The sequence below is a fragment of the Nocardioides sp. YIM 152588 genome (genome assembly GCF_040191335.1).
Taxonomy (GTDB): Bacteria; Actinomycetota; Actinomycetes; order Propionibacteriales; family Nocardioidaceae; genus Nocardioides.
The window spans coordinates 1-55407 of record NZ_JBEGDJ010000008.1; the positions used below are offsets into that span (position 1 = coordinate 1).

55 protein-coding genes (1 of these 55 only partly in view) are annotated in these 55407 nt (G+C 72.5%); 12 read left to right on the forward strand and 43 right to left on the reverse strand.

Annotated elements, in window-relative coordinates:
* Positions 1–154: 154 nt before the first annotated feature.
* The 8 genes from ABLM29_RS06135 to ABLM29_RS06170 all read right to left on the reverse strand — a co-directional run bounded on the left by ABLM29_RS06135 (position 155) and on the right by ABLM29_RS06170 (position 7858).
* Positions 155–715, reverse strand: coding sequence for a hypothetical protein (locus ABLM29_RS06135; protein WP_349713090.1), 561 nt, complete (start codon positions 713–715; stop codon positions 155–157).
* 203 nt (positions 716–918) lie between these two features.
* Positions 919–1815 (reverse strand): pyridoxal 5'-phosphate synthase lyase subunit PdxS, encoded by an 897-nt coding sequence (gene pdxS, locus ABLM29_RS06140; RefSeq protein WP_349713091.1) that lies wholly within the window; start codon positions 1813–1815, stop codon positions 919–921.
* A 30-nt stretch (positions 1816–1845) separates the two neighbouring features.
* Positions 1846–2511, reverse strand: a complete 666-nt coding sequence (pgsA, locus tag ABLM29_RS06145) for a phosphatidylinositol phosphate synthase (protein WP_349713092.1) — start codon at positions 2509–2511, stop codon at positions 1846–1848.
* 76 nt (positions 2512–2587) lie between these two features.
* Positions 2588–3073: an HIT family protein gene (locus tag ABLM29_RS06150; RefSeq protein WP_349713231.1), complete on the reverse strand. Its 486-nt coding sequence runs from the start codon at positions 3071–3073 to the stop codon at positions 2588–2590.
* A 41-nt stretch (positions 3074–3114) separates the two neighbouring features.
* Entirely contained in the window at positions 3115–3834 is a 720-nt protein-coding gene (locus tag ABLM29_RS06155) for a TetR/AcrR family transcriptional regulator (RefSeq protein WP_349713093.1), read from the reverse strand.
* Positions 3835–3892: 58 nt separating this feature from the next.
* On the reverse strand, positions 3893–4915 hold the full coding sequence (locus ABLM29_RS06160) for a glycoside hydrolase family 25 domain-containing protein (RefSeq protein WP_349713094.1): 1023 nt from the start codon (positions 4913–4915) through the stop codon (positions 3893–3895).
* Positions 4916–4932: 17 nt separating this feature from the next.
* Positions 4933–6915, reverse strand: coding sequence for a threonine--tRNA ligase (gene thrS, locus ABLM29_RS06165; protein ID WP_349713095.1), 1983 nt, complete (start codon positions 6913–6915; stop codon positions 4933–4935).
* 136 nt (positions 6916–7051) lie between these two features.
* A complete protein-coding gene (locus ABLM29_RS06170) occupies positions 7052–7858 on the reverse strand; it encodes a lytic murein transglycosylase (RefSeq protein WP_349713097.1) in 807 nt (268 codons plus the stop codon).
* Positions 7859–7960: 102 nt separating this feature from the next.
* Between ABLM29_RS06170 and ABLM29_RS06175 the strand changes: the two genes are divergently transcribed.
* Together ABLM29_RS06175 and ABLM29_RS06180 are read left to right on the forward strand one after the other, a co-directional pair.
* Positions 7961–8539, forward strand: coding sequence for an ArsR/SmtB family transcription factor (locus tag ABLM29_RS06175; protein WP_349713098.1), 579 nt, complete (start codon positions 7961–7963; stop codon positions 8537–8539).
* The gene (locus ABLM29_RS06180) at positions 8536–9327 is read left to right on the forward strand and encodes an SRPBCC family protein (protein WP_349713099.1); all 792 of its coding nucleotides are present in this window, start codon (positions 8536–8538) and stop codon (positions 9325–9327) included. Before ABLM29_RS06175 ends, ABLM29_RS06180 begins: the two co-directional genes overlap by 4 nt.
* A 230-nt stretch (positions 9328–9557) precedes the next feature.
* Here ABLM29_RS06180 and ABLM29_RS06185 read toward each other — a convergent pair whose 3' ends face one another.
* The 6 genes from ABLM29_RS06185 to ABLM29_RS06210 all read right to left on the reverse strand — a co-directional run bounded on the left by ABLM29_RS06185 (position 9558) and on the right by ABLM29_RS06210 (position 14580).
* Positions 9558–9980 carry an NUDIX hydrolase gene (locus tag ABLM29_RS06185; protein WP_349713101.1) on the reverse strand — a complete coding sequence of 141 codons (423 nt, stop codon included), beginning with the start codon at positions 9978–9980 and terminating at the stop codon, positions 9558–9560.
* Between the two features lie 67 nt (positions 9981–10047).
* A complete protein-coding gene (locus ABLM29_RS06190; protein WP_349713103.1) occupies positions 10048–10722 on the reverse strand; it encodes a DUF429 domain-containing protein in 675 nt (224 codons plus the stop codon).
* A 16-nt stretch (positions 10723–10738) separates the two neighbouring features.
* Positions 10739–11905, reverse strand: coding sequence for an acetyl-CoA C-acetyltransferase (locus ABLM29_RS06195; protein WP_349713105.1), 1167 nt, complete (start codon positions 11903–11905; stop codon positions 10739–10741).
* A 47-nt stretch (positions 11906–11952) separates the two neighbouring features.
* A complete protein-coding gene (locus tag ABLM29_RS06200; RefSeq protein WP_349713107.1) occupies positions 11953–12570 on the reverse strand; it encodes a TetR/AcrR family transcriptional regulator in 618 nt (205 codons plus the stop codon).
* Positions 12563–13366 carry an SDR family oxidoreductase gene (locus ABLM29_RS06205; RefSeq protein ID WP_349713109.1) on the reverse strand — a complete coding sequence of 268 codons (804 nt, stop codon included), beginning with the start codon at positions 13364–13366 and terminating at the stop codon, positions 12563–12565. Before ABLM29_RS06205 ends, ABLM29_RS06200 begins: the two co-directional genes overlap by 8 nt.
* The gene (locus tag ABLM29_RS06210; protein ID WP_349713110.1) at positions 13366–14580 is read right to left on the reverse strand and encodes an acyl-CoA dehydrogenase family protein; all 1215 of its coding nucleotides are present in this window, start codon (positions 14578–14580) and stop codon (positions 13366–13368) included. The genes ABLM29_RS06205 and ABLM29_RS06210 overlap by 1 nt, the downstream gene beginning before the upstream one ends.
* Positions 14581–14632: 52 nt before the next feature.
* On the opposite strand from ABLM29_RS06210, the gene ABLM29_RS06215 reads away from it, so the two are divergent.
* From ABLM29_RS06215 to ABLM29_RS06230, 4 genes are read left to right on the forward strand one after another with little or no spacing between them, the layout of a single operon-like run.
* Complete coding sequence (locus tag ABLM29_RS06215) at positions 14633–16186, forward strand: FadD3 family acyl-CoA ligase (RefSeq protein WP_349713112.1); 1554 nt, start codon at positions 14633–14635, stop codon at positions 16184–16186.
* A gap of 45 nt (positions 16187–16231) precedes the next feature.
* Positions 16232–17392 carry an acyl-CoA dehydrogenase family protein gene (locus tag ABLM29_RS06220; protein ID WP_349713114.1) on the forward strand — a complete coding sequence of 387 codons (1161 nt, stop codon included), beginning with the start codon at positions 16232–16234 and terminating at the stop codon, positions 17390–17392.
* Entirely contained in the window at positions 17389–18360 is a 972-nt protein-coding gene (locus ABLM29_RS06225) for an acyl-CoA dehydrogenase family protein (protein ID WP_349713116.1), read from the forward strand. The genes ABLM29_RS06220 and ABLM29_RS06225 overlap by 4 nt, the downstream gene beginning before the upstream one ends.
* Positions 18360–19355: an acyl-CoA dehydrogenase family protein gene (locus ABLM29_RS06230; RefSeq protein WP_349713117.1), complete on the forward strand. Its 996-nt coding sequence runs from the start codon at positions 18360–18362 to the stop codon at positions 19353–19355. Before ABLM29_RS06225 ends, ABLM29_RS06230 begins: the two co-directional genes overlap by 1 nt.
* Before the next feature lie 103 nt (positions 19356–19458).
* On the opposite strand, the gene ABLM29_RS06235 is transcribed toward ABLM29_RS06230, so the two are convergent.
* From ABLM29_RS06235 to ABLM29_RS06260, 6 genes are all read right to left on the reverse strand, one after another.
* On the reverse strand, positions 19459–20484 hold the full coding sequence (locus ABLM29_RS06235; RefSeq protein WP_349713118.1) for a trypsin-like serine peptidase: 1026 nt from the start codon (positions 20482–20484) through the stop codon (positions 19459–19461).
* A 51-nt stretch (positions 20485–20535) separates the two neighbouring features.
* On the reverse strand, positions 20536–21186 hold the full coding sequence (locus ABLM29_RS06240; protein WP_349713120.1) for a flavin reductase family protein: 651 nt from the start codon (positions 21184–21186) through the stop codon (positions 20536–20538).
* A 32-nt stretch (positions 21187–21218) separates the two neighbouring features.
* Positions 21219–22118: an iron-dependent extradiol dioxygenase HsaC gene (gene hsaC, locus ABLM29_RS06245; RefSeq protein ID WP_349713122.1), complete on the reverse strand. Its 900-nt coding sequence runs from the start codon at positions 22116–22118 to the stop codon at positions 21219–21221.
* A complete protein-coding gene (hsaD, locus tag ABLM29_RS06250) occupies positions 22115–23035 on the reverse strand; it encodes a 4,5:9,10-diseco-3-hydroxy-5,9,17-trioxoandrosta-1(10),2-diene-4-oate hydrolase (protein WP_349713124.1) in 921 nt (306 codons plus the stop codon). The genes hsaC and hsaD overlap by 4 nt, the downstream gene beginning before the upstream one ends.
* Positions 23035–24222 carry a 3-hydroxy-9,10-secoandrosta-1,3,5(10)-triene-9,17-dione monooxygenase oxygenase subunit gene (hsaA, locus tag ABLM29_RS06255; protein WP_349713125.1) on the reverse strand — a complete coding sequence of 396 codons (1188 nt, stop codon included), beginning with the start codon at positions 24220–24222 and terminating at the stop codon, positions 23035–23037. The genes hsaD and hsaA overlap by 1 nt, the downstream gene beginning before the upstream one ends.
* 117 nt (positions 24223–24339) lie before the next feature.
* The gene (locus ABLM29_RS06260; RefSeq protein ID WP_349713126.1) at positions 24340–25137 is read right to left on the reverse strand and encodes a 2-keto-4-pentenoate hydratase; all 798 of its coding nucleotides are present in this window, start codon (positions 25135–25137) and stop codon (positions 24340–24342) included.
* Positions 25138–25171: 34 nt separating this feature from the next.
* Here ABLM29_RS06260 and kstD point away from each other — a divergent pair, with 34 nt between their 5' ends.
* Both kstD and chsH3 read left to right on the forward strand, forming a co-directional pair.
* Positions 25172–26836, forward strand: coding sequence for a 3-oxosteroid 1-dehydrogenase (gene kstD, locus ABLM29_RS06265; RefSeq protein ID WP_349713127.1), 1665 nt, complete (start codon positions 25172–25174; stop codon positions 26834–26836).
* A 122-nt stretch (positions 26837–26958) separates the two neighbouring features.
* On the forward strand, positions 26959–27837 hold the full coding sequence (chsH3, locus tag ABLM29_RS06270; protein ID WP_349713128.1) for an enoyl-CoA hydratase ChsH3: 879 nt from the start codon (positions 26959–26961) through the stop codon (positions 27835–27837).
* Between the two features lie 33 nt (positions 27838–27870).
* Here the strand turns inward: chsH3 and ABLM29_RS06275 are convergent, their stop codons facing one another.
* Both ABLM29_RS06275 and ABLM29_RS06280 read right to left on the reverse strand, forming a co-directional pair.
* On the reverse strand, positions 27871–28428 hold the full coding sequence (locus ABLM29_RS06275; protein ID WP_349713129.1) for a hypothetical protein: 558 nt from the start codon (positions 28426–28428) through the stop codon (positions 27871–27873).
* A gap of 116 nt (positions 28429–28544) precedes the next feature.
* Positions 28545–28991 (reverse strand): MOSC domain-containing protein, encoded by a 447-nt coding sequence (locus ABLM29_RS06280; RefSeq protein WP_349713130.1) that lies wholly within the window; start codon positions 28989–28991, stop codon positions 28545–28547.
* A 116-nt stretch (positions 28992–29107) separates the two neighbouring features.
* Between ABLM29_RS06280 and ABLM29_RS06285 the strand changes: the two genes are divergently transcribed.
* The gene (locus ABLM29_RS06285; RefSeq protein ID WP_349713131.1) at positions 29108–30610 is read left to right on the forward strand and encodes a glycoside hydrolase family 5 protein; all 1503 of its coding nucleotides are present in this window, start codon (positions 29108–29110) and stop codon (positions 30608–30610) included.
* Between the two features lie 81 nt (positions 30611–30691).
* On the opposite strand, the gene ABLM29_RS06290 is transcribed toward ABLM29_RS06285, so the two are convergent.
* The 6 genes from ABLM29_RS06290 to ABLM29_RS06315 form a co-directional block, all read right to left on the reverse strand.
* Entirely contained in the window at positions 30692–31858 is a 1167-nt protein-coding gene (locus ABLM29_RS06290) for a lipid-transfer protein (RefSeq protein ID WP_349713132.1), read from the reverse strand.
* Positions 31855–32244 (reverse strand): MaoC family dehydratase, encoded by a 390-nt coding sequence (locus tag ABLM29_RS06295; protein WP_349713133.1) that lies wholly within the window; start codon positions 32242–32244, stop codon positions 31855–31857. Before ABLM29_RS06295 ends, ABLM29_RS06290 begins: the two co-directional genes overlap by 4 nt.
* On the reverse strand, positions 32241–32711 hold the full coding sequence (locus tag ABLM29_RS06300; RefSeq protein ID WP_349713134.1) for a Zn-ribbon domain-containing OB-fold protein: 471 nt from the start codon (positions 32709–32711) through the stop codon (positions 32241–32243). The genes ABLM29_RS06295 and ABLM29_RS06300 overlap by 4 nt, the downstream gene beginning before the upstream one ends.
* On the reverse strand, positions 32704–33255 hold the full coding sequence (locus tag ABLM29_RS06305) for an FAS1-like dehydratase domain-containing protein (protein ID WP_349713135.1): 552 nt from the start codon (positions 33253–33255) through the stop codon (positions 32704–32706). Before ABLM29_RS06305 ends, ABLM29_RS06300 begins: the two co-directional genes overlap by 8 nt.
* The gene (locus ABLM29_RS06310; RefSeq protein ID WP_349713136.1) at positions 33252–35441 is read right to left on the reverse strand and encodes an acyl-CoA dehydrogenase family protein; all 2190 of its coding nucleotides are present in this window, start codon (positions 35439–35441) and stop codon (positions 33252–33254) included. The genes ABLM29_RS06305 and ABLM29_RS06310 overlap by 4 nt, the downstream gene beginning before the upstream one ends.
* 73 nt (positions 35442–35514) lie before the next feature.
* Complete coding sequence (locus tag ABLM29_RS06315; RefSeq protein ID WP_349713137.1) at positions 35515–36951, reverse strand: WS/DGAT/MGAT family O-acyltransferase; 1437 nt, start codon at positions 36949–36951, stop codon at positions 35515–35517.
* Between the two features lie 80 nt (positions 36952–37031).
* Here ABLM29_RS06315 and ABLM29_RS06320 point away from each other — a divergent pair, with 80 nt between their 5' ends.
* Entirely contained in the window at positions 37032–38327 is a 1296-nt protein-coding gene (locus tag ABLM29_RS06320) for an alpha/beta hydrolase fold domain-containing protein (protein WP_349713138.1), read from the forward strand.
* 206 nt (positions 38328–38533) lie between these two features.
* On the opposite strand, the gene ABLM29_RS06325 is transcribed toward ABLM29_RS06320, so the two are convergent.
* Entirely contained in the window at positions 38534–40678 is a 2145-nt protein-coding gene (locus ABLM29_RS06325) for an acyl-CoA dehydrogenase family protein (RefSeq protein WP_349713139.1), read from the reverse strand.
* Positions 40679–40753: 75 nt separating this feature from the next.
* On the opposite strand from ABLM29_RS06325, the gene ABLM29_RS06330 reads away from it, so the two are divergent.
* On the forward strand, positions 40754–41452 hold the full coding sequence (locus ABLM29_RS06330) for a class I SAM-dependent methyltransferase (protein WP_349713140.1): 699 nt from the start codon (positions 40754–40756) through the stop codon (positions 41450–41452).
* Here ABLM29_RS06330 and ABLM29_RS06335 read toward each other — a convergent pair.
* Genes ABLM29_RS06335 through ABLM29_RS06345 form a run of 3 tightly spaced genes read right to left on the reverse strand, consistent with a single transcriptional unit; the run spans position 41426 to position 44598 of the window.
* The gene (locus tag ABLM29_RS06335) at positions 41426–42559 is read right to left on the reverse strand and encodes a prenyltransferase (RefSeq protein ID WP_349713141.1); all 1134 of its coding nucleotides are present in this window, start codon (positions 42557–42559) and stop codon (positions 41426–41428) included. The genes ABLM29_RS06330 and ABLM29_RS06335 overlap by 27 nt on opposite strands.
* Entirely contained in the window at positions 42549–43328 is a 780-nt protein-coding gene (locus ABLM29_RS06340; protein ID WP_349713142.1) for a class I SAM-dependent methyltransferase, read from the reverse strand. The genes ABLM29_RS06335 and ABLM29_RS06340 overlap by 11 nt, the downstream gene beginning before the upstream one ends.
* Before the next feature lies 1 nt (position 43329).
* Positions 43330–44598, reverse strand: a complete 1269-nt coding sequence (locus ABLM29_RS06345) for a glycosyltransferase family 4 protein (protein ID WP_349713143.1) — start codon at positions 44596–44598, stop codon at positions 43330–43332.
* A gap of 203 nt (positions 44599–44801) precedes the next feature.
* Here ABLM29_RS06345 and ABLM29_RS06350 point away from each other — a divergent pair, with 203 nt between their 5' ends.
* Entirely contained in the window at positions 44802–45431 is a 630-nt protein-coding gene (locus ABLM29_RS06350; RefSeq protein WP_349713145.1) for a TetR family transcriptional regulator, read from the forward strand.
* 31 nt (positions 45432–45462) lie between these two features.
* Here ABLM29_RS06350 and ABLM29_RS06355 read toward each other — a convergent pair whose 3' ends face one another.
* The 11 genes from ABLM29_RS06355 to ABLM29_RS06405 all read right to left on the reverse strand — a co-directional run.
* Positions 45463–46218 carry a glucose 1-dehydrogenase gene (locus tag ABLM29_RS06355; RefSeq protein WP_349713146.1) on the reverse strand — a complete coding sequence of 252 codons (756 nt, stop codon included), beginning with the start codon at positions 46216–46218 and terminating at the stop codon, positions 45463–45465.
* Between the two features lie 50 nt (positions 46219–46268).
* Positions 46269–47192 carry a 3-oxoacyl-ACP reductase gene (locus tag ABLM29_RS06360; protein WP_349713147.1) on the reverse strand — a complete coding sequence of 308 codons (924 nt, stop codon included), beginning with the start codon at positions 47190–47192 and terminating at the stop codon, positions 46269–46271.
* A complete protein-coding gene (locus ABLM29_RS06365; RefSeq protein WP_349713148.1) occupies positions 47189–47386 on the reverse strand; it encodes a ferredoxin in 198 nt (65 codons plus the stop codon). Before ABLM29_RS06365 ends, ABLM29_RS06360 begins: the two co-directional genes overlap by 4 nt.
* Before the next feature lie 45 nt (positions 47387–47431).
* Entirely contained in the window at positions 47432–48442 is a 1011-nt protein-coding gene (locus ABLM29_RS06370) for an NAD(P)/FAD-dependent oxidoreductase (protein WP_349713149.1), read from the reverse strand.
* Between the two features lie 66 nt (positions 48443–48508).
* Positions 48509–49318, reverse strand: a complete 810-nt coding sequence (locus ABLM29_RS06375) for a hypothetical protein (RefSeq protein ID WP_349713150.1) — start codon at positions 49316–49318, stop codon at positions 48509–48511.
* Between the two features lie 12 nt (positions 49319–49330).
* Positions 49331–49972 carry an Rv1363c family protein gene (locus ABLM29_RS06380; RefSeq protein WP_349713152.1) on the reverse strand — a complete coding sequence of 214 codons (642 nt, stop codon included), beginning with the start codon at positions 49970–49972 and terminating at the stop codon, positions 49331–49333.
* Between the two features lie 2 nt (positions 49973–49974).
* Complete coding sequence (locus tag ABLM29_RS06385; RefSeq protein ID WP_349713153.1) at positions 49975–51246, reverse strand: MCE family protein; 1272 nt, start codon at positions 51244–51246, stop codon at positions 49975–49977.
* Positions 51243–52592: an MCE family protein gene (locus ABLM29_RS06390; RefSeq protein ID WP_349713154.1), complete on the reverse strand. Its 1350-nt coding sequence runs from the start codon at positions 52590–52592 to the stop codon at positions 51243–51245. Before ABLM29_RS06390 ends, ABLM29_RS06385 begins: the two co-directional genes overlap by 4 nt.
* Positions 52589–53845 carry an MCE family protein gene (locus ABLM29_RS06395; protein WP_349713155.1) on the reverse strand — a complete coding sequence of 419 codons (1257 nt, stop codon included), beginning with the start codon at positions 53843–53845 and terminating at the stop codon, positions 52589–52591. Before ABLM29_RS06395 ends, ABLM29_RS06390 begins: the two co-directional genes overlap by 4 nt.
* The gene (locus ABLM29_RS06400; protein ID WP_349713156.1) at positions 53845–54828 is read right to left on the reverse strand and encodes an MCE family protein; all 984 of its coding nucleotides are present in this window, start codon (positions 54826–54828) and stop codon (positions 53845–53847) included. Before ABLM29_RS06400 ends, ABLM29_RS06395 begins: the two co-directional genes overlap by 1 nt.
* Positions 54828–55407, reverse strand: the 3' portion of a protein-coding gene (locus ABLM29_RS06405) for an MCE family protein (RefSeq protein WP_349713158.1). 500 nt of this gene lie beyond the right edge of the window; only the last 580 of its 1080 coding nucleotides appear in the window; its start codon lies beyond the right edge, outside the window; its stop codon occupies positions 54828–54830. The genes ABLM29_RS06400 and ABLM29_RS06405 overlap by 1 nt, the downstream gene beginning before the upstream one ends.

Below are 55407 nucleotides of genomic sequence, written 5' to 3' on the forward strand. Positions count from 1 at the left end.
GGTGTAGACCTGCCCGGAGTCGATGTTGGTCACCCGGGTCATCGGCACGAAGATCCGGCGGCGGCCGAACACCTCGGCGACCAGGCCGAGCGGCCCGGCGCCCCTTCGGCGCCGGGCTGCCCGACATGTGCTGCCCCCTGGTCATCGCTCGCCGCTAGGAGAGCGTCCAGACGATCGACTGCGTCCCGGTCTGACCGGCGACGTCCGCGGGCGCGGTCGTCGGCAGCGTCACCACGACGTCGCACGAGACCGTGTCACCGGAGTCGAGGTTCGCGATCGTGACCGGCGAGCCGTCGGTGGCGGTGAAGAACGCACTGAGCGCCCCCGGACCGTAGGCGTTGGCGGACGCGCAGGTGATCTCGACGGTGACGACGTCGCAGATGTCGTTGGTGGCCGTCGGAGCACCGCCGCTGTTGCTGCAGGACTCCGCCTCCAGCGTCAGGTCGCCCGGACCGGTACCCACGTTCTCGAACGTGAGCGTCTCGGAGTTCGAGTTGACGCCGTCGGGGTCGAGCGGGCTTCCCTCCGCCCCGCCATAGGCGTCGATCGCGCAGGTGACGGTGTTGTCGCTACCGCTGACGGTCGTGCAGGTGCCCCCCGGCGCGGTGGCCGAGGTCTCCTGCAGCGCGACCGAGTCGACGGCCTCGACGGTGTTGGTGTTGTTGGTGATGATCGCGGTGCTCCACGCACCGAGCGTCCCGTTGACGCCCAGCACCAGCAGCCCCGCACCGGCGGCACCGGCCAGCCAGAGCCAGCCTCCCCGTCGCCGGTCTTCCTTTCCCTCTGGTCGGGAAACCAAATGCTTCCCGCTGTCCCCAGATCCCATTCTTCCCCCCTCAGGCATGGGTCTTGACAAGGTCCCTTTCGACCGGCGTCACCCGTACTTGAGGGGGGAGAAGGTAAAGAAAGTGAGGCTTGTCACCAACCGCGTTCGGCGAGTCGGTGCGGCTGCGGGATCTCCTCCACGTTGATGCCGACCATCGCCTCGCCCAGTCCGCGGGAGACCTTGGCGACCACGTCGGGGTCGTCGTAGAAGGTCGTCGCCTTCACGATCGCCTCGGCGCGCTGCGCGGGGTTGCCCGACTTGAAGATGCCCGAGCCGACGAAGACACCCTCGGCGCCGAGCTGCATCATCATCGCCGCGTCCGCCGGGGTGGCGATGCCGCCGGCGGTGAAGAGCACGACCGGGAGCTTGCCGGTGCGGGCCACCTCGACCACCAGGTCGTACGGCGCCTGCAGCTCCTTGGCGGCGACGTACAGCTCGTCGGTGGCCAGCGAGCCGAGCCGGCGGATCTCCTTGCGGATGGTCCGCATGTGGGTGACGGCGTTGGACACGTCGCCGGTGCCGGCCTCGCCCTTGGAGCGGATCATCGCTGCTCCCTCGGTGATCCGGCGCAGCGCCTCGCCGAGGTTGGTCGCGCCGCAGACGAACGGCACGGTGAAGCCCCACTTGTCGATGTGGTTCGCGTAGTCGGCCGGGGTCAGCACCTCGGACTCGTCGATGTAGTCGACGCCGAGCGACTGGAGCACCTGCGCCTCGGCGAAGTGGCCGATCCGGGCCTTGGCCATCACGGGGATGGAGACGGCCTCGATGATGCCGTCGATCATGTCGGGGTCGCTCATCCGGGAGACGCCGCCCTGGGCGCGGATGTCGGCCGGGACGCGCTCGAGCGCCATCACGGCGACCGCTCCGGCGTCCTCGGCGATCTTGGCCTGCTCGGGCGTGACCACGTCCATGATCACGCCGCCCTTCAGCATCTCGGCCATGCCGCGCTTGACCCGGGTGGTGCCGGTGAAGTCCTGCTGCTCGCTCATACGAACGAGTCTAGGTCGTTGTGGTGCCGCTCACTCCGAGCGGGGTCCCCCATCGGTGCTGGCCTCGGTCTCGGCGTCGAGCACGACGGCCTGGCGGTAGACCTTCAGCACCCGGAAGCCGACGGTGTAGGTGTTGGCGAACGCCAGCGCCCACAGCGTCACGTAGATCAGGACCGGGGCATCGAAGATGCCGGCCAGGCCGGTCATCACCAGGATCGAGACCAGCCGGTCGGCCCGCTCCGCGATGCCGCCCTTGGCGTCCATGCCGAGCGACTCCGCCCGCGCCCGCGCGTAGGAGGTGACCGAGCCCATCACCAGGCAGTAGAGCGTCAGGCACAGGTAGAGGTAGCTGTCGCCCTGGTCGGCTCCGGTGCCGGCGAAGTAGAGCGCCAGCCCGCCGAAGACCGCGCCGTCGCCGATCCGGTCCAGGGTCGAGTCCCAGAACGCGCCGAACCGCGACTTGCGCCCGAGCTGGCGGGCCATCGCCCCGTCGACCAGGTCGCTGAAGACGAACGCGGTGATGAACAGGACACCCGCCAGCAGCTTCCCCTGGGGGAAGAAGATCAGCGCACCGGCGACCACGCCGAGGGTGCCGACGAGGGTGACCGCGTCCGGGCTGATCCCGAGGCGGATGAACAGGCGGACGAAGGGCATCAGCACGACGCCCTGCCAGAAGTCCTTGAATCGCTCCAACATCGCGAGCACCCTAACCGGCCGCGGCTCCGGCCGCCCTGGCAGCCCCGCCACCGCGGGCGGTCCGCTGGGCCGCTCGTCAGCCCCAGGCGTCGGCCAGCAGCTCCCGGGTGTCCTCCAGCAGCTGCGGGAGCACCTTGGTCCCGGACAGCACGGTCATGAAGTTCGCATCACCGGACCAGCGCGGCACGACGTGCTGGTGCAGGTGCGCCGAGAGCGACCCGCCGGCCGGGCCGCCGAGGTTGAGCCCCACGTTGAAGGCGTGCGGCTGGGAGACCCGGCGGATCGTGGCGAGCGCCTGCTGCGTGAGCACCGCGACCTCGATCGTCTCGTCCTTGTCGAGGTCGGTGTAGTCGGCCACGTGCCGGTACGGCAGCACCATCAGGTGGCCGGGGTTGTACGGGTAGAGGTTGAGCACCACGTAGCACGTCTCCCCCCGCACGACGACGAGGTTGTCGTCGGTGGAGGTGGCCGGGTCGGGGGTGATCCGGCAGAAGGGGCACTCCGGCTTCGGCGGGCCTGCGGGCCCCGGCCCGTCCTTCTCCTCGCCGCGCACGTAGGACATCCGGTGCGGTGTCCAGAGCCGCTCCAGGCCGTCGCCCTCGCTCACTGGTGGACACCGCCGAGCGGCTGCAGGAGCTCGGTGACCGGGACCGCCGCGAGGTCGATGCCGCGGCTGGCGGCCAGGCCGTCGACCTGCGAGTAGAACGACTCGGCGAGGATGCCGATGAACACCTCGGTGTCGGGCACGCGCTCATCGCGACCGAGCCAACGCCGTACGGAGGCGAAGACGCCGCTGATCATGCCGAAGACCCACGGGTCCAGGGCGGCACGGTCGTCGGCGTTCAGGTCGGCGTCGACCGAGCCGACGACGGTCTCCATCAGCGCCTCGACGCCCGCGGCCAGGTTCTCGATGGCCGTGGTCATCGGGCTCGGGCCCGCACCGGGGAGGTCGCGCCCGGCGAACCAGATCAGGCTCGGGTGCTCGACGGCCCAGCGCACGAAGGCACCCACGACGCGAGCGGTGATCTCCCGCGGGGTCGCGTCGGGGACCAGCGCCGGCAGCAGCTCCTCGCCGATGCGGGCGAAGACCGCCTTCTGCACGGCGCGGTCCAGGTCGGCACGGTCGTCGAAGTGCCGGTAGACGACCGTCCGCGCCATCCCCGCCGCCTCGGCGACGGCCTGGAGCTGGACCTCCTCGCCGGGACGGTGGCTCTCCAGGGCGTCGATCGCCGCGTCGATGATCGCGCGCCGTCGGGCCTTGTTGTGCGCGTCCCACCGCGCCTGACGACCGTCAGGAGCTTTCCCCGTCACTGCACCGTCCATCCGTCGAAGCCGACCACTGCTCCCCCAGGCGGGGCAGCGTAGCGGGTGGCCGGCCGACTCACGTCTGGTGGAACCAACGACCGAGATCCGATTCGGTCCCGGGGCAGGTCAGGTTGTGGTCGCGCCGGTCCTCCACCCACTGCCCCAGGATCCCCTCTCCGCCCTGGATCGACCAGTCCTCGCCGCACCGGGAGAGTGCTTCCGCGGCCGAGGTCTGGCCGGCCGCACGCCACTCGGGCACGCCGAGCGCCAGGTCGCCGACCACGCCTGCCCAGAGGTGGGGCGTGGAGTACACCCCGACGTCGTACCCGGCGTCGGTGTAGCCGCGTTCCAGCCCCTCGACGACCGCCGCGTTCGCGGCGGCGTCGCCGCTCCACTCGAAGTCCGGCACGGGCTCGACGTCGATCCACACGATCGGGGTCTGCAGGCCGGCGGCGCCGATCGAGCCGATGTTGAACCGGGCCTGCTGGTAGCCGACGTTGCGCAGCCGGCCGAGTCGGGCCGCGCCGTCGAACGGCCCCTGGTCGCCGTACTCGGCCAGGGTGGCGCGGTCCGGATAGCTGGCGACGGCGTACGCCGACAGCAGCAGCCGGTGCGCGACCACCCAGTCCACCTGGTCGGCCAGGCACGGGTTCGCGGTGAAGCCGGGACCGTTGGTGAGGCCGACGACGACGAACTCGGCCCGGGGCAGGGGCATCGGCATCCCCTGGCTCCGCTTCTCGGGGATGCCCATCCCCCGCGGGCACTGCGGCCAGCTGATGTCGGCGCCGATCACGGTGCCGTCGCGCGCCTCGACGTCCTCGCTGTCGCTCCCCTGGGCCAGCTTCTCGGCGAGGTCGGCCAGCTCGCCCGCGTCCGAGCCGGGGTCGGCGGCCGTGCCGCCGTCGCCGCCCCGGGACTTCGAGGTCCCCGACGGCATGCCGGAGCCGGCCGACGCGGAGCCGGGATCACCCGACCCGTCGGCACCCGTCGTGCCGTCCGCGCCGGCCCCACCCCCGGCGCAGCCGGTCGCCAGCACGGCGGCGGCCACCGCCGCCGCGAGGCGGAGCGGGGCGCGGCGCGGCCGGCGTGGACGGAGCACGGCCGGACGCTACCGCCTCAGACCTGCTCGCGGGCCGCGACCGCGGAGACCACCCGCTCGATCGCCTCGGCGATCGGCACGCCGTTGTCCTGGCGGCCGTCGCGGTAGCGGAAGCTGACCGCGCCCGCCTCGACGTCGTCGTCGCCGGCGATCACCATGAACGGCACCTTCTGCAGCTGCGCGTTGCGGATCTTCTTCTGCATCCGGTCGTCCGAGTGGTCGATCTCCACCCGGATGCCCTTCTTGCGCAGCTCCTTGGCGACCTCGTCCAGGTAGTCCGTGTGCCGCTCCGCGATCGGGATGCCCTGCACCTGGACCGGGGCGAGCCACGGAGGGAAGGCGCCCGCGTAGTGCTCGACCAGCACGCCGAGGAACCGCTCGATGGAGCCGAACTTCGCCGAGTGGATCATCACCGGCTGCTTCTTCTCACCGCCCGCGGCGGTGTACTCCAGGCCGAACCGCGCCGGCTGGTTGAAGTCGTACTGCACGGTGCCCATCTGCCAGGTGCGGCCGATCGCGTCCTTCGCCTGGACCGAGATCTTGGGGCCGTAGAACGCCGCGCCGCCCGGGTCCGGGACCAGGTCGAGGCCGGTCTCGGTGCCGACCTGCTCGAGGATCGCGGTCGCGGTGGCCCAGTCCTCGTCGCTGCCGATGAACTTGTCCTTCTTGGCGTCGTCGCGGGTCGACAGCTCCAGGTAGAAGTCGTCGAGCCCGAAGTCGCGCAGCACGCTGAGCATGAAGTTCAGCAGGTGCTTGACCTCGTCGGGGGCCTGCTCGGCGGTGCAGTAGGAGTGCGAGTCGTCCTGGGCGAAGCCGCGGACGCGGGTCAGGCCGTGGATGACGCCGGACTTCTCGTACCGGTACACGCTGCCGAACTCGAACAGCCGCAGCGGCAGCTCGCGGTAGGAGCGACCGCGGCTGGAGAAGATCAGGTTGTGCATCGGGCAGTTCATCGCCTTCAGCTGGTAGTTCGCGCCCTCGAACTCCATCGGCGGGAACATGGTGTCCGCGTAGTGCGGCAGGTGGCCCGAGGTGTGGAACAGGCCGTCCTTGGTGATGTGCGGGGTGCCGACGTAGGAGAAGCCCTCCTCGATGTGCCGCTGGCGGACGTAGTCCTCCATCTCCCGCTTGAGCACGCCGCCCTTGGGGTGGAAGACGGGCAGGCCGGAGCCGATCTCGTCGGGGAAGCTGAACAGGTCCAGCTCGCGGCCGAGCTTGCGGTGGTCGCGACGCTCGGCCTCCTCGAGCCGGTGGAGGTGCTCCTCGAGCTCCTCTTTGCTCGGCCAGGCGGTGCCGTAGATCCGCTGCAGCTGCTTGTTCTTCTCGTCGCCGCGCCAGTACGCCGCCGCGCTGCGCATCAGCTTGAAGGCGGGGATCCGCTTGGTGGTCGGCAGGTGCGGGCCGCGGCAGAGGTCCTTCCAGGCGACCTCGCCCTTGCGGTTGATGTTGTCGTAGATGGTCAGCTCGCCGCCGCCCACCTCGACGCTGGCGCCCTCCGTGTCATCCGCGGCCCCGCCCTTGAGGCCGATCAGCTCGAGCTTGTACGGCTCGTCGGCCAGCTCGACCAGCGCGTCCGCGTCGGCGGTGACGCGGCGGGAGAACCGCTGGTTCTCCTTGATGATCTTGCGCATCGCCGACTCGAGCTTGACCAGGTCCTCGGGGACGAACGGGGTCTCGACGTCGAAGTCGTAGTAGAAGCCGTTCTCCACCGGCGGGCCGATGCCGAGCTTCGCCTCGGGGAAGACCTGCTGCACCGCCTGGGCCAGCACGTGGGCGGTCGAGTGCCGGAGGATGTCGAGCCCGTCGGCGCTGCCGATCTCGACCGACTCGACGGCGTCGCCGTCGGCCAGCTCGTAGGAGAGGTCCTTCAGCTCGCCGCCGACACGGGCCGCGATGACGTCGGTGTGGTCGGCGAAGAGCTCCCAGGCCTTGGTGCCCGTAGTGGTCACCCGCTCCTCACGCTCACCGGCGTGGATTCGGGCGACCTTGATCTCGGACACTGCGCTGCCTCCTGGGCTGGCTGATGGGTCTGGCGGGACGACGCCCGGATCCGGGCGTCACTCGATGGTATCGAGAGGCCGCCACGGACGCCCGATCGATACCCGCCGCCCGCCTACGCGCCGGGCCGGTCGCCGCTCATCCGACGGCGTTCCCGTACGCCGTGGCGGCCTCCGCCACCCGGTTGACGTAGGCGACGTCGTGGTTGAAGGCCGTCACCGCCCGGATCCAGGAGTCGGGCTGGGTCAGGTCGCCGCCCGCGGTGCACAGGTAGGCGGCCGCGGTCAGGGCGGCGTCGTCGAGGTTCTGCGCGTCGGCCACGCCGTCGCCGCTGCCGTCGACGGCGAAGGCGATCCAGGTGGCGGGGATGAACTGCATCGGCCCGACGGCGCGGTCCCACTCCGGGTCACCGTCGAGCGCGCCGTCGTCGGTGTCGGCGATCGCGGCCACGCCGTCGCCGTTCAGCGCGACCCCGGTGATCGGCGGTCGGGCGTTCCCCCGGCGGTCGAGCTCAGCGTCGCCGATGGAGCCGTGCTCGGACTCGACGAGTCCGATCGCGGCCAGCGTGTTCCAGCCGATCCCGCACGCGGGGTGGCTGGCCCGGGTCGCGAGCGTGGCGCCGGCGTAGGCGGCGAGCGCCCGCGGCGGGATCCGGGTGGCCTCGGCGGTGTCCTCGACCCAGGTCGGGGCGACCAGGTCCGCGATCGACGGCGCCGTCGTCGCCGGGGCGCCGGCGCCGACGCCCGCGCCCTCCGCCGCGGCACGTGTCGGCGCCGAAGCCGACGGGGCCGCCGACGGCGCCGCCGCGGCCGCGACCGTGTCGGTGGCGGGGATCGACACTGTCGGGGCACCGCCGCCGACGGTGAGCGCGACGCCCAGAGCGCCCGTGCCCACCATCAGGGCACAGGCCACCGCGGGCGCGATCCAGGTCCGGTCGATCCTCATCGGCGCCCAGTCTGGCGGCGAACCGGCAAGCGCGTGCGGTCGGGTGACGGATCTCCCCGGTAGCCCCTTGACAGTATTTCTTGTCAAGCGCATCGTGACGGGATGCAGGACGTCGAAGTCATCGAGAGCACGGAGGCAGCCGCCGCTGCCCTGGACCCGGTCCGCGCCCGACTGCTGAGCGAGCTGGCCGTCCCGGCCTCCGCCGCCGGGCTCGCCGCCCGGGTCGGCATCGCCCGCCAGAAGGTCAACTACCACCTCAAGGCACTCGAGGCGCACGGCCTGGTCGGGCTGGCCGACGAGCGCCGGCACGGCGGCATCACCGAGCGGGTGCTGCAGGCGTCCGCGGCGTCGTACGTCGTCTCGCCGGCGGCGCTCAGCGCGTCCGCGGCCGACCCCGACGCCAACGCCGACCACCTCTCGGCCGCCTACCTCGTCGCGCTGGCCGGCCGGCTCGTGCGCGAGGTCGGCGCCCTGGCGCGCCGCGCAGGCGCGTCCGGCACACGCCTTCCGACGCTGACCATCGACACACGGATCGGCTTCCGGTCGGCCGCCGACCGGGCCGCCTTCGCCGACGACCTCACCGCCGCGGTGCTCGACCTGGCCGCCCGCTACCACCACGACGACGGGCGCCCGCACCGGCTCGTCGTCGCCGCCCACCCCGTTCCCGAGGAGAACCCATGAGCAGCACCCCCGACGTCCCGTACCGCCTGGAGTTCAGCGTCGAGGTGCCGGGCACCCCGGACCAGGTCTGGCAGGCCATCGCCACCGCCCGGGGCATGAGCGCGTGGTTCACGCCGACCGAGATGGAGGAGCGCGAAGGCGGCTCCCTGCACTTCACCATGGGCCCGGAGATGGGCTCGGACGGCCGGGTCACCCGCTGGGACCCGCCCCACCGCCTCGTCTACGAGGAGGACTGGGCCGCCCTCATGGGCAAGGCCCCCGACGCGCTCAGCCCGCTGACGTCTGAGTTCGTCGTGGAGGCCCAGTCCGGCGGCACCTGCATCGTGCGCGTCACCAGCAGCGGCTTCGGGACCGGAGCCGCGTGGGAGTCGGAGTTCTGGGACACCATGGCCCCGGGCTGGATGCCGTTCTTCGACAACCTCCGCCTCTACCTCGCGCACTTCCCCGGCCAGGAGGCCACCCACCTGGAGGCCTCCGCCTCCCATCCCGGCGGTGCGGAGGACCTCTGGTCGGCCCTGCGCGACGCGCTCGGGCTGGGCGAGGAGGGCGCCGCCGCCGCGGTGCGCGGCGCCACCGGCACCGTCGTGCGCGTGGGCGACCGGCAGACCCTGCTCCGGCTCACCGCGCCGGTGCCAGGGATGCTCAGCGTCTACGCGTGGGACGAGGGCGAGGGCAGGGCGACGGCCGGCGTGCGGGCCTACCTGTTCTCCGCCGACGCCGCGGACTACGCACGGCGCGAGCAGCCGGCCTGGCAGGCGTGGCTCGAGGGGTTGTCCGTCCCGGCCTGAGCCGTTCGCGAGGGCGGGGGTCGTGTGGGCGGGGTCGTGTGCCTGAGGGCCCGGTATTGCGATGCGTGGGGCACACACCCGAAGCGCCAGGCGGCGGGGCAGGGTCGTGTGCCCAGCAACCCGCTGTGCCGATGCCTCAGGCACACGACCCAAGCCCGGCCCGGCCTTGCCCGGCCCTGCCCGGCCGGCGACCGATCCTCCGCGGCACCGGGCCGGCCACCAGCGAGCCACTACCTCGACGCGAGCGCCTCGAGGGCCAGCGGCACGAACGGCGCCAGGTCCAGGTCGGCCACGTCCCGGCGAGGGATCCAGCGAACCTCGACCGAGCTGCCGCCGGGCGCCTCGCTGCGCAGGGGCCGTTCCTCGGCCAGCGTCGCCCGGTAGATGATCCTGACGCTGTGCAGGCCGGCCCCCTGGTTCTTGCCGACGTCGCTCAACACCCGGTCGAGGTGGAGGTCGGCGACGACCTGCCCCGTCTCCTCCTCGACCTCCCTCCGCACGCCGTCCTCGGGGTGCTCGCCGTACTCGACGCCTCCCCCCGGCAGGAACCACCGCCCCGAGTCCGCGGGCGCGGCCCTGACGAGCAGGACGCGACCACGGGCGTCGGTCAGCACGGCGTAGGCGGCGATGCGCTGTCGTCGATCAGCGTTCATGCCGTCACGCTACGGCGCGTCCCGTACTGAGCCGGTCGAAGCGCATCGGCACTCTGGCACCGCGCCGTCAGGCCCAGATCGCGGCGGCGACTCCCCCGCCCAGGTCCTCGGGCGGGTCGGGATGGGAGATCGCGCGGCCGTCGGCGTACCGGCGGGCGGACCAGGCGGCGATCGCGGCGTCGAGGACGTCGTCCACGCCGGCGTACTCCCCGGCGCGCCCCAGGTCGGAGGGCGGCGCGAGGCCGACGGCGGCGAGGATCGCCCGACGTTCCTCTCCCCCGGCCCAGGTGCTCTTCGGGTGCCGCAACGGGCCGCCCGCCGCGGTGGCGAAGCTGACCTCGGGGTGCACCTCCAGGACCGGGCGCCCGGCCGCGGGCAGCCAGCCGTCGACGTCGAGGATCTTGTGCCGCAGCGCGTAGGCCTGCTGGCTGATCCCCTTCCCGGTGACCGCGACGTTGATCGCGGTGGCCTCGCGGTGCGTCGGCGCGAGCAGCGCGTCGCGCACCGGCGTGGTGAAGACCGAGGACGAACGGGCGCCGACCAGCGCCCGGGCCACCCGGTCCGCTACCCGCGCGCCCGCGGTGGGCAGGCCGATCGGGATGTCGATGCCCACCACCGAGACCGGGCCTTCGCGGTCGGCGGCCGCCAGCAGCGCCGCGATGGTGACGCCGAAGTAGCCGCGGCCGTCGTCGCTGACGCCGACCCAGCCCTTGCGGCAGGCGTCGACCCCGAGGACCCGCACCGCGACCAGGCTCCGCTCAGCCCAGCCGCTCGATGATCGTCACGTTGGCCTGGCCACCGCCCTCGCACATGGTCTGCAGGCCGAACCGGCCGCCGGTGCGCTCGAGCTCGTTCAGCAGCGTGGTCATCAGCCGGGTGCCGGTGGCGCCGATCGGGTGGCCCAGCGCGATCCCGCCGCCGTTGACGTTGACCTTCTCGTGCGGCGCGCCGGTCTCCTTCATCCAGGCCAGTACGACAGAGGCGAACGCCTCGTTGCACTCGAAGAGGTCGATGTCGTCGATCGTCATCCCCGCCTTGGCCAGCGCGTGCTTGGTCGCCTCGATCGGTCCGGTGAGCATCCAGACCGGGTCGTCGCCGCGCACCGAGAGGTGGTGGATCCGGGCCCGCGGCGTCAGGCCGTGGTCGGCGACCGCCTGCTCGGAGGCGATCAGCATCGCCGAGGCGCCGTCGCAGATCTGCGAGGCGACGGCCGCGGTGATCCGGCCGCCGGGCGCCAGCGGCTCCAGGCCGGCCATCTTCTCCAGCGAGGTCTCCCGCGGGCACTGGTCGACCTCGAACACCGATCCGTCGGCGAGCGTGAGCGGGACGATCTCGTTCCCGAACCGCCCTTCGGCCGTCGCGGCGCGCGCCCGCTCGTGCGACGCCAGCGCGAACGCCTCCATCTCCTCCCGCGAGAGGTCCCACCTGCCGGCGATCATCTCGGCCGACCGGAACTGGCTGACCTCCTGGTCGCCGTACCGCTTGAGCCAGCCGGGCGACTCCGCGAACGGCGTGGTGAAGCCGTACTGCTGGCCGACGATCATCGCCGCCGAGATCGGGATGGCGCTCATGTTCTGCACGCCGCCGGCGACGACCAGGTCCTGGGTGCCGGACAGCACGCCCTGCGCCGCGAAGTGGACCGCCTGCTGGGAGGAGCCGCACTGGCGGTCGATGGTGACCCCGGGGACGTGGTCCGGCAGGCCCGCGACCAGCCACGCGGTGCGGGCGACGTCGCCGGCCTGCGAGCCGATGGTGTCGCAGCAGCCGAGGATCACGTCGTCCACGGCGCCCGGGTCCACGCCGGTCCGCTCGACCAGCGCGTTGAGCGTGTGCGCCGCGAGGTCGGCCGAGTGCACGTCGGCGAGCGCTCCCCCGCGCTTGCCGACGGCGGTCCGGGCGGCGTCGACGATGTAGGCCTCAGGCATGGTCGGTCCTTTCGATGGGTGGTTTCGAGGCTCGCTTCGCTCGCACCTCAACCACCGGGCTTTGCGATCCCGTCGAGCAGGATCCGCACGTACTGGTCGGCGATGTCGGTGTGGGTCAGGCCGCGACCGGGCTGATACCAGCGCACCGCGACCCAGACGGTGTCGCGGATGAACCGGTAGGTCAGGGTGACGTCGAGGTCCGCGCGCAGCACGCCGGTGCGCACGCCCTCCTCGATCAGCGTCACCCAGACCTGGCGGGACTGGGCGTTGCGGTCGGCCAGGTAGGCGAACCGCGGGAAGGTGCCGAGGTGGTCGGCGTCGTTCTGGTAGATCGCCACCTCGTCGTGGTGGTTCTCGATCGCCTCGAACGAGACGCGGACGGCGCGCTCGAGCTTGGCGCGGGCGTCCTCACCGCTGGCCAGGATCTCGTCGTACTGGGCGAAGAGCTGCTCCTGGAAGGTGGAGAGGATCTCGTCGACCATCGACTCCTTGGAGTCGAAGTGGTGGTAGAGGCTGCCCGACAGGATGCCGGCGGCGTCGGCGATGTCGCGGACCGTGGTGTTGCGGAACCCCTTCTCGGCGAACAGGCCGGCCGCGACCCGCAGCAGCTCGGCCCGGCGGCCCGAGGTGCTTCCCTTCGGGGCCTGGGTGCTCGTCTCAGGCATGCTGACTGCTCACCGAGACGACCTCGCCGGTCATGTACGAGGCGTAGTCGCTGGCCAGGAAGACCATCACGTTGGCGACCTCCCAGGGCGCCGCCGCCCGCCCGAACGCCTCGCGCTGCTTGAGCTCGACGAGCAGCTCCGCGGAGGTCACCTTCTCCAGGAACGGGTGCATCGCCAGGCTCGGCGAGACGGCGTTGACCCGGATGCCGTGCTGGGCCAGGTCCGAGGCCGAGCACCGGGTCAGCGCCATCACGCCCGCCTTCGCGGCGGCGTAGTGGGCCTGGCCCTCCTGGGCGCGCCAGCCGATGACCGACGCGTTGTTCACGATCACGCCGCGCTTGCCGGCGTCGACCATCCGGCGGCCCGCTGCGCGCACGCAGCGCATCGTGCCGGTCAGGGTGATGTCGAGGACCCGGCTCCACTCCTCGTCGGTCATCTCCAGGATGTCGGCGGTGCCGCCGAGGCCCGCGTTGTTGATCATCACGTCGACCCCGCCGAACTCCTCGGCGGCGTCGAGCAGCGCGACGACCTGGTCCTCGTCGGTGACGTCGCAGACGAGCTGGCGCACCCGGTGGCCGCCGAACTCCTCCGCGAGCGCCTTCTCGGCCTCCGCCAACCGGCGGGCATGGGTGTCGCTGAAGACGACCGCCTTCGCGCCCTCCTCCAGCGCCCGCCGTACGACGGAGGCGCCGATGCCTGCGCCGGCGGCGGCCGTCACGACGACCACCTTCCCGGCGAGCAGGTCGTGGCCGGGCACGTAGTCGGGCATCGCCTGCTCGATCTTACTCGTGGTCATCAGGCTCCCTTGGCCTCTCGGGGAAGGCCGAGCACGCGCTCGGCGAGGATGTTCTTCTGGATCTCGTCGCTGCCGCCGTAGATCGTGTCAGCACGGGAGAACAGGAAGAGGCGCTGGTGCGCGTCCAGGTCGTAGTGCTCCTGGCTCAGCCCGCGCCCCGCCCGGGTGAGCAGCCCGTCGGCGCCGGCGACGTCCATCGCCACCTCGCCGAGCCGTCGGTGCCACTGCGCCCAGGCGAGCTTGAAGATCGACCCGGCGCCGCCGCCGGCGGCGGAGTCCTGCCCGCCCTCGACCAGCGCGAGGGCCCGCAGCGCGAAGCTGCGGATCGCGGTGAGGTCGACCTTGAGCCCCGCCAGCCTGTCCCGGAGAACGGGATCGTCGATCGCGCCGTTCTCCTTGGCGCGGGCGACCACGTCGTCCAGCTCGCGCGCGAAGCCGACGGTCTGGCCGAGGGTGGAGACGCCGCGCTCGAAGCCGAGCAGGCCCATCGCCACGCCCCACCCGGCGCCGACCTCGCCGACCACCAGGTCGGCGTCGGTGCGGGCACCGGAGAAGAAGACCTCGTTGAACTCCGAGCCGCTGGTCAGCTGCTCGATGGGACGGATCTCGACACCGTCCTGCTGGAGCGGGACGAGCAGGAAGGAGAGGCCGCGGTGGCGCTGCGAGCCCTGCTCGGTGCGCGCGACGACGAAGCACCAGTCGGCCACGTGGGCCATCGAGGTCCACACCTTCTGGCCGTCGATCACCCAGCTTCCCCCGTCGAGCCGCGCCTTCGTCTGCACGCCGGCCAGGTCGGAGCCGGCGCCGGGCTCGGAGTAGCCCTGCGCCCACAGCTCGTTCACGGCAACGATCTCGGGCAGGAATCGCTGCCGCTGCGCCTCGGTGCCGAACGCGATGAGCGTCGGCCCCAGCAGCTGCTCACCCAGGTGGTTGACGCCGGCGGGGGCCCCGGACCGGGCGTACTCCTCGTGGAAGATCACCTGCTGCCACAGCGACAGGCCACGCCCGCCGTGCTCGGTCGGCCAGCCGACGGCGGTCCACCCGTGGGCGGCCAGGTGCCGGTTCCAGGCCAGCCGCTCGTCGTGCGCCTCGTGCTCGCGCCCGGGGCCGCCGAGGCCACGCAGGGCACCCCACTCGCCGCGCAGGTTGTCGGCCAACCAGTCGCGGATCTCCGCACGGAACGCGCGGTCCTCCGCGCTCTCGGTCAAGTCCACGGTGCTACCCTACCAAGCAAATGCTTGGTAGGCCGACAGGGGAGGACCAGGAATGACCGAGACGACCCCGACCGGGGAGGCTCCGGCGGCGCTGCCGGAGACGATCCCGGCGGCGCTGCGCGCGGCCGCGGCGACCCACGGGGAGCATCCCGCGTACGTGGACGGCGACCTCTCCGTCTCGTTCTCCGCGCTGCTGGACCGGGTGCGCGCGACCGCGCGCGGCTACGTGGCGGCGGGCCTCCAGCCCGGCGACCGGGTCTGCCTGTGGGCCCCGAACAGCATCGACTGGGTGGTGGCCGCGCTGGCCGTCACCTACGCCGGCGGCACCCTGGTCCCCCTCAACTCCCGCTACACGGGACACGAGGCGGCCGACATCGTGGACCGGTCCGGCGCCCGCCTCGTCGTCGTCGCGGACGGCTTCCTCGGCCGCGGCCAGATCACCGAGCTGCGCGCCGCCTCCGGCCTCGCCGCGGTGGCCGAGATCATCGACCTGGCCGACCTGGACACGCTCGCCCTGCGCGGCGAGGCGATCGAGGCCAGCGCCGTCGAGACCCGCGCCGACGCGGTGACCGGCGACGACATCGCCGACATCCTGTTCACCTCCGGCACCACCGGACGCCCCAAGGGCGCGATGACCGCGCACCGGCAGACCGTCGGCGTCGCTCGCACCTGGGGCGAGCTCGGCGGCGTCACCGCGGCCGACCGCTACCTGGTGATCAGCCCGTTCTTCCACTCCTTCGGCTACAAGGTCGGCATCGTCACCGGCCTGACCACCGGCGCCACGCTCTACCCGGTCGCCACGTTCGACGTCGCCGCGACCCTGGCGCTGATCGAGTCCGAGCGGATCTCGGTGCTGCCCGGCGCCCCGACGATCTACCAGTCCCTGCTCACCGCGCCGACCCGCGGCGAGCACGACCTCTCCTCGCTGCGGCTCGCGGTGACGGGGGCCGCCGTCGTACCGGTGGTGCTGATCGAGCGGATGCGCGAGGCCGCGCCCGAGGGCCTGGGGATCGACCAGGTGGTCACCGCCTTCGGGATGACCGAGGCGGTCGTGGTCACCATGGCCCGCGACGGCGACGACGCCGAGCTCGTCGCCACCACCTGCGGGCGCGCGGTCCCGGGCATGGAGACCCGGATCGACGCCCCGGACGAGACCGGCGCCGGCGAGCTGCTGGTCCGCGGCGACTACGTGATGCGCGGCTACCTCGACGACCCCGAGGCCACCGCGGCGGCGATCGACGCCGACGGCTGGCTGCACACCGGCGACGTCGGCACGCTCGACGCCGCCGGCAACCTGCGGATCACGGACCGGCTCAAGGACATGTACATCTGCGGCGGCTTCAACGTGTATCCCGCCGAGGTCGAGCAGGCGCTGATGCGCCTCGACGGTGTGGACGACGTCGCCGTGGTCGGCGTGCCGGACGAGCGGATGGGCGAGGTCGGCAGGGCGTACGTCGTCGGCTCGGCCGCGCCGGGGGACGTGATCGCCTTCGCGAAGGACCGGCTGGCGAACTTCAAGGTGCCGCGCAGCGTGGCGAAGGTCGACGCCCTCCCCCGGAACCTCGGGGGCAAGGTGCTCAAGAACGAGCTGAGGACCGGTGGTTGAGGTGCGAGCGAAGCGAGCCTCGAAACCACCTCAGAAGGAGATGCAATGGATCTGACGCTGTCGCAAGACCAGCTGGCCTTCCAGGCCGAGGCCCGCGCCTGGCTGGCCGAGAACGTGCCGGCGGAGCCGCTCCCCTCGATGGACACCCCCGAGGGCTGGGCGCTGCACCAGGAGTGGGAGGCCCGGCTGGCCGCCGACCGCTGGTCGGTCGTCTCCTGGCCGCGGGAGTACCACGGCCGCGAGGCGTCGCTGGTCGAGTGGGTGATCTTCGAGGAGGAGTACTACCGCGCCGGCGCACCCGGCCGGGTCTCCCAGAACGGGATCTTCCTACTCGCGCCGATCATCTTCGAGCACGGCACCCCCGAGCAGCAGGACCGGTTCCTGCCGACGATGGCGACCGGCGAGCGGATCTGGGCGCAGTGCTGGAGCGAGCCCGAGGCGGGCTCGGACCTGGCGTCGCTGAAGTCGGGCGCCCGCCGCGACGACGAGCGCGGCGGCTGGGTGCTCAACGGCCAGAAGACGTGGTCGTCCCGGGCCGCGCTGGCGCACTGGGGCTTCGGGCTGTTCCGCTCGGACCCCGAGGCGGAGCGGCACCGCGGCCTCACCTACTTCCTCTTCCCGCTCGACGCCGACGGGATCACCGTCCGCCCGATCGCGCAGCTCGACGGCGAGGCCGGGTTCGCCGAGGTCTTCTTCGACGAGGTCTTCGTGCCCGACGCCGACGTGCTCGGGGCGCCCGGCGACGGCTGGCGGGTGGCGATGAGCACCGCCGGCAACGAGCGCGGGCTCTCCCTGCGCTCCCCCGGCCGCTTCACCGCGGCGGCGGACCGCCTGCTCGCGCTGTACGCCGACCGGCCCGACCCCCGCGTCGCCGACCGCGTGACCGACGCCTGGATCAAGGCCGAGGCCTACCGCCTCTACACGTGGGGCACCGTCACCCGGCTCGCCGACGGCGGCGACGTCGGCGCGGCCGGCTCGGTGAACAAGGTCTGGTGGAGCGAGCTGGACGTCGCCCTGCACGAGACGGCGCTGGACCTGCTCGGCCCCGAGGCCGAGGTCGGCTCCCGCTGGCTGGACGGCTACACGTTCTCCCTCTCCGGCCCGATCTACGCCGGCACCAACGAGATCCAGCGCAACATCGTGGCCGAGCGGATCCTCGGCCTGCCACGCGAACCCAAGGGCGAGACGAAGGGAGCCGCTCGATGAGGTTCGAGCTCACCGAGGACCAGCGCGACTTCGCGACCGCGCTGGACGGGCTGATCGCCGGCAGCGACCCGGTCGGCGCGGCGCGCGCCTGGGCCGCCGACGACACCGCCCCCGGCCTGGCGCTGTGGAAGCGGGTCGCCGACCAGGGGGTCAACGCCCTGGTGGTGCCCGAGGAGGCCGGCGGCGTGGGCGCGAGCGCCGTGGAGCTGGTCGTCGCCTTCGAGGTGCTCGGCCGCCATGCCGTGCCCGGGCCGTGGGTCGAGTCGGCCGCCTACCTGGCCACCGCCCTGGACGGCGAGGACCGGGAGGCGGTCGCCGCGGGCGCGGTCGCCACCGTCGCGGCACCGCCGCACGCGCCGTACGCGCTGGACGCGGACGTCGCCGAGCGGGTCTACCTGGCCGGAGCGGGCGGCCTGGCCGAGGCCACCCCGAGCGACCGGGCCACCTCCGTCGACGGCACGCGGCGGCTGTTCCGGGTCGAACCCGGCACCACCCGCGTGCCCGGCGACCGGGCCGAGGAGGCGTTCGACCTGGCCGCGCTGGCCACGGCCGCCCACCTGCTCGGCGCCGGCGAGCGCGTGCTCGCCGACTCGGTCACCTACGTCAAGCAGCGCCGCCAGTTCGGCCGTGAGATCGGCTCCTACCAGGCGATCAAGCACCACCTCGCGGACGTGAGGATCGCGCTCGACTTCGCGCGCCCGCTGGTGGCCGGCGCGGCCCTGGCGGCCGACGGCCCCGCGGCCGACCGGGCGCGGGCCGTCTCCGCGGCGAAGGTCGCCTGCTCCGACGCCGCCTACCTCGCCTCCCGCACAGGACTGCAGGTGCACGGCGCGATCGGCTACACGCAGGAGTTCGACCTGAGCCTCTGGATCACCCGGATCCGTGCGCTGGTCGGCGCGTGGGGCACCCCGGCGTACCACCGGGCGCGGGTCCTCGACTCCCTGCTCGCCGCCGGCGGTGAGGGCTGATGGAGTTCGCGCTCGACGAGGACCAGCGCGAGCTCGCCGCGACCGTCCGGGCGGCGCTGGAGAAGCGTGCCGACTCCGCGGCGGTCCGGGCCGCGATGGAGTCGTCCACGGGCTACGACGCCGACCTGTGGGCCACGCTGGCCCAGCAGATCGGCGTTGCCGCGCTGGCGGTGCCGGAGGAGTACGACGGCGTCGGGGCCACGTTCTTCGAGACCGCGATCGCGCTGGAGGAGCTCGGCCGCACCGTGGCGCCGAGCCCGCTGCTCGGCACGACCGTCGCGACCCAGGCACTGCTGGCCGGCGGCACCGAGGAGGCCAAAACCCGGCTGCTCCCCCGGCTGGCCGCCGGGGAGGTGGGCGCCGTGGTGCTGGCCCAGGACGGGCCCACGCTGGACGCGGACCGCGCGACCATCCTGCTCGCGGTGCGGGGCACCGACCTGGTCGAGCTCACCGGCGCCGCCGCCACCCCGGCGGAGACGATGGACCAGACGATCCGGCTGGGTGACGTGGATCCGACCGGCGCCACGGCCACGGTGGTCGGCGACGGCGCAGCCGCGCGGTCCCGGGCCGACCTGGTCCTCGCCGCCGGCGCGGCCGCACTGGCCGTGGGCCTGGCCCAGCGGGCGCTGGACGAGACGGTCGACTACGCCAAGCAGCGCCAGCAGTTCGGGCGACCGATCGGCTCCTTCCAGGCGCTCAAGCACCGGATGGCCGACCTGCTGGTGCGGACCGAGATCGCGCGCTCGGCGTCCTGGGCGGCGAGCTATGCGCTGGACGACCCGGCGGCGTCGGCGGAGGAGACGGCGCTGCTCGTGCACACCGCCGCGGCGTACGCGGTGGAGGCGGCGCGGCTGGTCACCGGCGAGGCGATCCAGCTGCACGGCGGGATCGCGATCACCTGGGAGCACGACGCGCACCTGTGGTTCAAGCGTGCGCACGCGCTGGGCGAGCTGGCGGGGCAGCCGCACCGGCACCGGGCCGCAGTCCCCCTCTGAGCCCACCGCTGGTTGAGGTGCGAGGCGCCCCAGCGCCGAGCCTCGAAACCTGCGGTGGCGGTGGTTTCGAGGCTCGCTTCGCTCGCACCTCAACCACCGGCGGTCAGGGGTTGGCGGCGCGGACCATCTTCCGGACCACGCGACCGAGCGGGTGCGCGATCAGCCGCGGCTTGGCGCTCACCGACCGGGAGGTGACGGCCCAGATCGGCCCCCTCTTCGCGCCCCGGCGCTTCAGCATCCAGGGCCCGCCGCTCGAGCCGCCGGTCATGGTGCACCGCAGGGAGGCGTCGCGGTTCGCGCCGGCGCTGTTGATCCGCTTGGTCCGGCCGTCACAGCGCCACGCGCGACGCCCCTGGTAGGGGGCCGCGGCGGGCCATCCCCAGATCCGGGTGCGCTTCTTCGCCGGACGGACGCCGAGCCGCACCTCGTTGCCGCCGACGACGTCGACCAGCTTCTTGCCGGCGCGCTTGCGGAGCTTGATCACGGCCTGGTCGCGCGCGAAGCTCTCGTTCTCCGCCCAGCCGCGCGTGACGTAGGCGGTGCGCGCCCGCCACTTCCCGAAGGGCTTCCTGCCATTGCGGTAGCGCGGCACGAAGACCCAGTCGGAGAAGAACCGCGGCTGGTCGATCAGCGAGCCGATGACCGGGATCCCGGACGGGTTCGGCCCGGTGTGGACGCAGTGGCCGGCCGTGAGGATCAGGTTGCGCCGCGGGGAGCGGATCGCGGCGGCGGAGCAGACGTAGTCGAGGTCGCCGTCGGAGAAGAACAGCTTGCCCACCGACCGCGGGACGCGAGCCTTCGGGCCGGTCGGCACCGCGTCGGCCTGCCGCGCCACCGCGCGGGAGTCGGCCGGGGTCGGGGTGCCGACCGCGGACCCGCCGACCGTCAGGTCCAGCGGGATCGCCGCGGCCATCCGCTTCCGGGTCCAGGCGGCGCGCACGGTGGGCCAGCCGCGTTCGACGGTCCGGGACAGCACCGCGCCGTCGTCGGTGCGGGTGCCCGCACCGGTGGCGCCCGCCGCATGGGGGTCGACGGGCGCCACTGCGAGACCGATCCCGCAGCAGAGCCCGAGCGCGCCGAGAAGCGAGCGCCGGCACCGGCCGCGGATCGAGCGTGTGACCGAGTTCACACGAACATTAACGCACAGGAAGCGACGGGGTCACGCCCCCGTCGCGGCGGATCAGCCGTCCGTGGTGCGGTAGCGCCCCTTGAAGTAGAGCAGCGGCTCGGTGACCTCGGCCTCCTCGGCGTGCACCTCCAGGTGCCGCACCCGGCCGACCACGAGGTAGTGGTCACCCGCCTCGTAGACGGCATGGATGGTGCAGTCGAGGTGGGCGAGGGTGCCGTCCAGCACCGGGGCGCCCGTCGAGGCGGCCGGGCTCCACGACAGGCCCTCGAACTTGTCGATGCCGCGCGTCGCCATCGCCGCGGAGACGCCCTCCTGGTCGGCGGCCAGGACGTTGACGCAGAAGCGCCCCGAGCGCTGGATCAGCGGCCAGGCCCGCGAGGTCTTGGCGGGGATGAACATCACCAGCGGCGGGTCCAACGAGACGCTGGAGAACGACTGGCAGGTCATCCCCACCGGCTCGTCGCCCGACATGGTGGTGACCACGGTGATGCCCGAGGCGAAGCAGCCGACGACGTCGCGGAAGCGGCGCGCGGCCGCCTTCGCCGCCGGGTCGTCGTGGACGACCAGGTCCTCGCCGGGACGGAACTCGAAGTCGACCTCGGCGTCGCCGAGCCAGGAGTCGATCAGACCCGACGGCGGCCACGTGGCGCGCGCGTCCGGACTCATCCCCTCCGGCAGCTCGGGCGTCGGTTCGACAGGCACAGCACCCACGGTAGTGACTCCACCCGCCCCGTTCAGTTCCCGCCGCCGAAGTCGTGGCCCCAGTAGGACACGGCCGTCGACTCCCGCGCGACCCACCGGTCGTCGTCGACCCGCAGGCCCTCGGTGCCGAACTCGACGTCGAAGCCTCCCGGCGACTTCACGTAGAACGAGATCATCTCGTCGTTCATGTGCCGGCCGAGCGTCGCGGACAGCGGGGCCTTGTGCTTGCGGACCCGCTCCAGGGCGCGCCCCACGTGGTCGAGCTCGTCGACCTCCAGCATGATGTGGACGCACTTGGACGGGTTCGGCATCGGCAGGAACGCCAGCGAGTGGTGCCGCGGGTTGACCCCGAGGAAGCGCAGCCAGACCTTGCTGCCCGGCTCCTTGCCGACGAACTCGCCAGGCATGCTCATCGAGTCGCGCAGCCGGAAGCCGAGCACGTCGGTGTAGAACCGCAGCGCCTCGACGTCGTCGAGCACGGGCACCACGATGTGGCCCATCCCCTGGTCGCCGGTGACGAACCTCGCGGCGTACGGCGTGACCACCGGCCGCGACTCGTAGGTGATGCCGTGGAACAGCTCGAAGACGTTGTCCCACGGGTCGCGGAACCGGATCATCTCCTGCACCCGGCGCTCGTCCAGCTCCTCGCGCGTCGCCTCGTCGAACGCCACGCCCGCCTTGTCCAGGTGCTCGCGCGCGGCCTGCAGGGCCTGGTGGTCGGCGAGCTCCCAGCCCGAGCACTCCAGCCCGTCGACGTCCGCGGGCACCACGACCAACCGGGCCGAGACCTCGTCGATCCGCCAGTACTGGTGGTCGGGGTTCGGGCCGCGCCCCTCGGCGAGGCCGAGCACCTTGCCGGCGAACGTGCGCCAGGCATCGGGATCGGTGCTGGCCACCCGGATGTAGCCCATGGACTTGATGTCGATCGTCACTGCGATCCTCCGGAAGGTTGCGTGCGCTCGCGGTGCCGGGCCAGGAAGCCGACGGCGACCTCGCGGAACTCGTCGGCGGCCTCGATCTGCGCCCAGTGGCCGCAGCGCGGGAAGACGTGCAGCTGAGCCTTCTGGATCAGCTTGAGCGCCACCATGGCGCCGTCGAGCGGGTTGACCCGGTCCTCGCGGCCCCAGGTGAGCAGGGTGTGGTGGCGCAGGCGATGGGCCTCGCGCCACAGCATCCCGTCCTCGGCGGTCTCCGGGTTCCAGAACGACATGCCCATCGAGCGCATCGCCTCCCGGGCGCCGGGCGCGGTCGCGTCCGCGAACCGCTCCTCCACCAGCTCGTCGGTGACGAGGTCCTGGTTGACCACCATCGTGGAGATGAACGCCCGCAGCGCCTCCCGCGAGGGCTTCGCCCCGAACTCCATCAGCCGCTGTACGCCCTCGGTGGGGTCGGCGTGGAACAGGTTGAGCGAGAGGCCGCCGGGTCCCATCAGGATCAGCCGGCCGACCCGGTCCGGGTGGCTCAGCGCCAGCCGCATCGCGGTGCCGCCGCCGAGGCTGTTGCCGAGCAGGTGCACCTTCTCCAGGCCGAGCTCGTCCATCAGCGCGACCACGGCGTCGGCGGAGAACCGGTAGTAGTTGCCCACCACCGCGGGCTTGTCCGAGCCGCCGAACCCGGGCTGGTCGACCAGCAGCGTCCGGTACTTTGCGGCGAAGCCCTCCAGCGCGGAGCCGAAGTTCGACCAGGCCGAGGCGCCGGGTCCCCCGCCGTGCAGCATCACCAGCGGCAGCCGGTCGGCCTTCTCCGCGCCCTCGCGCAGGTCGGCCTCGTAGTAGTTGAGCGTGAGCTCGCCCGCAGCCTCGGTCTTCACCGTGACCGACGAGCGGACGTCGTCCTTGAGCAGCGGCATCAGTACATCCCGGGTTCGATCTTGTGGCCGAACTGCTGGGCGCCGTACATCTGCAGGGCCCGCTCGGGGTCGTTGGCGGCGTGCACCCGGCCGGCGTGGGCGTCGCGCCACACGCGCTGCAGGTAGGTGCCCTCCGCGAGCGCGCGGCCGCCGGAGGCCTCGAACAGGGTGTCGATCGCCTCGATCGCCCGCGCCGTGCCCAGCACCTGGTCGCGGCGCACCCGCAGGCGCAGCTCGAGCGGGATCTGCTCGCCGCGCGCGACGTGCGCCTGCTCCTCGCGGAGGTTGCTCATCACCAGGGCCCAGGCGGCGTCGATCTCGGAGGAGGCGCGGGCGATGCGCACCGCGGAGAACGGGTCGAGGGAGGCCTTCTCGCCGATGTACGCCGCGCGCACCCGCTTCTGCTGCATCTCCACGTGCTCGGCGTACGCGCCCCGCGCCATGCCGATGATCGGCGTGGCGATGGTCGAGGTGAAGATCGAGTGGAAGGGCAGCTTGTAGAGGTCGCTGGTGTTGATCGCCTGACCGGGTCCCTTGCACTGGCCGGTCTCACCCATCGAGAGCGTGAACTCCTCGGGGATGAAGGTCTCCTCCACGACGATGTCGTTGGAGCCGGTGCCGCGCAGGCCGACCGTGTTCCAGACGTCGACGATCTGGTACTTGTCCCGGGGCACCATGAAGGTGCGGAAGTCCACGACCTGGCCCTCGGTGTTGAACACGAGGCCCCCGAGCAGCACCCAGGAGCAGTGGTCGCAGCCGGAGGAGAAGCTCCACTTGCCCGAGAGCATGAAGCCGCCCTCAGCCTGGACCGCCTTGCCGGTCGGGGCGTAGGAGGACGAGAGGCGGACGCGGGTGTCCGCGCCCCAGACTGCCTGCTGCGCCTCGTCGGAGAAGAGCGCCACCTGCCACGGGTGGACGCCGACCACGCTGGCGATCCAGCCGGTCGAGCCGTCGGCGGAGGCGATGTCGCGGACCGCGGTGTAGAAGGCCAGCGGGTCGGCCTCGAGGCCGTCGAAGCGTCGCGGCTGGAAGAGCCGGAAGAAGCCGGTCTCCTCCAGCTCCTTCACCGACGCGTCCGGGACCACCCGGAGGCGCTCGGTCTCGTCGGCGCGCTCACGGAAGGTCGGCAGCAGGTCGCGGACGCCGTCGAGGACGGACTGCACCTCCGCCGGGAAGGTCTGGGTCATCGGGAGCTCTCCTCGTTCTGGGTGGGGCGAAGGGCCGTTGGTAGATAGTAGAACACGTTCTAGTTTTTCGGAATCGGGACCCGCCCGGTCACCGGGAATCGGCGTCCCTGCCGGCGATCAGGCACCGAACTCGACCGCCAACGGCTCGAAGCCGCTGATCGCGGCCTCGACCTTGTCGCCGGGCGCGAACGGCACGAACGGGCCCAGCGCGCCGGAGAGCACCAGGTGACCGGCCCGCAAGGGGTCGCCGAAGCGCCAGGCCTGGACGGCCAGCCAGCGCAGGGCCTCGAGCGGGTCGCCGAGACAGGCGGCACCGTTGCCGGCCGAGCGCTCCTCACCGTTGACGGTCAGCGACATCTCGACCTCGCGGGGCTCGAGCCGGCTCAGCGGCAGGCCGGCGCTGCCGACGACGTAGAGCCCGCTGGAGGCGTTGTCGGCGACCGTGTCGGTGAACCCGATGTCCCACCCCTCGATCCGGGAGTCGACGATCTCCAGTGCCGGAAGGGCGACGTCGACCGCCGCCCGCACCGCGGCGAGGGTGATCTCCTCCTCCGCGTCCGGGTCGACGTCGGCGCCGAGCACGAAGGCGACCTCCGCCTCCACCCGGGGCTGGACCAGGGTGCGCATCGAGATCGGGTGGTCGGCACTGACGTCCATGTCGTCGAGCAGGTAGCCGAAGTCGGGCTGGTCGACGCCGAGCTGGTTCTGCACGGCCTCGGAGGTGGCGCCGATCTTGCGACCGACCACGGTCGCCCCGGCCTCGAGCCGGCGACGCACGAGGCCCTGCTGGACGGCGTACGCCGCGGGCAGGTCCGCGGTCCCGATCAGGTCCCGCACCGCGGCGCAGGGGACCCGGTCCTCCTGGGCGGCGGCGAGGCGGTCGACGGCGGCGGCGATGGCGTCCTGGGAGGTCACATGGCGATAGTAGAACCTGTTACAGTTTTGTGCCATGAAGGACTCCTACGACGTCGTCGTGGTCGGCGCCGGCGGCGCTGGCATGTCGGCCGCGCTCTCCGCCGCGCACCGTGGCCTGGACACCGTGGTCATCGAGAAGAGCGACTACTTCGGCGGCTCCACCGCGCGCTCCGGCGGCGGCGTCTGGATCCCCGGGAACTACGCGCTCGAGGCCGCGAAGCAGGTCGATCCCGGTGACCGGGACGCCGCCAAGACCTACCTCGACTCGATCGTCGGCGACGTCGTGCCGAAGGTGCGCCGCGACACCTACCTCGACCGCGGGCCCGAGGTGCTGGACTTCCTCAAGGAGAGGACGCCGCTCCGGTTCACCTGGGTGCCCCAGTACTCCGACTACCTCCCCGAGAGCCCCGGTGGGCGCGCCGCGGGGCGGAGCGTCGAGCCGGTGCCGATGGACGCCCGGTTCCTCGGGGACGAGCTGGACCGGCTGCACCCGGCGTACACGAAGGCGCCGGCGAACATGATCGTCACGCAGGCCGACTTCCGGAAGATCAGCCTCGGCCTGCGCACCGTCCGGGGCCCGCTGACCATGGTCAAGGTGCTGCTCAAGCGGATGGTCTCGCTGCTGCTGGGCCGGAAGATGTACGCGATGGGCAACGCCATCGCGATCGGGCTGCGCAAGGGCCTCGTCGACGCCGGGGTCCCGGTCGAGTACGGCACGGCGCTCGCCGACCTCCTCGTCACCGACGGCCGGGTGACCGGCGTCGTGGTCGAGGACGCCGACGGCACCCGCCGCGAGATCCACGCCCGCCGCGGGGTGATCCTCGGCTCCGGCGGGTTCGAGCACAACCAGGAGCTGCGCGAGAAGTTCCTGCCGCAGCCGACCGCCGAGGAGTGGTCCACCGGCGCCGCCTCCAACACCGGCGCGGGCCTGCTGGCCGGCACGGCCGCCGGCGCCGCCACCGACCTGCTCGACGACGCGTGGTGGGGCCCGACCGTCCCGCTGCCCGGCCGCGCCTGGTTCTGCCTCGCCGAGCGGAACCTGCCCGGCTCGATCATCGTGAACTCCGCCGGTCGTCGGTTCATGAACGAGGCGCTCCCCTACGTCGAGGCCACCCACGAGATCTACAAGGGCCAGGCCACGGGCGTCGACCACGTGCCGGCCCACATGGTCTTCGACCAGACCTATCGCAACCGGTACCTGTTCGCGGGCGTCGCCGGCCGGCAGCCGTTCCCCGGCCGCTGGTACAAGGAGGGCGTGGTGACCCGGGCGGACTCGCTGGCGGCGCTGGCGGAGAAGCTCGGCCTGCCCGCCGACGCGCTGGCCCAGACCGTCGAGCGGTTCAACGGCTTCGCCCGCTCCGGCGTCGACGAGGACTTCGGGCGCGGCGAGTCGGCGTACGACAAGTACTACTCCGACCCCACGGTGAAGCCGAACTGCTCGCTCGCGCCGATCGAGAAGGGCCCGTTCTACGCGGTCAAGATCGTGCCCGGCGACCTCGGCACGAAGGGCGGCCTCGTCACCGACGAGCGGGCCCGCGTGCTCCGCGAGGACGGCAGCGTGATCGACGGCCTGTACGCCGCCGGCAACGTCTCCTCCGCGGTCATGGGCAACACCTACCCCGGCCCCGGGGGCACCATCGGACCCGCGATCGTCTTCGGCTACCTGGCCGCCGAGGACCTCGCCTCGTCGGCCACGTGACCACCTGGTGGTTTCGAGGCTCGCTTCGCTCGCACCTCAACCACCGGACGCCGGTGGTTGAGGTGCGAGGCGCCCCGGCGCCGAGCCTCGAAACCACCACCACCTGAGACTGGAGCCCTGACATGCCCATCGACCCGTCCGTCGCGATCGGCGCCGACCTCGGCACCCGCACCTTCCCCTGGACCGAGTCCGACGTCCTGCTCTACCACCTGGGCGTCGGCGCCGGCTCGAAGCCGGGCGACAACGTCTCCCCCGCCGCGCTGCGCTACACGCTCGACGGCCCCGACCTGCAGGTGCTGCCGTCCTTCGCCGTGGTGGCGCCGACGTTCCACGAGACCGACCCGCCGCCCCTGGACCTGCCGGGCTGCGACATCAACCTGGCCCAGGTCGTGCACGGCTCGCAGTCGATCGAGGTGACCGGCCCCGTGCCGACCGCCGGCACCGCCCACCTCTCGGTCACCCTCACCGACGTCTGGGACAAGGGCCGGGCCGCGGTGATCTGGCAGGAGGGCGTCGCCCGGGACGACGACGGCACCGAGCTGTGGCGGGTGCGCTCCTCGATCTTCGTGCGCGGCGAGGGTGGCTTCGGTGGCGAGCGCGGCACCTCCGAGCCGGTGGTCGTGCCCGACCGGACCCCCGACCTGGTGACCACCTACGAGGTCACCCCGCAGCAGGCGCTGCTCTACCGCCTGTGCGGGGACCGGAACCCGCTGCACGCCGACCCGGCCTTCGCCGAGGCGGCCGGCTTCCCGGCGCCGATCCTGCACGGCCTCTGCTCCTACGGCATCGTGCTGCGGGAGCTGACCGACGGCCTGCTCGACGGCGACGCGGCCAAGGTCGGCGGTTTCGGCGCCAAGTTCGCCGGCGTCGTCTTCCCCGGCGACACGATCCGAGTCGCCGGCTGGCGCGAGGCCGACGGGATCATCGGCTCGGCGACGATCCACGACGGCGAGCGCGACGGCGCCCCGGTGCTCTCGGACGTGGTGCTGACGCTGTCCTGAGCTGCCGCCCTCGCACCTCGACCAGCGAGGGCGTCAGCCCTCGTCGACCCAGTCGGTGAAGGAGCGCGGCTCGCCCAGCCAGTCGACGAGGCCCGTGCTGGTCCCGTCGCTGCGGGTCCCCGCGACCCGGTCGGCGATCCGCACGGACTCCGCACCGTCGAGGGCGTCCTTGGACATCCGCATCCGGACCTTCTCGTGCCGGTAGTCGAGCTTCATGGAGTAGGTGCCCTCGACCGGGTCGCCCCACTTCTTGTGCCCGAAGCCTTCGGTGTGGAGCAGCACGTAGTCGGTGCCCTGGAAGTAGCCGCCGACGAAGACGAACTCCGGGCCCTTGTCGTCGGCGTCGGTGTCGACGTACAGCGTGCCCGAGGAGCCGCTGCTCGGGGACCGGCGGAGGTTCTGGTGGGTGGTGACCACGAGCAGCCTGTTCTCGCCGTTGACGATGCGGACGGCGAGCAGGTCGGAGCCGTGGGCGGTGTCGTCCGGGTCGGTGACCCGGGCGGTCGCTGCGTCGGCGGGGCCCGTCAGGCCGAGCACGAGGGCGGCGGTCGCCGCGAGTGCGGCGGGGACGATGAGGGGGTTCCTGGTCATGGCGATCTGGTGTTCCTGTGAGTGGAGGAGGCGCCGGGGCGCCGCGCCCGGGTGGGGCACTCCTGACAGACGCGCGAACCCCCCGCCCAGATGCATCCGATCCCGAGAAATCCCGATCACTCCGCGCGGACGGCGTCGCCGAGCGCGATCCGCCCGCCCTCGAGGGCACGGAAGACCGTGCCGGCGCGCCGACGCAGCGCCTCCTGGGCGCCGGCACCGATGGTGTCGTCGAGCAGCCGGCAGGGCGCGGCGACGCGGACCACCTCCAGCAGCGCCTCGCCGACCCGCAGGCGCACCCCCGGCTCCCGCGGTACGACGCCGTGGCTGATCGTGAGGTTGCGGCGGGTCAGTTCGGCCGGGACCTCGCTGCCCAGCACCGACGCGGCCTCGTCCAGCGACTCCGCGGACTGCACCGTCACGTGCCGGTGCCGGGTGCCGTGGTAGCGGTCCCCGACGATCCCCTTGCCGGCCTCGAGCACCACCGCGTCGACCGCTCGCATCGGCAGCCGGGTGGCCTTCGCGACGTGGATCGCCACCACCGTCGGCGTACGGGTCTCGTCCATGCGGCGAGTATCGACGAGACCCCGGGTGACACGTCCACGAAAAGGAGGGTCTAGACGGATCGTCCTCACTACGCTGAGCCGGCCCCTGTGACCCACCGCACACCCAGGAGACGTACTTGTCCCGTCGTTCCCGCCTGCTGGCCGGCGTCGCCGCGCTGGCCCTCCTCCCCGCACTCACCCCGGCGGCAGACGCCGCCCCGGCGCAGGCACCCGAACCCCACACCTACGTGCCGTTCCCGACCGGGACCACCACGACCGACGACGGCGACACCGTGCTCGCGGACCGGCACGGCCGCGCGGTGCAGCTGCGTGGCGTGAACCTCGGCAAGTTCGACGACATCGGTCGCGCCGACGTCGCGACCATGGGCGAGGCGGGCTTCACGCTGCTGCGGCTGCCGATCCAGTGGCGACGCCTCGAGCCCACCCAGGACGCCTACGACGCCGGTTACGTGCAGCACATCCGCGACGTCCTGCGCTGGGCCCAGCGCTACGGCCTCAAGGTCCTCGTCGACTGGCACCAGGACGTCTTCGGGCCCGCGTTCGGCTTCGACGGCATCCCCGAGTGGGCCACCCGCACCGACGACATCCCGTTCGAGCGGGTGGAGGGCAACTGGTTCAACAACTACTTCCACCCTGCGGTGCAGGCGGCGTTCACCCACCTGTGGAACGACGAGGACCTGCGGGAGGAGCAGGTCGAGGCCTGGACCTACCTGGCAGACCAGCTCGAGGGGTCGCCGGCGCTGCTCGGCTACGACCTCTTCAACGAGCCGATGGGCGGCACCCTCACCTTCGAGGACGTCCTCAACCCGGACCCGACCGACCTGATCACCAAGGCGGCCGTCTTCGAGGCCACCGACCTGTCCGACATGTACGACCGGCTCATCGCCGGCATCCGCACCGTCGACTCGCGGTCCTGGCTCTTCGTGGAGCCGACGGTCCTGGTCGGCGAGGGCGTGCCGACCTCGCTGCGCGCCTTCGACGACCCGCGCCCCGGCGCGGACCGCATCGGCTACGCGCCGCATGCCTACTCGACCTCCGTCGAGGACGGGGAGGACTGGGACACCGCCAGCGGGTTCGTGGAGACCTACGAGGCCGCCATCACCCTGTACCCCCGGGAGAACGCGATGCCCGTGGTCGTCGGTGAGTGGGGCCCGATCAGCGGCCAGACGCCGGGCAACCAGGAGCTGGTCCGCCAGCAGACGGCGAGCTTCACGCGCTTCGCCAGCGGCTGGGCGATCTGGTACGGATGCGCCAACGAGGAGGGCGGCGGCTACTGCGTCTTCACCGAGGACGGCCACCTCGACGCCGGCCGCGCGGCCGCATGGGCGCCGTACGCGAAGGTGCTGGCCGGCACGCAGGTCGCGGAGTCCTACGACGTCGACGCGAAGCGCTACGTCCTGACGTACCGCCCGCAGCGCAAGCAGGGCCTGACGCGCCTGGTCGTGCCGAGCGGGTTCGGCCGGCTGATCGACGTCCGGGTGACCGACGGCGAGGGCCGCGCGCCCGCGGTGGTCCGGGTGTCGCGCCCGAGCGACACCGGTGCCCGCACGATCGCGATCCGGGTGGCCGGCAGGGTCGACCCGGGCAGCACCTGGACGGTGCGGATCACACGCGGCTGACCGCCGCACGACGCCCGAGGGCCCCGGAGCGCTGCTCCGGGGCCCTCGACGCGTCTCGGCGGACCGTGCTGCGCGGACCGCTCAGCGCGCGAGCACCAGTCCGCTGGTCGGCACACCGGTGCCGGCGGTGACCAGCACGTGGTGGGCGTCGTCGACCTGGTTGACCGACGTGCCGCGGATCTGCCGCACGCCCTCCGCGATCCCGTTCATGCCGTGGATGTAGGCCTCGCCGAGCTGGCCGCCGTGGGTGTTGAGCGGCAGCCGGCCGCCGATCTCGATGGCGCCGTCGGCGACGAAGTCCTTGGCCTCGCCGCGGCCGCAGAAGCCGAGCTCCTCCAGCTGCATCAGCACGTAGGGTGTGAAGTGGTCGTAGAGCACGGCCGTCGGGATCTCGGCCGGCGACAGCCCCGACTGGCGCCACAGCTCGCGTCCGACCACGCCCATCTCGGGGATGCCGATGTCGTCGCGGTAGTACGACGTCATCACGAACTGGTCGCGCCCGGCCCCCTGTGCGGCGGCGGCGATCACCGCCGGGGTCTGCCGGAGGTCCTTCGCCCGCTCCGCGGAGACCACGACCAGCGCCACCGCGCCGTCGGACTCCTGGCAGCAGTCGAGCAGGTGCAGCGGGTCGGCGATCATCCGGGACGCCTGGTGGTCCTCCAGCGTGATCGGCTTGCCGTAGAAGAAGGCGTCCGGGTTGGTCGCGGCGTGGCGCCGGTCGGCGACGGCCACCTGCCCGAAGTCGGCCGAGGTGGCGCCGTACTCGTGCATGTAGCGGCGGGCCTGCATCGCGACGGTGGCCGCCGGCGTGCTCAGCCCCAGCGGGTAGGTCCAGGCGTTGTCGAGGCCGTTGGTGTTGACCTGCGCGGCTGCCCAGTTCTGGACCTGGCCGAACCGCTGCCCGGAGCGCTCGTTGAAGCCGCGGTAGGCGACCACCACGTCCGCGACGCCCGTGGCCACCGCCATCGCCGCCTGCTGGACGGTCGCGCACGCCGCGCCGCCGCCGTAGTTGATCCGGCTGAAGAAGCGCAGCTCGCCCATCCCGAGCTCGCGCGCCACCGCGATCTCGGCGGAGCTGTCCATCGTGAAGGTGACCAGGCCGTCGACGTCCGCCGGCGCCAGCCCGCAGTCGGCCAGCGCCGCCTGCACGGCCTCCACCGAGAGCTGCAGCTCCGAGCGGCCGGACTCCTTGGAGAACTCGGTGGCGCCGATGCCCGCGATCGCCGCCTGCCCCGACAGCCCGCTCATGCGGCCACCTTCACGGTGCCGAGCACGTGGTCCCCGAGCGAGACTGCGCCGACCACCTTGATCGTGGCCACCGTGCGGCCGTCCTCCTCGGCGACGTCGGCCACCTCCCCGGTGAACGTGAACGTGTCGTACGGATAGGCCGGTGCGCCGAGCCGGATCGCGATCCCGAGGATCTGCACGTCCGTGCCCGCCCAGTCGGTGACGTAGCGCTCGCAGAGCGCGGTCGACGTCAGGATGTTGACGAAGATGTCCTTCGACCCCGCCGCCTGCGCGATGTCGCGGTCGTGGTGCACGTCCTGGAAGTCCCGGGTCGCGATCGCGGTGGAGACCACCAGCGTCGGCGTGATCGGGAGCGTCCACTCCGGCAGCTTGTCCCCGACGTTCATGCGTCCTCCCCCGCTCGAGCCACAGCTGCCCTTGAGATCCGGTGCCAGACCGGCAGGGTGAGCTCCTCGTCCACCACGTTCCAGCCGACCGCCAGCCGGTCGCCGATGGCCAGCCCGTCCGGCCCCTCCGGCGGTACGCCGGTCACCTCTGCCACCATCCGCACGCCCTCGTCGAGGTCGACGAGCGCGATCACCAGCGGCAGCTCCTTGCCCGGCACCCGCGGCGCGTGGTGGACCAGGTAGGAGAAGACGGTGCCCTCGCCCCGCGCCACCACGTAGCCGCGGTCGAGCGCGCCGCAGTCCGGGCAGGCCGGGCCGGGCGGGTGGCGGAGCACGCCGCACTTGTTGCACTTCTGGATCCGCAGCTCCTGCTCGTGCGTGCCCTCGAAGAAGTAGGCGTTGTCCCGGTTGACCACCGGGCGCACGGGGCCGGGCTTCGAGGCTCGCTCCGCTCGCTCCTCAACCACCGATGGCCCCCTTCGGGATGAACTTGAGAACGCGGAACAGCATGCTCGCAACCCTCTCGCTGGTGCCATCCGGGTGGTCGACGTACCAGGTGTTGCGGGAGGTCACGAAGTAGCCGACCCCCATCCCGGTCGCCTTCGGCCCGACCACGGAGTCGAGGGCGGTCGTGACGCGCAGCCGCTCGCCCACCCTCAGGTACCGGTCGTAGGTCTGCTCGCAGTTGGTGCCCAGCACCGCGGTGAACCCGGCGTCGGTGAGCACCCGCATCATCGAGTGCAGCGGGTCGTCCGCGGCGGGCTTCCCGCCCAGGCCGTACATGGTCCACACCTGGGCCATCGACGGCGGCGCCTCACCCTCGGTGAACCGGGGGCTGTCCAGCCCCATCGCCTCCAGCCAGTTGTTGATCGTCGGCTGGTTCACCTCGTCGCGGGCGCGGCGCTCGGCGGCCTCGCCCCAGCCCTTGATCCGCTCCGCCTCGGCCACCACGTGCGCGTGCACCTCGGCCGGGACCAGCTCCGCCGCACCGGCGGTGGAGACCCCGCTCATCGCGGCACCCGCGGCAGGCCGAGGCCGAACATCGAGATCAGCTCGCGCTGGACCTCCTGGACGCCGCCGCCGAAGGTGAGCACCAGGTTCCGCTTGGCCTGGGCGTCGAGGTAGTCCAGCAGCTCCTTCGTCGCCGGCTCCCCCGGGTCGCCGTGCCGCTGCACCAGCGAGATCAGGTCGGCGAGCAGGTGCTGCACCTGGTCCGCGGCGAAGACCTTCGAGGAGGAGGCGTCCGCGACCTTGATCTCGCCGGCGGCCGCCGCCCGCGCCACCTCCCAGTTGAGCAGCTCGTTGACCCGGAAGACCGCGGTCGTGCGGCCGAGGGCGTCGCGCACGTCCGCCGCGTCCCGTACGCCGGCGGCGTCGGCCCAGTGCACCACCTTGTCGCGCAGCCCCTCGATGCGACCGGCCGGCCCGAGCATGACGCGCTCGTGGTTGAGCTGGGTGGTGATCAGCTTCCAGCCCTGGTTCTCCTCGCCGACCAGCATGTCGACGGGCACCCGGACGTCGTTGAAGTAGGTCGCGTTGACGTGGTGGGAGCCGTCGGCGGTGATGATCGGCGTCCAGGAGTACCCGGGGTCCTTGGTGTCGACGATCAGGATCGAGATGCCCTTGTGCTTCGGCGCGTCCGGGTCGGTGCGCACCGCCAGCCACACGTAGTCGGCCTGGTGGCCGCCGGTGGTCCACAGCTTCTGGCCGTTCACCACGTAGTGGTCCCCGTCGCGGCGCGCCGTGGTGCGCAGCGACGCCAGGTCGGTGCCGGCGTCGGGCTCGGAGTAGCCGATCGCGAAGTGCACGTCCCCGGCGAGGATCCGGGAGAGGAACATCTCCTTCTGCTTCTCGGTGCCGTAGCGGATCAGCGTCGGCCCGACCGTCTGCAGCGTCACCGCCGGCAGGTGCACGTCGTGGTACTGGGCCTCGTTGGCGAACACGGTCTGCTCCACCTCGCCGAGCCCGTGGCCGCCGTACTCCTTCGGCCAGCCGACGCCCATCCAGCCGTCCTCGCCCATCCGGCGGATCATCCGCTCGTAGGTGGGGCCGTGCCGGTCCCACGCGCCGTCGGGGCCCGGGTCGGCGGGGTGGCCGAACTCCTCGGCGAGGCCGCCGAACCAGGCGCGGATCTCGGCCTTGAGCGCGCGCTGCGCCTCCGACAGCTCGAGGTTCTTCGCGGCCGGGTCCTCCACCGGGACCTGGCCCGCCGTGGTGTCGAGCGCGTGCGCGAGGTCGGTCCCCCAGGAGCTGAGGCCGACCAGCGGGTAGGTGACGTCGACGCCCATGCCGCCGTGCAGGTGGTGGCAGGTGCGGAAGGCGTACGGCGCGACCTGGCTGGTCCAGTAACCGGCCACGGCGAGGTCGTCGCCCGCCGGCACGCCCTCGCCGACCCGCCACACCGCGTTGTCGGCGGCGAGGTCGAGCGTGCGGGAGGTGACGTAGACGTCGGCCATCTGCAGCGAGACGGCCTGGAACTCGGCGAGGGCGCGGCCGAACTGGCGACGCCCCTTGACGTAGTCGGCGGTCAGGTCGCGGGCGCCGGCCAGAACGCCGGCGGCCGTCACCGCGAGGCCCGCCCGCGCCAGGTCGAGCAGCCGCGTGGCGGCGCCGTCCTCGAGCAGCTCGGCGGGGGCGCCGTCGAGCACGACCGTGTGCTGGCCCTGCCCGCTCGACGCGCTCGCCGGGACGAGCCGGACGCCCGGCGCGGTCGGGTCGACCAGCGCGACCACCGCACGGTCGCCGTGCCGGGCGGTCACCAGCAGCCGGGAGGCGCCCGCGGCGTGGGTGACGCCGACCTTGCGGCCGGTCACCGTGCCGTCGCCGACGGTCGTCGCCGGCAGGTCCGTCGCGCCGAGGCCCAGCCCGGGCTCCCGCAGCGCGGCGGCCAGCCGGAGCTCACCGGCGGCCACCGCCGGGAGCAGCTCCTTGCGCTGCGTCTCGGTCCCGTACGACGCCAGGGTCAGCGCCCCGCAGCACAGCGTGTCCCAGGCCGGCGTCTGCACCCCGCGCCGCGCGGCCTCGCGCAGCAGCACGGCGACGGCCTCGACGCCGAGCCCCTCGCCGCCGTACGCCTCGGGGACCGGGAGCGCCGTCAGGCCGGCGGCGGCCCAGGCCGACCAGTCGGTCGCGTCGGCCTCGCGGTCGAGGACCTCGCGGACCACGTCGCGCACTGCATTGATCGCGTCTGCATCCACACCAGAACTGTAACGTGTTCTAGTTCACGGGCGCGACACCTACCACCGAACGGGACGCGCGCCGGGATCCTGGTCAGTCGGCGGCGGACTCCTCCGCGACGCGCTTGCGGAGGCGCTCGAGCTCGCGCGGGAAGTGGAGGGCCAGCGCCTCCACGTCGGGCACCGAGCGCCGGCAGGCGATCGCGCCGACGTGGACCCGGCCGGCGTTCGACATGACCGTGATGTTGAGGCCGGAGCCGTGGTAGACGGGCCCGAGCGGGTAGAGCCCCTCGATCCGGGCGCCCATGAAGTAGAGCGGCATCGGCGGCCCGGGCACGTTGGAGATCACCAGGTTGTGCACCACCGGGTGCTTCTCGGGCAGGCGCAGCCCGGCGTACGCGCGCACCGCCAGCCCGAAGGTGCGCGGCGCGGCGAACTCCGCCCAGTCCTGCAGCGTGTCGGCACCGATCGCGTCGTGGTGCTCCTTCGCGTACCGGTTGCGCTCGGCCAGCAGCCGCAGCCGGTCCAGCGGGTCGCCGAGGTCGGTGCCGAGCTTGCAGAAGAGGGCGGAGACCTTGTTCGACCCCGTCGCCCGGTGCGAGGCCGCGCGGACGCTGACCGGGACGGCGGCCATCAGCGAGGTCTCGGGCAGCTCGCCGCGCTCCTCCAGGTAGGCACGCAGCGCGCCGCCGGCGATCGTCAGCACCACGTCGTTGACCGTCGCCCCCGACTCGCGCTTCACCTCCTTGATCTCGTCCAGCGACATGTCCGCCAGCGCGATCGCGCGGCGGCCGGTCACCAGCCCGTTGAAGGCGGTGCGCGGCGCCGAGAAGGGTGCGGCCATCGCGGTCCCGCGGTAGGCCCGCCCGATCGTGTTGGCGATGAACGAGACCGACGGCTTGACCACCCTGACCAGGTTGAGCGGCTTGGTGACCGTGTCCACCACGGCCCGGCCGAGCAGCGCCCCGCGGCTGGGGTCCCCACTGAGCGGCGGCTCGTCGGCGGGCAGGAACTCGGCGTCCGGCTCGAGCGCGCAGAGATGGGAGAGCAGGTTCGCGCCGGAGACGCCGTCCACCGTCGCGTGGTGGGTCTTGATCAGGACCGCGAGCCGCTCCTCGCCGGCCGCACTCTCCGGCCGGTAGCCCTCGATCACCCACATGTCCCACAGCGGTCGCGACCGGTCCAGCGGGAGCGACGTGAAGTGCGCCGCGAGCTCCATCAGCTCGGCGTACCCGCCCGGGCTGGGCAGCGCCAGCCGGTGCACGTGGCGCTCGATGTCGAAGTTCCGGTCCTCGACCCAGACGGGGTGGTCCAGACCGAGCGGCACGCCGCGGATCTTGCGCAGGAACGTGGGCAGCCCGCGCACCCGGGTGTCGAGGGCGCTCTGGAACCCCGGGAACGAGTAGGGCTGCGGCATCGTGCTCGGATCGACCACCAGCACCGCGCAGACGTGCATCAGCTGGGCGGGCGTCTCCAGGTACAGGAAACTCGCGTCCAGGCCGCTGAGCCGATCCATGCCACGTCGATCCATGCCACGCTCCCTCTCCACCGGCCTCCCCCGGTCTGGAACATGTTGCAGCAACCGGTCACGTCCCGACTACAGTCGATTTCATGGGATTTGTTCGGCGCCAGCTCCTGACCGCTGCCCTGACCGCCAACGCGATCCGCCCGCTCTCGGGGTTCCGCACCGGCATCCCGGCGTTCTTCGCCGGCTGGCTGACCGGTGAGCTGGCACCCCACCTGCTCGGCCTCACGGTGGCGGACGCCGCGGCACACGCGACCGGCCGACGCCGGGATCTGCGCGGCCTGGCGCTGGCGGGGGCCTCCAGCGCCGGCCTGGCCTACCTGATCCGGCAGAGCCGGCAGGTCGCGGGGACCGTCGAGGAGGCGCTCGTCGAGGGGCTCGGCGTCGACTACGTCGAGCAGCTCGACGCGGCGCCGACCCCCGCTGAGCTCGCCACCCCGTGGCGCACGATCGCCAACCCGTTCGCCTACGGGCGGGCGCGGCGGCGGGCCGGGGTCGAGGTGACCCGGGACATCGAGTACGCCCCGCACGGCAAGCGCGGGCTGCTCGACGTCTACACCTCCGAGGTCACCCCCGGCACGGGCGCCCCCGTCCTCCTCCAGGTCCACGGCGGCGCCTGGACCATCGGCGAGAAGGAGCAGCAGGGCCTGCCGCTGATGCAGCAGATGGCGGCCAGGGGCTGGGTCTGCGTGGCGATCAACTACCGCCTCGCGCCGCGGTCCCCGTGGCCCGCGCAGATCGTCGACGTCAAGGCCGCGATCGCCTGGGTCAAGACCCACATCGCCGACTTCGGCGGCGACCCGGACTACGTGGTGATCACCGGCGGCTCGGCCGGCGGCCACCTGGCCGCGCTGGCCGCGGTGACGCCGAACGACCCCGCGTTCCAGCCGGGCTTCGAGGACGCGGACACCTCCGTGCAGGCGGCGGTGCCGCACTACGGCGTCTACGACCTGGCCGGCGCCACCGGCATCCCCCGGGTCCTGCAGACCCGCGACCGGTTCCTGGCGCCCAAGGTCATGCAGTGCACCTTCACCGAGGCGCGCGAGGTGTTCGAGGACGCCTCACCGCTGCTCCGGGTCACCGAGGACGCGCCCGACTTCTTCGTGCTGCACGGCGCCTCCGACACCCTGGTCGACGTCGGCCAGGCCCGCGCCTTCGTCGACACGCTGCGCAAGGTCTCCCACCGCAGCGTCGTGTACGCCGAGCTGCCCGGCGCCCAGCACGGCTTCGACATCTTCCCGTCGATCCGATCGGCCCACGTCGTACGGGCCATCGACCGCTACCTGCACTGGCACTGGAACTCCCACCGCCGCGACCACGCCGCCGAACAGGGGCTCGGGGCAGCCCGAACAGGGGCTCGGGGCGCACCGACCCGGGGCTAGGGGCAGCCCGAACAGGGGCTCAGGGCGCACCGAACCGGGGCTCACGGCAGCCCGAACAGGGGCTCAGGCTGCGCGCTGCCCCGAGTGCCTGTTCGGCCTGCCCAAACTGCCTGTTCGGCCTGCCCCGAGTGCCTGTTCGGCACGCCCTAACTGCCTGTTCGGCCTGCCCCGAGTGCCGGTTCGGCCTGCCCCAAGCCCCTGTTCGGCTAGCGCGGGAGGCCGAGGATCCGTTCGCCGGCGACGTTGCGCAGGATCTGGGTGGTGCCGCCGGCGATGGAGAGGCAGCGGGTGTTGAGCTGCTCCCACACGTCCGCGGCGAGAAGGTCGAACTCCGCCGCACCGCCGTCCGCCGCACCGCCGTCCGCCGCACCGGCATCCGCCGCACCAGCGCCCGCCGCGGCGTCGGCCGCGTCGGCCGCCGGGTCGCCGGGCCGGGGGCGGGCGATGCCGGCGAGCACGGCCAGTGCGTCCCCCTGCAGCCGTACGACGAGCTCGGAGGACTCCTGGCGGCTGCGGACGCCGAGCAGCTTGGCGACGCTCGACTCCGCCCCGGGGCCGCGGCCGCCGAGGGCGCGCAGCGTGGTGCGGACGCCGAGCAGGCCGCAGACCGTGGCCAGCGCGACCTGGTGGCCGACCTCGACCCGCTCGACCGCGCCGAGCGTGCGGGCGGAGGCGAGCTCGACCGCCCGCTCGACGCTCTTGGTCAGCCGGGCGCTGGCCATCGCGACGCGCTCGTTGGCCAGCGTCGTGCGCGCCAGGCGCCAGCCGTCCCCGGGCTCCGCGACCACGCACTCGTCGGGCACGAAGACGTCGTCGAGGAAGACCTCGTTGAACAGCGCCTCGCCCGTCATCTCGCGCAGCGGCCGGACCTCGATCCCGGGCGAGCGCATGTCGACCAGGAAGTACGTGATGCCCTTGTGCTGCGGGGCGTCGGGGTCGGTCCGGGCCAGGCAGATCCCCCAGTCGGCGCGCTCGGCCATCGAGGTCCACACCTTCTGGCCGGTCAGCGACCAGCCGCCCTCGACGCGGACCGCCCTCGTCCGCAGGGAGGCGAGGTCGGAGCCGGAGCCGGGTTCGGAGAAGAGCTGGCACCAGACGACGTCGCCGTGCAGCGACGGGCGGACGAACCGCTCGCGCTGCGCGTCCGAGCCGTGAGCCAGGATGGTCGGCACCGCCCAGCCGGCGATCACGAGGTCCGGGCGCTCCACGCCGGCGCGGGCGAGCTCCTGGTCGATCACGATCTGGGTGGTCGGGTCGGCGCCGAGCCCGTACGGCGCGGGCCAGTGCGGCGTCAGGTAGCCCGACTCGGCCAGGGCGGAGCGCCGGTCCGCCTCCGCGACGCCCGCGACCCGCTCGACCTCCGCTCGCACGCCCGGCCGCACCGCGTCGTCGCGGCCCTCGAGGTCGACGTCGACGCGACGCCGTACCCCGGCGACGGCGGCGGCGGTGAGCCGCTCGGCCGCCGCGTCGGCGGAACCGACCAGCGCCCGCAGCGTCAGCGCGCGGCGCAGGTAGAGGTGGGCGTCGTGCTCGTAGGTGAAGCCGATCCCGCCGAGCACCTGGATGCAGTCCTTGGCGACCCGGACGGCGCCGTCGAAGCAGACCGCCTGGGCGACGTCGACGGCGAAGGACCACTGCTCCTCGCCGCCGTCCGCCCCGGCACTCGGGTCCGCGGCCGCGGCGGCGTCCCAGGCGGCGGCGGTGACCGCCTCGGCGGTCTCCAGCATCTGGGCGCAGAGGTGCTTGATCGCCTGGAACGAGCCGATCCGGCGGCCGAACTGCTCGCGCACCTTCGCGTAGTCCACCGCGGTCTCCAGGCACCAGCGGGCGACGCCCGCGGCCTCGGCGGCCGCCAGCGTCACAGCCGTACGACGCCAGCGCGGGTCGAGCCCCTCCACCGACCCCGCATCCGGGGCGACCGCGGCGTGGCGGGCGCTCAGGTCCACCCCGAGCGCCGGCTCGACACCGCCGGCGGCCCCGGCCAGCAGGTGCTCGGCGGCGGTGCCGCCGTCCCAGACCACGCCGCCGCAGGCCTGGACGCCGAAGCGACCGGGGCGGCCGGCGAGGAGCCCACCGACGGCGGCGCCGAGGAGGCCGCCGGGGAGCAGCTCGTGGGCGCAGGCCTCGAGCGCGACGGCCTGGTCGAGCACCGTGCCGCCCCCGCCTCCGGCGGACTCGGGCAGCGCGATCGTGTGCAGGCCCATCTCCTCGATGGCCGCCCACTCCTCGTCGAAGCTCGCGCCGACATCACCCTCGGCCGCGCGCGCGGCCTCGATCGGGGCCAGGCTCGCGGCCCACTTGCGCAGGCTGGTGGCGAGCTCGACCTGCTCGTCGCTGATGCCGAGGGACATGCGGGCTCCTTCTGGCGCCACGCGGACGAGGCACCGGCCTGAACTAGAACGTGTTCTAACCCTACTATGTGCGGCGTGCCTGACACCGTCGTGAGTGAGACCCCGATGCCCGCCGACCTGCTCGACCACGCGCGCCGCGCCAAGGGCTTCATGCCCGAGGACGAGGGCGCGCTGCTGCACCGGGTGGCGCGCGAGCGCCTCGCCCACGGGCCGGCGCTCGAGGTCGGCACCTACTGCGGCAAGTCCGGGATCTACCTCGGCGCGGCCGCCCGCGCGGCGACCACCGACCCGAGCCGGCCGGCGACCGTCTTCACCGTCGACCACCACCGCGGGTCGGAGGAGAACCAGGCGGGGTGGGAGCACCACGACGCCAGCCTCGTCGACGACGAGTTCGGCCGGATGGACACGCTCCCGGTGTTCCGCAAGACGATCGCGCGCGCCGGCCTGGAGGACCACGTGATCGCCGTGGTCGGTCGCTCGACCACCGTGGCGGCGCACTGGCGCACGCCGCTGTCGCTGCTGTTCATCGACGGCGGCCACGGCGAGCAGCCGGCGCGCGACGACTTCGAGGGGTGGCCGCGCTGGGTGCAGGCCGGCGGCTACCTCGCCATCCACGACGTCTTCGAGGACCCCGCCGACGGCGGCCGCCCGCCGTACGAGCAGATCTACCTGCCCGCACTGGCGAGCGGCGCGTTCACCGAGGTGGCCGCGGTCGGCTCGATGCGGATCCTGGAGCGGACCTCCGGCTCAGCGGGCGACCCGCTCGCCGGCTAGGCAGCCGCACTCGAGCGCGATCTCGCCGAAGTGCGGCGCCAGCGAGGTGCCGCGCATGATCGCGGAGCCCGGCGTGGCGTGCCCGTAGGTCTCCCCCAGCGCGTCGACGGCCAGCAGCACCGCGGCCGCGGTGTACGTCGTGTGCTCGACCGGCCAGTGCACGTTGCGCGGCTCCGAGCTCGGCGACGGGCGCTGCGGGTCGTCGTAGACCCAGCCGGTCCAGTAGCGACCGTCGTCCTCGCGCAGGTGCTGGACGTCGGCGACGAGCTGCCGGGCGCGCTCGGGCTGCCCCAGCACGTCCAGCGCCATCGCGAGCTCGCAGGTCTCCGCGCCGGTGACCCACGGGTTCGTGTCGACGCAGTGGATGCCCATCCCGGGCACCACGAAGTCGTCCCACCGCGAGGCGAGCAGCGCGTGCGCGTCCTCGTCGCGGACGGCGCCGCCGAGCACTGGGTAGTACCAGTCCATCGAGTACGTCGACTTGTCGGCGAACAGGTCGCGGTGCTGCCGCAGGGCGTGGCCGAGCCGGCCGCCGGCCAGCTCCCACTCCGGCTGCGGGTCGTCCATCAGGTCCGCCAGCGCGACGCCGGCGCGCAGCGAGTGGTAGACGCTGGAGTTGCCGGTGAGCAGGCAGAAGTCGTCCTCCGGCGTCCACTGGATGCCGCCGAACGGCTGCTGCAGCGAGATCACGAAGTCCAGCCCGGCGCGCACCGAGGGCCAGTACCGCTGCACGAACGCGATGTCGCGGCGCACCAGCCAGTGGTGCCACAGGCCGACGGCGAAGTACGCCGACATGTTGACCTCCCCGCGCTCGTCCTCCGGCTTCCCGTCGACGATCTTCATCGGCCACGAGCCGTCGGCCCGCTGCATCGTCGGGACCCAGGCGTAGGCGCGCTCGGCGGCCTCGACCTGGCCGCCGATCAGCATCGCCATCGCGGCCTCGACGTGGTTCCAGATGTCGACGTGCTCGCCGGTCGTCCACGGCACCGAGCCCCACGGCTCCTGCATCGCGGCGATCGCGGCGGCGGTGTCGGCGACCTGCTGGGCGCTCAGCAGCCCCTCGACGTAGGGCAGCCGCGCGAGCGGGACCTCGGGCTCAGCCGGCATCGGCGTCCCCCGGGGCGTCGGTCGCGGTGAGCGGCTTGCGGAAGTACAGCACCATGCTCTTGCCGATCAGCGGGTCGAGCACCTTGCCGGCGTACTGCAGCGTCTTGGGCTGCTTCATGATCTCCCAGACCAGGAGCTTGTGGTACGCCTTGGCCAACGGGTGCTCGTCGTTCTCGACGCCGACGGCGCACTTGATCCACCAGTACGGCGCGTGCAGGCCGTGGGTGTAGGACTTGCCCTCGAAGACCATCGCGTCGCCCGGGGTGCCGTCGTTGAAGCGGCCCGCCTTGGTGACCTTGTCGATCAGCTCGTGGTCGGTGTAGATCCGGATGTGGCCGCCGGTGGCGTGGTGGTAGTCCGGCGACAGCTTCCAGTTGATGACCTCGGGCAGCCAGCGCGGCACCGAGACGGCCAGCGTGCCGCCGGGGCGCAGCACGCGGACCAGCTCCTTGATCGCGTCCACGTCGGCGTGGATGTGCTCGAGCACCTCGGCGGCGACGATCCGGTCGAACTCGCCGTCGCCGAACGGCAGCGCCAGCGCGTCGCCCTGCTTGACGTCGGCCTCGGCGCCCGCGGGCACCTCCCCCGCCTCGGCCATCCCGACGAAGATCTCCTTGACGCCGGCCAGCTCGTCGGCGTCCAGGTCGAACGCGATCACGTCGGCGCCGCGCCGGTACATCTCGAAGCTGTGCCGGCCGGCACCGGCGCCCATGTCGAGGACGCGGTCGCCGGGGCGCAGGCCGAGACGGTCGAAGTCAACGGTCAGCATGTCAGTCGGTCCCCTCGGTGGAAGTGCGCCGGTTCTCCTCGGCGAAGTCGTCGATCACGTGCTGGTAGGCCTCGGCGACCTTCTCCGCGACCGCGCGCCAGCTGAAGTGGGCCTCCACGCGGGCCCGGCCCGCGGCGCCCATCCGGGCGCGGCGCTCGGGATCGTCCAGCATCCGCTCGATCGCCGTGAACAGCTCGCCGACGTCGCCCGGCGTGACCAGGTCGGCGCACTCGCCGTCCTCGCCGACCACCTCGGGGATGGCGCCGGCCCGGGAGACCACCAGCGGCGTCGCGCAGGCCATCAGCTCCGCGGTGGGCAGGGAGAAGCCCTCGTAGAGCGACGGCACGCAGGCGACCTCGGCCGAGCCCATCAGGTCGACCAGCTCCTCGTCGGTGAGGCCGCTGGCGAAGCGGACCGCGTCGCCGATGCCGAGCTTGTCGATCAGCCGCTCGGTGCGGCCGCCCGGGGCGGGCCGGGTGACCAGCACGAGCTCGACGTCGCGCTCGGTGCGCAGCTTGGCGAAGGCCTCCAGCAGCGTCGCGATGCCCTTCATCGGCGCGTCCGCGCTGGCCATCGCCATGATCCGGCCGGGGACGCGGGGCCTGCTCGGCGGCACGAACTTGCCGTCGACGCCGAGCAGGATGACCTGCATCTTCGCCGGGTCCACGCCGAAGTCCTTGGCGATGTCGCGCTTCGAGGTCTCCGACGGCGTCAGGATCCAGCGCGCCTGACGGGCCACGGCGGCCTGCATCCGCAGGAAGCCGTACCAGCGGCGGACGGTGAACTTGCGCCACGGGTTGCGGGTCTGCGACAGGTCGATCCGCCGGTCGAACGTGATCGGGTGGTGGATCGTGGTGATCATCGGCAGCCCGGCGCGCTCCTCGATCTGGAGCATGCCGTGGCCGAGCACCTGGTTGTCGTGGACGATGTCGAAGTCGTCCTTGCGCTCCTCCAGCACCCGTGCGATGCGGCGCGCGAAGGTGCGCGGCTCGGGGAACCCGGCCGTGCACATGATCGCGAACTCCTGCACGTCGATGCTGTCGCGGAACTCGCGCGGCTTCGGGATCCGGAACGGGTCCGGCTCGCGGTAGAGGTCCAGGCTGGGCACCTTGGTCAGCCCGACGCCCTCGTCCAGCTCGGGGTAGGGCTGTCCCGAGAACACCTCGACGGTGTGCCCCAGCGCCACCAGCTCACGGCTCAGGTGACGCAGGTAGACCCCCTGACCTCCGACGTGGGGCTTGCTGCGATAGGACAGCAGAGCGATCCGCATTCGACTTTCTCCTCCCTGATGCGCTGGGGTCATGGCCGGTGTCGTGGCGCTTCCTACGCCGGTCACGGCGCCGCGCTCTCAGGGGAGCTGGGCCGACACGGAACTGGAACGTGTTGCTGATTATGCGCTACGAGCGAGTAGCCTAGGGCCACCATCCGGAACATCGACGGGCGCATGTCCGGAAGGCCGAGCCGAGGAGATCTGTGAGTACGAAGCCGCTGTCCACGTCGTCGAGCGACGAGGGCGCCACCGTCGAGCGCGGCGGCTCCGCCGCCCAGCGCGACCGTCGTCGCCGGATCCTCGACGCCACGTACGCGCTGGCGGCCGAGGGGGGCTTCGACGCCGTGCAGATGCGGGCGGTCGCGGAGAAGGCGGACGTCGCGCTCGGCACGCTCTACCGCTACTTCCCCTCGAAGATCCACCTGCTGGTCTCCGCGCTCGGTCGCCAGCTCGACGAGGACGCGCCGCGCCTCCAGGAGCGCCCGGTCCCCGGCGACACGCCCGCCGACCGCGTGCTCTTCGTGCTGAAGCGGATGGCGCGGGGCATGCAGGGCGACCCCAAGCTCACCGAGGCGCTGACCCGGGCGTTCATGTTCGCCGACAGCACCGTCACCACCGAGATCGACCGGGTGGGCGCGTCGATGACCGCGATCGTCACCCACGCGATGCGCGGCGAGGACAGCGAGGCGCCCGTCACCGAGGAGGAGGTGGCGATCGCCCGCGTCCTCGGCGACGTCTGGCTGGCCACCCTGGTCTCCTGGGTCACCGGCCGCGCGAGCGCGGCCGAGACGGCGGCCCACATGGAGACCGCCGTCCGACTCGTGCTGCGCTGATCCCGATACCGACGCCGCCGCCCGGTGCCGGTCAGGCACCGAACGCGTGGGTCGAGGTCACCCCGCCGTCGATGGCGATCTCGGCGCCGTTGACGTAGCCCGACTCGTCCGACGCCAGGTAGACGTAGAGCGGCGCGATGTCCTCCGGCACGCCGACGCGGCGCAGCGGCACCTTCGAGGCGCCGTACTCCATCGCCGCGTCGCCGCCGTGGACCCGGGTCATCGGGGTGTCGATCATCCCCGGGTGCACCGAGTTCACCCGGATGCCCTTCGGGCCCAGCTCCATCGCCGCGCACTTGGTCATGCCGCGGATCGCCCACTTCGTGGCGGCGTACGCCGTGCAGGCCGGCATCCCGGCGAGGCCCTCGACGGAGGAGGCGTTGATGATCGAGCCGCCGCCGTTCTTGCGCATCGTGCGGGTCACGGCCTGCATGCCGAGGAACGTGCCGAGCTGGTTGACCCGCCACAGCAGCTCGACCTCGTCGGCAGGCATCCGCTCGATGTCGCCGAACCGGAGTACGCCGGCGTTGTTGGCCAGGACGTTGACCGGCCCGAACCGCTCGTTCGTGTCGTCGACCAGCGTCGCCCAGGAGGCCTCGTCGCTGACGTCGTGGTGCGCGAAGTGGGCGGCCTCGCCCAGCTCGTCCGCGAGCGCCTGACCGGCCTCCTTGGCCACGTCCGCGATGACGACCCGCGCGCCCTCGGCGACGAACCGCCGCACGATCTCGGCGCCCTGGCCCTGCGCGCCACCGGTGACGATGGCGACCTTGTTCTCGAGTCGACCCATGCTGCTCTCCTACTTCCCTGCCGTGTCCGCTGCGATGTCCGCTGCCGTGCTCAGACCGTGAGCCGCATGATCGAGTCCGCCGCGAAGCCGACGGACGGGTCCCGGTCGGTGAAGAAGCCGCCGAGCTGCTTGTCGAGGTCGTCGGCGGTCCACAGGTCGCCCGAGGCGTCGAAGCGCTGCTCGACGACGGGCGCGGCCACGAGGGCGACCATGCCGCCGTACACCACGAAGACCTGGCCGGTGATCCGGTCCGCGGCCGGCGACGCGAGGTAGGCGACCAGCGGCGCGACGTGCTCGGGCGAGTACGGGTCGACCGCGTCGCCGGAGGTGTCCTCGCCGAAGACCTGCGCGGTCATCGCGGTGCGCGCCCGGGGGCAGATGGCGTTGGCGCGCACCCCGATCCGCGACAGGCCGCGGGCGGTGGAGAGCGTGAGCGCGGCGATGCCGGCCTTGGCGGCGGCATAGTTCGGCTGCCCGGGCGAGCCGCCGAGGAACGCCTCGGAGGCGGTGTTGACCACGCTCGCCTCGACCGTGCCGGACTCCGCGGCCTTCGCCTGCGTCCGCCAGTACGACGCCGCGTTGCGGGAGAGCAGGAAGTGGCCCCGCAGGTGGACCGCGATCACCGCGTCCCACTCCTCGTCGGACATGTTGAACAGCATCCGGTCCCGGGTCATCCCGGCGTTGTTGACCACGATGTCGAGCCGGCCGAATCCGTCGACCGCGGCGGCCATCATCGCGTCGGCCGTGCTGCGCTGGCTGACGTCGCCGGCGACCACGACGGCCTCGCCGCCGCGGTCCCGGATCTCGGCCACGGCGTCGTCCCCGGCACCGGGCAGGTCGTTGACGACCACCCGCGCCCCGGCGGCGGCCAGCGCGAGCGCCTCCGCGCGTCCCAGCCCCGCGCCGGCTCCGGTGACGATGGCGACCTTGCCGTCGAGGCCGGTCGGGCTGCCACCCAGGTCGATGCCGCTCACTCGTCCCCCTCCAGGCTGATCGCCGCGCGCGGGCAGGCCGCGACGGCCTGCTTGACCCGGTCGAGGTTCTCCGGGGTGGTCTCGTCGGTGTGCACCTGGAGCAGGTCGTCGTCGTCCAGCTCGAACACGTCGGGGGCCATCGCCTCGCAGAGCCCGTTGGACTCGCAGAGGTCGAAGTCGACCTTGATCTTCATCTTCCTTCTCCTTGTCGATGCAGGTGCCGGGTGGGGCGGGGGGGGTCAGGACCCCTCCGAGGAGTGCCCGGGGAACAGGTGGGCGTCGGGGTCGATGGCCACGGCCGCGTTGTTGACCGCGGTCGCCGCCTCGCCGAACCCGACCGCGATCAGCCGGACCTTGCCGGGGTACTCGGTGATGTCGCCGGCGGCGAAGACGCGCGGCAGGTTGGTGCGCATGGCGCTGTCGACCACGACGTGGCGCCGCTCGGTCTCCAGGCCCCACTGCTGCAGCGGTCCGAGGTCGGCGAGGAAGCCGAGCGCGGCGACCACCGCCTGGCTGGGGAGGACGACGGTCTCGCCGTCGGCGCCGTCGTCGATCCGCAGCTCGACCTCCGCCACGTGGTCGTCCCCGCGCAGCGCCGTGACCTGGGCCTTGGTGATGATCTCCACCGACGAGGCACGGACCTGCTCGACGGTGCGGGCGTGCGCACGGAAGGCGTCGCGCCGGTGCACCAGGGTCACCGAACGGGCGACCGGCTCGAGGTGGATCGCCCAGTCGAAGGCGCTGTCGCCGCCGCCGACGACGACCACGTCCTTGTCGACGTACGGCTCGAAGGTCGGGACGAAGAACTCCAGCCCACGCCCCAGCCACTCCCCGCCCGCGGGCAGCGGACGGGGGCTGAACTTGCCGATGCCGGCGGTGATGATCAGGGCGCCCGCGCGGACGGTGGTGCCGTCGTCGAGCCCGAGGACCACACCGTCCTCCTTGGCGGCGAGGTCGGTGGCCGTGCGGCCGAGCAGCAGCACCGGCTCGGCCGTCTCCGCCTGCGCCACGAGCCCGGCGACCAGCTCGCGACCCTTGACGGTCGGGAACCCGGCCACGTCCAGGATCGCCTTCTCCGGGTACATCGCGGTCACCTGGCCGCCCAGCTCGGGCAGGGAGTCGACCAGCGCGACCGAGAGCCCCCGGAAGCCCGCGTAGTAGGCGGCGTAGAGCCCGGCCGGACCGGCGCCGAGCACGACGACGTCGCAGACGACCTCGGCCTCGTCGCCGTTCGCTCCAGGAGTCACCACGGACGGAACTGTAACGTGTTCTAGTTCTTCTCGGTATCCCGACACCCGCTCAGACTGGCCCGGCGATCACTTGGTGTCGAGACCATCGACCAGGCAGCCGCGGTCGGTGTTGACGACCGTGACCACGGCCCGGTACGGCGTGTAGGTGGTGCGCTCGTCGCCCTTCTTCCCCTTGGTCGCGTACTGGTTGAGGAAGACCAGCGCCTCCACCTGCGTGTCGTTCGCCCGGACGACCCCCTGGGCGACCACGCGGCTCTGCACCTGGGTGCGGTTGGCGATGAACTCGTCGCGGATCTGGTCGGTGGTCTCGCGGTACTCCGCGGCGAACCGCTCGGTCATCGTCGCCGCCGCGCGGTCGACGTCCTTGTCGTAGGTCTTGAAGCCCTTGCTGACGATGAGCCCCAGCGCCTTCGCCGCGGCGTCGACGCAGCCCTGCACGTCGGCCTCGGCGGGCACCACCGGGCGCCCGTCGGGCACCTCGATCTCGGCCCGCTCGGCCGCGGTGGTGCTCGCCGCCTCCGCGGCCGGCGCCGGGTCGTGCACGAGGGCGAACCAGGCGCCCTGCAGCGCGAGGACCACGCCGAGGCAGGCCAGCAGGGCCACCAGCGCGCGGGTGACCCGACGGCCCGCCAGGAGCGAGCGCGGCCGCCGCGGCGTACCGCTCGCGACGGCCGGCTCCCCCGCCGGCTCCTCGACCACCGGCTCCTCGACCACCGCTTCCTCGACCGGCTCCTCGACCCGCGGCGCCTCCACCTCCGGCGCCTCCACGACGGGCACCCCGGCGCCGGCGCCGGCACCGCCCTGCCCGGCCAGCTTGCGCGGGCGCGCCGTGGCGCCGGACGACGACGGCTTGCGCCGGACCGTGCTCCTACTCATCGCTCGCTCCTCTCACGCCACGAACTGCAGGTCGCGGACCAGCCAGAGGCCGTCCCGGAGGACCAGCTCCATCTGCATCCGGTAGTTGCGGGCCTGCGGCTTGAAGTCGGTCTCCTTGTTGGCCACGGTGCCGGTGGTCGCGGCGAGCACCGTCGCGGAGTCCTTGTCGGCGGCGACGACGGCCGACCAGAGCACCTCGCCCTCCATCACCGACTTCGCCCGCTTCGCGAGCTGGACGAGCCCCTTCGCCGACTGGTCGTACTGGGTCTGGAAGGCGCCGGTGGCGTACTTGCGGACGGCGGCCACGCCCGCGTCCGTGTCCCGGTAGTCCAGGTTGACGAAGGCGGCGGCCATCGCCGACGTCGTCTCGAGGATGGCGGCGCTGCGCTCCTGCTCCTCCTCGGGTGCCTCGTCGAACGCGGTCACGGTCCGGGCGCCGAGGGTGGCACCCGACTGCTCGCCGGCGGCCTTCTCGTCGGTCACGACCGCGGCCGCCCGCTGGAGGAGACCGCCCGAGGTGTCGCCCCCGTCCCGTCGGTGCTCCCGCACCATCGCGGCGCCGAGCGCCACCGCCAGGGCGCCGCAGAGGATGAGGATCACCCACAGCACCAGGTTGACCCGCGCCCGACCGTCCCGGGCGGCTGTCCCGCGCATGCTCATCGCCCCTTCACCGGTCCCACCAACATCCACTTCCACGCGTCTCCGCCCAGCACCGACAGGCTGCTCGGCGGGTTGAACACCACCGGGTTGCCGGCCGCGTCGACGACGCCCGCGACCTCGCCGGTCGCCGCGTCGTAGCCGCTGGTGTAGGAGCGGGGCGCGGACGCGTTCGCCCCCGTCCCGCCCGGCGCCGACTTCGAGCCTCGGGCCACGTACGGCGCCCCCTCCTCGCAGCTCGCGGGGTAGACCGGCGTGTCCGTCGTGTCCTGCGTCGAGCGCCACTCGGTGGCCGGCAGGTAGCCCTTGGTGCACGGCGGCACCGAGTAGTCGAACTGCAGGTTGATCCGGCCCCAGCCGTCCTCGGTGATGCCGTTCGGGCCGCCGGAGATGATCACCGGGTAGGTGACCAGCAGCTGCTCCACCCCGTCCAGGTGGCTGAGCACCGTCTGGGTGGTCGTGGAGAGGTCGCTGAGGAGCACCGGGAGCGTCGGCTCGAGGTCCTCCAGCAGCGCCTGCGCCTCGCGCGCCGCCCCCGGGGTCTGGCCGACGACCGTCCGCAGGTCGCCGTCGCTGCGGCGCAGCGCCGCGGTGACGGTCGCCAGGTCCGCTGAGAAGCTTCGGATGTTCTCGCCCTGCCCCCGCTGCGTGCGCAGCACGGTCAGCCCGCTGTCGAGCAGCGTGACCGTCTCGGCGGTGTGCGCGGAGGCCTCCTGGATGAACGCGGTGCCGCCGTCGAGCAGCCGCTGGAGGTCGTCCCCGGTGCCGCGGAACATCCGGCCCAGCTCGCGGACCGTGACCTGCAGGTTCTCCTTGTCCACGGACCGCACGAAGTCGTCGAGGTCGACGAGGAGGTCCCCCTCGTCGACCGGGAGCGACTCCTCCGTCCCGTGGTAGACCGTGCCGTCCACGGCGTACGGCGGGGCGTCGGCGGGCGGCTGGAAGTCGAGGTACTGCTCGCCGACCGCCGAGAGGTTGTGCACGTACATCGCGGAGTCGACGGGCAGCTGCGTGTCCTCGTCCAGGTCGAGGTCCAGCGTGACGCCGTCGACGGTCGTCGTCATCTGCGCGACGCGGCCGATCTTCACCCCGCGGTAGGTGACCTCGCTGCCCTCGAAGAGGCCGCCGGAGGCGGGCAGGGTCGCGGTCACGGCGAGGCGCCGCCCCGTGATCCGGTCGACCACGCCGAGGTAGGAGGCCGCGACGTAGGTGATCCCGACGGCGCTGAGCACCACGAAGGCCATCAGGCGCATCCGTACCGCGCGACTCATACCGCACCTCCCAGCAGCGTCGTGGTCGTCGTGACGGGGTCGGCCCGACCCTCGGCGATCCGCCGGGTCAGGCCACCGGGCCCACCGAGCGAGGTCAGGCCGGCGCTGGCGGCCTCACGGTCCGCCAGGCGCTTGAGCTCCACGGCCGGGACGGTCGCCACGACCTCGCAGACCGGGCTGTGCCGCAGCCCCTCCTCGCGGCACCGCCGGGTCAGGCTGCGCCGGGACGACACCTCCTGCAGCGCCGTCGTGCAGCTCTGGCTGGTGACCCGACCGCTGCGCACGCAGCCGGTCACCGAGCTCTGCAGCACCCGGCCGACGAGCCCGCGCACGTTGACCTTCGGCAGCTCCACCCCGACATTGGCGAGGATCTGCTCGATGTCGAGGTCGGCGCGCATGATCGTGTCGGCATAGTCGCCCTCCACGATCGCGTTCGCCGACTTCGGGAACGGGAAGCTGACCAGCAGGTTCAGGCCCGGGGCGAGCTCGTCGCCGGCGTCGGCGAGGCGGTTGAGCACCGGGTCGAGGTGACCCAGGATCTCGAGCACGTCGTCCTTGCTGGCCTCGATCACCCGGGTGCCGACGCGTCCCAGGTCGTCCAGGGCGCCGAGCATGTCGATCAGCTCGTCGTGCTGGGCGGCCAGCACGCGGACCGCCGGTCCGGTCGCGTCGAGCGCCTCTGCGACGGTGTCCTTCTCCGCGTTGAGGGTGGCGGTCAGGCCGTTGAGGGAGTCCAGGGCGCGGATGATGTCCGACTTCTGGTCGTCGATCGTGCCGACCACGCCCTCCAGCGACCCCATCAGGTTCCGCAGCCGGCCCTCGCGGCCCGACATCACGGCGTTGGCCTCCTTCATGATCGTGCCGAGCTGCGCGACGCCGCCGCCGGTGAGCAGGAACGAGAGCGCGCCGAGGACCTCCTCGACCTCCGGGTTGCGGCCCGTCGCGCTCATGTCGATCCGGTCGCCGTCGGAGAGGCGACCGTCGCCCGCCGCTCCCGGGGGCGCCTCGAGGGCGACGTACTTCTCGCCGAGGAGGGAGACCTGCCGGATGTCGGCGATCGCGTTGTCGGGCAGATCGACGTTGTCCCGGATCCGCATCGTGACGCGCGCGTGCCAGCCGACCCGCTCCACGTCGGTGACCTCGCCGACCACCACGTCGTCCACCATCACCGTCGAGCGCGGCACGACGTTCAGCACGTCGGCGAAGTCGGCGGTCACCTCGAAGGAGTCGTCGTCGCCGACCGGCGAGCCGGGCAGCGGCAGGTCGTAGGCCTCGAACGAGCAGCCGCCCAGCGCGAGCGCCCCGGCGACCAGCGCGGCGGCCGCCCTGCCGAGCCGGCCGCTCATCGGACACCCCCCAGGAGGCCGGCGACCGACGGGTCGTCGGGAGCCACGTAGGTCGCCTGGCGGACCGGCACCGCGAACCCCTTCCCGGTGTCGGGACTCGTGCCGGGTCCGGCGCCGCGGTGCGCGGCCGGCTGCTCGTCGTCGGTGATGCCGGCCGGCACCCACGGCAGGTCGGTCACCAGCGGCTCCAGGTACTGCTCGAGCAGGTCGCAGGCGAGCTTCTTCATCGGCTTCGAGATCTCCGGGTTCAGCTGGATTGTCGCGCAGATGAACCCGTCGAGGTCCCAGATGTTGTTGCCGAAGTTGATCCGGGAGTTCTGCGTCATGCTCGCGATGTCGAAGCCGAGGTTCAGGTTCGCCATCGCCACCGGCGCGATCCGCAGGGCCGTGTCGAGGTTCTTCCGCTCCGAGGCGATCGCCGAGACCGTGGTCGTCAGCTGCCGCACGTCCTTGACCAGTGCGTCCCGGTTGTCGCCGACGAAGCCCTTGACCTCCCCGACGGCGTCGGCGACCGCCGCGACCGCCTGCTGGAGCTCGTCGCTCTCGTCGGCCAGGAGGTCCGAGACGCCGGCGAGGTCCTTCATGAACGCCCGCACCAGCTCGTCGTTCGCGGCCAGCGTGGTGGTGAACTCGGCGAGCTGGCTGACCGCCTCGAAGAGCGGGCCGGCACCCTCACCGAAGGTCTCGGCGGCCGCCGACATCTCCCGGATCATCCGGTTGCCGCGGGCCCCCTGGCCGTCGAGGGCGTTGCGTGCGGACCGCATGACGTTGTTGAGGGTGCCGTTCTTGTTCACGCCGTTCGGGCCCAGCGTCGTGGTGAGCGTCTGCAGGCTGGCGTAGATCCGGTCGAGCTCGACCGGGACCGCGGTCTCCGGCAGCGGGATGTCGGCGCCGTCGGCCATCACGTCGCCCTTGGTGTAGACCGGCGTCAGCTGGACGAAGCGGTCGGCGACCAGCGTCGGCGTGACCACGACCGCCTTCGCGTCCTCCGGCACGCGGTACGACGCGGCGTACTCCATCTCCACCCGCACCGAGTTGCCCTCCGGGATGACCGCGGTCACCTCCCCCACGTTCACGCCGAGGATCCGGACGTCGGTCCCGGTGTAGACGCTGACCGCCCGCGGGAAGTGGGCGGTGACGGTGTTGCGCTCCTCCGGCGAGCGCACCACGTTGAGCGCCACGCCGACCACGAGCAGCACGACGACGAGGGCCACGATGCGCCGGTCGATCCGGCTCCAGACCGCTGACACCATCAGAACTGCCCCTCCGCGATCTCGAACTCGCCGGTGACCACGCCGAGGACGTTCGCGGCGTACGCGTCGAACCACGGCCCCGTCCCGACGATGTTGCTGAGGATCGACACGTACGGGCCGAGCTCGCGCAGCGTCGCCTTGAGGTCCTTCTTCCGCTGGACCAGCAGCGTGGTCAGGTCGTCGACCTGGGCCAGCGCGGGACCGATCGTCCTCGCGTTGTCGGTCGCCACGCCCTCGAGCTGGCGGGCGAGGATCCGGGCGTTGACCAGGAGCGCGTAGACCGCCTGGCGCCGCTTCTGGAGCTCCTTGAACACCAGGTCGCTGTTGCGCATCAGGCCGACGATGTCGTCGCTGCGCGCGGCGAGCACCTCGCTCACCTGGGCCGAGGACTCGAAGAGGGTCTGCAGCTCCTCGTCGCGGGACGCGATCGTCTGCGAGAGGCGCGCGATGCCGGCGAACGCGCCCTGCACCTCCGGCGCGGCGGCGTCGAGCGTGTCGGCCACGACGTCGAGCGCCTCGGTCAGCTTGTCGGTGTCGATCCCCTCGGTGGTCTCGGTGAGGTCGCTGAACACGCCGACGATGTCGTACGCCGACGTGGTGTTCGCGACGGGGATGGTCCCCCCGGCCTCGAGCTGGCCCCCGGCGTCGGGGGTCACCTTGAGGTACTTCTCGCCGAGCAGGTTGAGCACGTCGACCGACGCCGTGCTGTCGGGTCCGAACTCGACGCCACCGTCGACCTCGAACGTGACCACGACCTTCTCCCCCTCCAGGTCGAGGCCGGTGACCCGGCCGACCCGGATGCCGCCGATCTGCACGATGTTGCCCTTGTGCAGCCCGCTGGCGTCGCTGAGCTCGGCGTAGTACGTGGTCCCGCGGAACCCGGGGAACTTGGAGAGGTTGAAGGTCGCGACGGAGACCAGCGCGAGCACCACGAGGGTGACCACGCCCAGCCGGAGGACCTTCTTGTCGTCGGTTCTGGCCATCAGCGGTCCTGGCACCGGGGTGCGGTCGAGGCGAGCTCGTAGCCCGCGATCTTGTCCTGGAGCTGCTTCACGATCGGGATGTCGCCGATGTAGGGCAGCTTGATCGCCACCGAGATGCCGCAGACGTAGTACTGGTACCAGGAGCCGTAGGTGCCGGTCCGGGTCTGGTCGCGCATCATCTCGGGCATCCGGTCGAGCAGGTCGACGATCGAGGCCCGCTGGTCCGGCTTGTTGAGCAGCCGGGCGAGCCGGTCGATCGCCACCACGTCCTGCTTGACCAGGGGCCGGCCCTGCCGCAGGAGGTCGGCGACGACCACCGTCAGGTCGGAGATGTTGTCGAGCGAGGAGCCGATCGTGTCGCGGTCGCGGGCGAGGTCCTGCATCCAGTTCCTCAGCTCGATCACCAGCGTGCTCAGCTGCTGGCGCCGGCTGTTGACGGTGTCCAGCGTCTCGCTGAGGTTCGTGACCACCTGCCCGATCAGCGCGTCCCGGTCGGCCAGCGTGTTGGTGAGCGAGGACGTGTGTGCCAGCAGGCCCCGGATGGTGCCGCCCTCGCCCTGCAGGACCTGGACGATGTTC

Coding starts and splice junctions, on each gene's coding strand:
- pdxS (WP_349713091.1), bottom strand. CDS start 1,815: ATGAGCGAGCAGCAGGACTTCACCGGCACCACCCGGGTCAAGCGCGGC.
- pgsA (WP_349713092.1), bottom strand. CDS start 2,511: ATGTTGGAGCGATTCAAGGACTTCTGGCAGGGCGTCGTGCTGATGCCC.
- ABLM29_RS06150 (WP_349713231.1), bottom strand. CDS start 3,073: ATGTCCTACGTGCGCGGCGAGGAGAAGGACGGGCCGGGGCCCGCAGGC.
- ABLM29_RS06155 (WP_349713093.1), bottom strand. CDS start 3,834: ATGGACGGTGCAGTGACGGGGAAAGCTCCTGACGGTCGTCAGGCGCGG.
- ABLM29_RS06170 (WP_349713097.1), bottom strand. CDS start 7,858: ATGAGGATCGACCGGACCTGGATCGCGCCCGCGGTGGCCTGTGCCCTG.
- ABLM29_RS06175 (WP_349713098.1), top strand. CDS start 7,961: ATGCAGGACGTCGAAGTCATCGAGAGCACGGAGGCAGCCGCCGCTGCC.
- ABLM29_RS06180 (WP_349713099.1), top strand. CDS start 8,536: ATGAGCAGCACCCCCGACGTCCCGTACCGCCTGGAGTTCAGCGTCGAG.
- ABLM29_RS06185 (WP_349713101.1), bottom strand. CDS start 9,980: ATGAACGCTGATCGACGACAGCGCATCGCCGCCTACGCCGTGCTGACC.
- ABLM29_RS06195 (WP_349713105.1), bottom strand. CDS start 11,905: ATGCCTGAGGCCTACATCGTCGACGCCGCCCGGACCGCCGTCGGCAAG.
- ABLM29_RS06200 (WP_349713107.1), bottom strand. CDS start 12,570: ATGCCTGAGACGAGCACCCAGGCCCCGAAGGGAAGCACCTCGGGCCGC.
- ABLM29_RS06205 (WP_349713109.1), bottom strand. CDS start 13,366: ATGACCACGAGTAAGATCGAGCAGGCGATGCCCGACTACGTGCCCGGC.
- ABLM29_RS06215 (WP_349713112.1), top strand. CDS start 14,633: ATGACCGAGACGACCCCGACCGGGGAGGCTCCGGCGGCGCTGCCGGAG.
- ABLM29_RS06220 (WP_349713114.1), top strand. CDS start 16,232: ATGGATCTGACGCTGTCGCAAGACCAGCTGGCCTTCCAGGCCGAGGCC.
- ABLM29_RS06225 (WP_349713116.1), top strand. CDS start 17,389: ATGAGGTTCGAGCTCACCGAGGACCAGCGCGACTTCGCGACCGCGCTG.
- ABLM29_RS06230 (WP_349713117.1), top strand. CDS start 18,360: ATGGAGTTCGCGCTCGACGAGGACCAGCGCGAGCTCGCCGCGACCGTC.
- hsaD (WP_349713124.1), bottom strand. CDS start 23,035: ATGCCGCTGCTCAAGGACGACGTCCGCTCGTCGGTCACGGTGAAGACC.
- hsaA (WP_349713125.1), bottom strand. CDS start 24,222: ATGACCCAGACCTTCCCGGCGGAGGTGCAGTCCGTCCTCGACGGCGTC.
- kstD (WP_349713127.1), top strand. CDS start 25,172: ATGAAGGACTCCTACGACGTCGTCGTGGTCGGCGCCGGCGGCGCTGGC.
- chsH3 (WP_349713128.1), top strand. CDS start 26,959: ATGCCCATCGACCCGTCCGTCGCGATCGGCGCCGACCTCGGCACCCGC.
- ABLM29_RS06275 (WP_349713129.1), bottom strand. CDS start 28,428: ATGACCAGGAACCCCCTCATCGTCCCCGCCGCACTCGCGGCGACCGCC.
- ABLM29_RS06280 (WP_349713130.1), bottom strand. CDS start 28,991: ATGGACGAGACCCGTACGCCGACGGTGGTGGCGATCCACGTCGCGAAG.
- ABLM29_RS06290 (WP_349713132.1), bottom strand. CDS start 31,858: ATGAGCGGGCTGTCGGGGCAGGCGGCGATCGCGGGCATCGGCGCCACC.
- ABLM29_RS06295 (WP_349713133.1), bottom strand. CDS start 32,244: ATGAACGTCGGGGACAAGCTGCCGGAGTGGACGCTCCCGATCACGCCG.
- ABLM29_RS06305 (WP_349713135.1), bottom strand. CDS start 33,255: ATGAGCGGGGTCTCCACCGCCGGTGCGGCGGAGCTGGTCCCGGCCGAG.
- ABLM29_RS06315 (WP_349713137.1), bottom strand. CDS start 36,951: ATGGATCGACGTGGCATGGATCGGCTCAGCGGCCTGGACGCGAGTTTC.
- ABLM29_RS06320 (WP_349713138.1), top strand. CDS start 37,032: ATGGGATTTGTTCGGCGCCAGCTCCTGACCGCTGCCCTGACCGCCAAC.
- ABLM29_RS06325 (WP_349713139.1), bottom strand. CDS start 40,678: ATGTCCCTCGGCATCAGCGACGAGCAGGTCGAGCTCGCCACCAGCCTG.
- ABLM29_RS06335 (WP_349713141.1), bottom strand. CDS start 42,559: ATGCCGGCTGAGCCCGAGGTCCCGCTCGCGCGGCTGCCCTACGTCGAG.
- ABLM29_RS06340 (WP_349713142.1), bottom strand. CDS start 43,328: ATGCTGACCGTTGACTTCGACCGTCTCGGCCTGCGCCCCGGCGACCGC.
- ABLM29_RS06345 (WP_349713143.1), bottom strand. CDS start 44,598: ATGCGGATCGCTCTGCTGTCCTATCGCAGCAAGCCCCACGTCGGAGGT.
- ABLM29_RS06355 (WP_349713146.1), bottom strand. CDS start 46,218: ATGGGTCGACTCGAGAACAAGGTCGCCATCGTCACCGGTGGCGCGCAG.
- ABLM29_RS06365 (WP_349713148.1), bottom strand. CDS start 47,386: ATGAAGATCAAGGTCGACTTCGACCTCTGCGAGTCCAACGGGCTCTGC.
- ABLM29_RS06375 (WP_349713150.1), bottom strand. CDS start 49,318: ATGAGTAGGAGCACGGTCCGGCGCAAGCCGTCGTCGTCCGGCGCCACG.
- ABLM29_RS06380 (WP_349713152.1), bottom strand. CDS start 49,972: ATGCGCGGGACAGCCGCCCGGGACGGTCGGGCGCGGGTCAACCTGGTG.
- ABLM29_RS06385 (WP_349713153.1), bottom strand. CDS start 51,246: ATGAGTCGCGCGGTACGGATGCGCCTGATGGCCTTCGTGGTGCTCAGC.
- ABLM29_RS06390 (WP_349713154.1), bottom strand. CDS start 52,592: ATGAGCGGCCGGCTCGGCAGGGCGGCCGCCGCGCTGGTCGCCGGGGCG.
- ABLM29_RS06395 (WP_349713155.1), bottom strand. CDS start 53,845: ATGGTGTCAGCGGTCTGGAGCCGGATCGACCGGCGCATCGTGGCCCTC.
- ABLM29_RS06400 (WP_349713156.1), bottom strand. CDS start 54,828: ATGGCCAGAACCGACGACAAGAAGGTCCTCCGGCTGGGCGTGGTCACC.